General features: G+C 72.3%; 43 protein-coding genes (2 of these 43 running past the window's edge). 16 read left to right on the top strand and 27 right to left on the bottom strand.

From position 1 onward, the window contains the following. A protein-coding gene (gene mycP, locus IE269_RS27920; protein ID WP_189825925.1) for a type VII secretion-associated serine protease mycosin crosses the window boundary here: on the bottom strand, positions 1 to 1,076 show its 5' portion. Its footprint begins 175 nt before the window's first position; only the first 1,076 of its 1,251 coding nucleotides appear in the window; the start codon lies at positions 1,074 to 1,076; its stop codon lies beyond the left edge, outside the window. Then, positions 1,073 to 2,581 carry a type VII secretion protein EccB gene (eccB, locus tag IE269_RS27915; protein ID WP_189825924.1) on the bottom strand — a complete coding sequence of 503 codons (1,509 nt, stop codon included), beginning with the start codon at positions 2,579 to 2,581 and terminating at the stop codon, positions 1,073 to 1,075. The genes mycP and eccB overlap by 4 nt, the downstream gene beginning before the upstream one ends. A 171-nt stretch (positions 2,582 to 2,752) precedes the next feature. Between eccB and eccE the strand changes: the two genes are divergently transcribed. The 9 genes from eccE (at position 2,753) to IE269_RS27870 (ending at position 15,285) form a co-directional block, all read left to right on the top strand. Further along, entirely contained in the window at positions 2,753 to 3,841 is a 1,089-nt protein-coding gene (gene eccE / locus IE269_RS27910; RefSeq protein WP_189825923.1) for a type VII secretion protein EccE, read from the top strand. An 8-nt stretch (positions 3,842 to 3,849) separates the two neighbouring features. Then, the gene (locus IE269_RS27905; protein ID WP_229898258.1) at positions 3,850 to 4,488 is read left to right on the top strand and encodes a hypothetical protein; all 639 of its coding nucleotides are present in this window, start codon (positions 3,850 to 3,852) and stop codon (positions 4,486 to 4,488) included. A gap of 141 nt (positions 4,489 to 4,629) precedes the next feature. Beyond that, positions 4,630 to 4,863 carry a DUF397 domain-containing protein gene (locus tag IE269_RS27900; protein WP_189825921.1) on the top strand — a complete coding sequence of 78 codons (234 nt, stop codon included), beginning with the start codon at positions 4,630 to 4,632 and terminating at the stop codon, positions 4,861 to 4,863. Positions 4,864 to 5,379: 516 nt separating this feature from the next. After that, entirely contained in the window at positions 5,380 to 8,868 is a 3,489-nt protein-coding gene (locus IE269_RS27895) for an SCO5717 family growth-regulating ATPase (protein WP_229898259.1), read from the top strand. Positions 8,869 to 9,219: 351 nt separating this feature from the next. After that, on the top strand, positions 9,220 to 11,124 hold the full coding sequence (locus tag IE269_RS27890; RefSeq protein ID WP_189825920.1) for an ABC transporter substrate-binding protein: 1,905 nt from the start codon (positions 9,220 to 9,222) through the stop codon (positions 11,122 to 11,124). 111 nt (positions 11,125 to 11,235) lie between these two features. Further along, the gene (locus IE269_RS27885) at positions 11,236 to 12,315 is read left to right on the top strand and encodes an ABC transporter permease (protein ID WP_189825919.1); all 1,080 of its coding nucleotides are present in this window, start codon (positions 11,236 to 11,238) and stop codon (positions 12,313 to 12,315) included. Beyond that, complete coding sequence (locus tag IE269_RS27880) at positions 12,312 to 13,277, top strand: ABC transporter permease (protein ID WP_189825918.1); 966 nt, start codon at positions 12,312 to 12,314, stop codon at positions 13,275 to 13,277. Before IE269_RS27885 ends, IE269_RS27880 begins: the two co-directional genes overlap by 4 nt. Beyond that, positions 13,274 to 14,260: an ABC transporter ATP-binding protein gene (locus tag IE269_RS27875; RefSeq protein ID WP_438817631.1), complete on the top strand. Its 987-nt coding sequence runs from the start codon at positions 13,274 to 13,276 to the stop codon at positions 14,258 to 14,260. The genes IE269_RS27880 and IE269_RS27875 overlap by 4 nt, the downstream gene beginning before the upstream one ends. Continuing rightward, on the top strand, positions 14,257 to 15,285 hold the full coding sequence (locus IE269_RS27870) for an oligopeptide/dipeptide ABC transporter ATP-binding protein (RefSeq protein WP_189825916.1): 1,029 nt from the start codon (positions 14,257 to 14,259) through the stop codon (positions 15,283 to 15,285). Before IE269_RS27875 ends, IE269_RS27870 begins: the two co-directional genes overlap by 4 nt. A gap of 46 nt (positions 15,286 to 15,331) precedes the next feature. Here IE269_RS27870 and IE269_RS43330 read toward each other — a convergent pair whose 3' ends face one another. Continuing rightward, positions 15,332 to 15,538 carry a CsbD family protein gene (locus IE269_RS43330; RefSeq protein ID WP_229898260.1) on the bottom strand — a complete coding sequence of 69 codons (207 nt, stop codon included), beginning with the start codon at positions 15,536 to 15,538 and terminating at the stop codon, positions 15,332 to 15,334. Between the two features lie 172 nt (positions 15,539 to 15,710). On the opposite strand from IE269_RS43330, the gene IE269_RS27860 reads away from it, so the two are divergent. Then, the gene (locus tag IE269_RS27860; protein WP_189825914.1) at positions 15,711 to 17,621 is read left to right on the top strand and encodes a flavin monoamine oxidase family protein; all 1,911 of its coding nucleotides are present in this window, start codon (positions 15,711 to 15,713) and stop codon (positions 17,619 to 17,621) included. A 49-nt stretch (positions 17,622 to 17,670) separates the two neighbouring features. On the opposite strand, the gene IE269_RS27855 is transcribed toward IE269_RS27860, so the two are convergent. The 9 genes from IE269_RS27855 to rimP all read right to left on the bottom strand — a co-directional run bounded on the left by IE269_RS27855 (position 17,671) and on the right by rimP (position 29,578). Further along, positions 17,671 to 18,624, bottom strand: coding sequence for a bifunctional riboflavin kinase/FAD synthetase (locus IE269_RS27855; protein ID WP_189825913.1), 954 nt, complete (start codon positions 18,622 to 18,624; stop codon positions 17,671 to 17,673). Positions 18,625 to 18,768: 144 nt separating this feature from the next. Then, positions 18,769 to 22,263 carry a trypsin-like peptidase domain-containing protein gene (locus IE269_RS27850; RefSeq protein ID WP_229898261.1) on the bottom strand — a complete coding sequence of 1,165 codons (3,495 nt, stop codon included), beginning with the start codon at positions 22,261 to 22,263 and terminating at the stop codon, positions 18,769 to 18,771. Between the two features lie 229 nt (positions 22,264 to 22,492). Continuing rightward, positions 22,493 to 23,395, bottom strand: a complete 903-nt coding sequence (truB, locus tag IE269_RS27845; RefSeq protein WP_189825912.1) for a tRNA pseudouridine(55) synthase TruB — start codon at positions 23,393 to 23,395, stop codon at positions 22,493 to 22,495. Continuing rightward, positions 23,392 to 23,841: a 30S ribosome-binding factor RbfA gene (rbfA, locus tag IE269_RS27840; RefSeq protein ID WP_189825911.1), complete on the bottom strand. Its 450-nt coding sequence runs from the start codon at positions 23,839 to 23,841 to the stop codon at positions 23,392 to 23,394. Before rbfA ends, truB begins: the two co-directional genes overlap by 4 nt. 26 nt (positions 23,842 to 23,867) lie before the next feature. Beyond that, positions 23,868 to 24,161, bottom strand: a complete 294-nt coding sequence (locus IE269_RS27835) for a DUF503 domain-containing protein (protein WP_189825910.1) — start codon at positions 24,159 to 24,161, stop codon at positions 23,868 to 23,870. A gap of 155 nt (positions 24,162 to 24,316) precedes the next feature. Further along, positions 24,317 to 27,442, bottom strand: a complete 3,126-nt coding sequence (gene infB, locus IE269_RS27830) for a translation initiation factor IF-2 (RefSeq protein ID WP_189825909.1) — start codon at positions 27,440 to 27,442, stop codon at positions 24,317 to 24,319. 155 nt (positions 27,443 to 27,597) lie between these two features. Next, complete coding sequence (locus tag IE269_RS27825) at positions 27,598 to 27,888, bottom strand: YlxR family protein (RefSeq protein ID WP_189825908.1); 291 nt, start codon at positions 27,886 to 27,888, stop codon at positions 27,598 to 27,600. A 131-nt stretch (positions 27,889 to 28,019) separates the two neighbouring features. Beyond that, positions 28,020 to 29,072: a transcription termination factor NusA gene (gene nusA / locus IE269_RS27820; RefSeq protein WP_189825907.1), complete on the bottom strand. Its 1,053-nt coding sequence runs from the start codon at positions 29,070 to 29,072 to the stop codon at positions 28,020 to 28,022. 2 nt (positions 29,073 to 29,074) lie between these two features. Next, positions 29,075 to 29,578, bottom strand: coding sequence for a ribosome maturation factor RimP (gene rimP / locus IE269_RS27815; protein WP_189825906.1), 504 nt, complete (start codon positions 29,576 to 29,578; stop codon positions 29,075 to 29,077). A 154-nt stretch (positions 29,579 to 29,732) separates the two neighbouring features. Here rimP and IE269_RS27810 point away from each other — a divergent pair, with 154 nt between their 5' ends. From IE269_RS27810 to IE269_RS27800, 3 genes are read left to right on the top strand one after another with little or no spacing between them, the layout of a single operon-like run. Beyond that, positions 29,733 to 30,233, top strand: a complete 501-nt coding sequence (locus IE269_RS27810; RefSeq protein ID WP_189825905.1) for a hypothetical protein — start codon at positions 29,733 to 29,735, stop codon at positions 30,231 to 30,233. Beyond that, a complete protein-coding gene (locus IE269_RS27805; RefSeq protein WP_189825904.1) occupies positions 30,230 to 30,664 on the top strand; it encodes a ferritin-like domain-containing protein in 435 nt (144 codons plus the stop codon). The genes IE269_RS27810 and IE269_RS27805 overlap by 4 nt, the downstream gene beginning before the upstream one ends. 31 nt (positions 30,665 to 30,695) lie before the next feature. Next, positions 30,696 to 31,592 carry an aminoglycoside phosphotransferase family protein gene (locus IE269_RS27800; RefSeq protein WP_189825903.1) on the top strand — a complete coding sequence of 299 codons (897 nt, stop codon included), beginning with the start codon at positions 30,696 to 30,698 and terminating at the stop codon, positions 31,590 to 31,592. A gap of 77 nt (positions 31,593 to 31,669) precedes the next feature. Here IE269_RS27800 and IE269_RS27795 read toward each other — a convergent pair whose 3' ends face one another. Then, a complete protein-coding gene (locus IE269_RS27795) occupies positions 31,670 to 32,563 on the bottom strand; it encodes an NAD(P)-dependent oxidoreductase (protein WP_268253626.1) in 894 nt (297 codons plus the stop codon). Positions 32,564 to 32,845: 282 nt separating this feature from the next. On the opposite strand from IE269_RS27795, the gene IE269_RS27790 reads away from it, so the two are divergent. Next, entirely contained in the window at positions 32,846 to 33,445 is a 600-nt protein-coding gene (locus IE269_RS27790; RefSeq protein WP_268253627.1) for a TetR/AcrR family transcriptional regulator, read from the top strand. 78 nt (positions 33,446 to 33,523) lie between these two features. Here the strand turns inward: IE269_RS27790 and IE269_RS27785 are convergent, their stop codons facing one another. From IE269_RS27785 to xylB, 10 genes are all read right to left on the bottom strand, one after another. Then, the gene (locus IE269_RS27785; protein ID WP_189825902.1) at positions 33,524 to 35,218 is read right to left on the bottom strand and encodes a proline--tRNA ligase; all 1,695 of its coding nucleotides are present in this window, start codon (positions 35,216 to 35,218) and stop codon (positions 33,524 to 33,526) included. Positions 35,219 to 35,285: 67 nt separating this feature from the next. Then, positions 35,286 to 35,822 (bottom strand): GNAT family N-acetyltransferase, encoded by a 537-nt coding sequence (locus IE269_RS27780; RefSeq protein WP_189825901.1) that lies wholly within the window; start codon positions 35,820 to 35,822, stop codon positions 35,286 to 35,288. A 23-nt stretch (positions 35,823 to 35,845) separates the two neighbouring features. Next, on the bottom strand, positions 35,846 to 36,694 hold the full coding sequence (locus tag IE269_RS27775) for a GNAT family N-acetyltransferase (protein WP_189825900.1): 849 nt from the start codon (positions 36,692 to 36,694) through the stop codon (positions 35,846 to 35,848). A gap of 343 nt (positions 36,695 to 37,037) precedes the next feature. Next, a complete protein-coding gene (ispG, locus tag IE269_RS27770) occupies positions 37,038 to 38,195 on the bottom strand; it encodes a flavodoxin-dependent (E)-4-hydroxy-3-methylbut-2-enyl-diphosphate synthase (RefSeq protein WP_189825899.1) in 1,158 nt (385 codons plus the stop codon). Positions 38,196 to 38,366: 171 nt separating this feature from the next. Then, positions 38,367 to 39,668 (bottom strand): M50 family metallopeptidase, encoded by a 1,302-nt coding sequence (locus tag IE269_RS27765; protein WP_189825898.1) that lies wholly within the window; start codon positions 39,666 to 39,668, stop codon positions 38,367 to 38,369. Beyond that, complete coding sequence (dxr, locus tag IE269_RS27760) at positions 39,665 to 40,939, bottom strand: 1-deoxy-D-xylulose-5-phosphate reductoisomerase (RefSeq protein ID WP_189825897.1); 1,275 nt, start codon at positions 40,937 to 40,939, stop codon at positions 39,665 to 39,667. The genes IE269_RS27765 and dxr overlap by 4 nt, the downstream gene beginning before the upstream one ends. Positions 40,940 to 41,007: 68 nt before the next feature. Continuing rightward, the gene (gene secA / locus IE269_RS27755) at positions 41,008 to 43,653 is read right to left on the bottom strand and encodes a preprotein translocase subunit SecA (RefSeq protein WP_189825896.1); all 2,646 of its coding nucleotides are present in this window, start codon (positions 43,651 to 43,653) and stop codon (positions 41,008 to 41,010) included. Positions 43,654 to 43,774: 121 nt separating this feature from the next. Beyond that, complete coding sequence (locus IE269_RS27750) at positions 43,775 to 44,509, bottom strand: hypothetical protein (protein WP_189825895.1); 735 nt, start codon at positions 44,507 to 44,509, stop codon at positions 43,775 to 43,777. A gap of 45 nt (positions 44,510 to 44,554) precedes the next feature. Next, on the bottom strand, positions 44,555 to 46,513 hold the full coding sequence (locus tag IE269_RS27745) for an acyl-CoA dehydrogenase family protein (protein WP_189825894.1): 1,959 nt from the start codon (positions 46,511 to 46,513) through the stop codon (positions 44,555 to 44,557). Positions 46,514 to 46,861: 348 nt separating this feature from the next. Beyond that, complete coding sequence (xylB, locus tag IE269_RS27740) at positions 46,862 to 48,343, bottom strand: xylulokinase (protein ID WP_189825893.1); 1,482 nt, start codon at positions 48,341 to 48,343, stop codon at positions 46,862 to 46,864. A gap of 326 nt (positions 48,344 to 48,669) precedes the next feature. On the opposite strand from xylB, the gene xylA reads away from it, so the two are divergent. Next, complete coding sequence (xylA, locus tag IE269_RS27735) at positions 48,670 to 49,839, top strand: xylose isomerase (RefSeq protein WP_189825892.1); 1,170 nt, start codon at positions 48,670 to 48,672, stop codon at positions 49,837 to 49,839. A gap of 246 nt (positions 49,840 to 50,085) precedes the next feature. Here xylA and IE269_RS27730 read toward each other — a convergent pair whose 3' ends face one another. The 4 genes from IE269_RS27730 to IE269_RS27715 form a co-directional block, all read right to left on the bottom strand. Then, positions 50,086 to 51,360 (bottom strand): ROK family transcriptional regulator, encoded by a 1,275-nt coding sequence (locus IE269_RS27730; RefSeq protein ID WP_189825891.1) that lies wholly within the window; start codon positions 51,358 to 51,360, stop codon positions 50,086 to 50,088. Between the two features lie 61 nt (positions 51,361 to 51,421). Next, complete coding sequence (locus IE269_RS27725; RefSeq protein ID WP_189825890.1) at positions 51,422 to 52,867, bottom strand: aldehyde dehydrogenase family protein; 1,446 nt, start codon at positions 52,865 to 52,867, stop codon at positions 51,422 to 51,424. Between the two features lie 280 nt (positions 52,868 to 53,147). After that, positions 53,148 to 54,746, bottom strand: a complete 1,599-nt coding sequence (locus IE269_RS27720) for a PucR family transcriptional regulator (protein ID WP_189825889.1) — start codon at positions 54,744 to 54,746, stop codon at positions 53,148 to 53,150. Positions 54,747 to 54,877: 131 nt separating this feature from the next. Further along, the gene (locus IE269_RS27715; protein WP_229898262.1) at positions 54,878 to 57,247 is read right to left on the bottom strand and encodes an ATP/GTP-binding protein; all 2,370 of its coding nucleotides are present in this window, start codon (positions 57,245 to 57,247) and stop codon (positions 54,878 to 54,880) included. Positions 57,248 to 57,471: 224 nt separating this feature from the next. Here IE269_RS27715 and gabT point away from each other — a divergent pair, with 224 nt between their 5' ends. Beyond that, on the top strand, positions 57,472 to 57,671 hold the 5' end (the start) of the coding sequence (gabT, locus tag IE269_RS27710) for a 4-aminobutyrate--2-oxoglutarate transaminase (RefSeq protein WP_189825888.1). 1,144 nt of this gene lie beyond the right edge of the window; only the first 200 of its 1,344 coding nucleotides appear in the window; the start codon lies at positions 57,472 to 57,474; its stop codon lies beyond the right edge, outside the window.

Here is a 57,671-nt window from a genome sequence, read left to right as displayed (position 1 = left end):
GTCTGTGCGCGGGGCGGGCGTTCGGCGACGGGGTGGGAGCGGGGGTGCGCGTCGTCGGTGAGGGCGCGCAGGGGGTCGGCGACGCCCCAGCCGAGGAGGGGGTCGGGGCCCGGGGAGGAGCGTTCGGCGGTCTGCTGGATCTGGGTGACGATTTCGGCCCCGGTCCAGTCGTCGTGCTTGGACTTGATGAGGGCTGCCAGTCCGGCGACGTACGGGGCCGAGAAGCTCGTACCGCTGTCGGTGCAGTGGCCGCCGCGGGGGACGGTCGAGACGATGTCCGTGCCGGGGGCGGCGATGCCGACGAAGGTGCCGGTCTGGGAGAAGTAGGCGCGTTCGTTGTCGCGGTCGGAGGAGGCGACGGCGAGGACGCCCTGGTAGGAGGCGGGGTAGGTGGGTTTGGCCTTGCCGTCGGTGCCGTTGTTGCCGGCGGAGGCGATGATGACGATGTCCTTGTCGAGGGCGGCCTTCACCGCACGCTTCAGGTCGGGCTGGTCCGAGGTGTCGCTGGTGTCCTGGGAGATGTTGATGATCTGGGCACCGTGATCCCTGGCATGGTCGATGGCCTGCGCCAGGAGGCCCGGTGTACCTCTGCCCTCGGCGTCGTTCTGGTCGATCGGGATGATCGTGGCCTCCGGGGCCAGGCCGACGAAGCCCGTGTCCGGGTGCGGGCGGGCGGCGATGATTCCGGCGACTTTGGTGCCGTGGCCGACTTCGTCGGTGGTGCCTCGCGGATCGTCCTTCCCCGGGTGTTCGCCAGGCAGGAAGTTGCCGCCCGCGTTTCGGTCCACCGCTTGCTTGAGCTGCGGATTCTTCACGTCAACGCCGGAATCGATCACCGCGACCCGCACGCCCTTCCCCCGCCCCGGCGACTTCTCCCAGATCTCGTTCAGCTGAAGGCGTTGCAGCGGCCACGGACGGCCCCCGTACGGCTTCGCACCGAAGGTGCACGGTCCCGCGTCGCCCCAGGTCGCCTCCTGCCCCCGCGCCTGCGCCGACGGCAGCCAGAGCACCGCCAGCGCGAAGGTGGCCGCGCCACGGCGGACCGTACGGCGGTACGAGTTCGGGGTGCGCCTCATGAGCCCTGCACCTGTACCGCCGCGCCGGTCGACAGGCGGGGGCCGGTCGGCAGCAGCGAGGACCAGGCGGCCGGGATCGGGGTGCAGGCCGCGTCGGAGTAGCCGAGGAGGTCCATCGCGGTCTTCGGGGCCCGCATGTCCGCCGCCGGGTCGGGGCCGTCGCGGTAGCCCGAGTCGCCTGGTTCGGCGATGCCCTTGGTCTGGAGGGAGTGGCGGAAGCCCGCGTCCGTGGCGAGGAAGACCGGGCCGATGTCCGTCCGGGTGCCGGTGAACTGGCGGAAGAGCTGGCCGGAGCCGGGGGTGACGTAGGCAGGGGTGGTGGCGCCGGGGAGGGCGTGCGGGAAGTCGGGGCCGGACCAGATGCCGAGGGTGGTACGGCCGGTGGAGGGGTTGACGGAGTGGAGGACGGAGCAGGTGGTGGCCCCTGAAGAGGACCGCACCGCGGAATCCACGGTGGGCCACCGGTCGGATCCGGGAGGTGCGAAGTCGGCGCCCGGCATGAGGCCGTCCACCCGGTGGTAGTCACGACCGGGCGGGGGCGGCGGCAGTTTCCCGCTGCCGCGCAGCAGCTTGGCGACGAAGTCCGTGACCGGTGCGACGCGGTCGCGCAGGACGACGTAGCGTTGCACGCCGTCTCCTTCGCGCCCTTCCAGGAGGGTGCCCACCCGGTTGTACGGCGGGGACAGTCCCGGAGCCTTGGACACGCCGCTCGCTCCGGGCACCTCGGGCATGGAGAGGGGTGTCCCGTGGTGGAGCGTCCTGAGCCACTCCTCCGACACCGGGCGGGGGGCCTCGTCACCGGCGAGCAGCCTCACCAGCAGGTCGTCCTCGGGCCTGATCACGTACGAGGTCCCGGACGCGTCCACCAGGTGGTGCTTGCCGCCCTTCGCCGTGCTGCGGACGTACAACAACGCGTCGTTGCGCAGCAGTTGTCGCTTGCCGAAGTCCGCCTCGTCCTTCCCCGAGAGGACGAAGACCGCCGTCTGCACGTCCTTGCCCTGGTTCTGCGGGCGGTCGCAGACGATCCAGGGCTTGGCGGTGCCGGCTTCGCGCGGGGACGGCAGGCGGTCCGGTGCGTACGGGATGCCGACGGTCGGGCCGCGCAGGATCCGGGGATCGTCGATGATGGAATCGGCGACCCTGATGACGGATGTTTCGCCGTTGCGCCCCGGGTTCACCAGCAGGCGGGCGGAGGCCATGTTCAGGACGGGGTGGAGCTGCTCCTTCCCGTTCGTCCGGAGCACCACATAGCGGGTGGTGGACGGATTCGCGACGATGACGTTCGCGTACGCCTTGTTCCACTCGGGCGGCGCCGCCGGCCGCAGCAACCCCCACACCCCGAACCCCGCCAGCCCCACCACCCCCGCCAGCACCCCCGGCAGGACGGCCCGCAGAGGGCGGGGAGCGCCCTCCTCCGAGCCGGTCGACGTGGGGTGGAGGAACTGTGCGACCAGCCTCCGCTTCGCGAAGACGTATGCGTTGAGTTCGTCTCGTCGTGATGCCATCGGACCGCCGCCACTCTCCCCCGGTCGCCGCTTTCGGACCCCTCCCCCGTCGCCGCCGACCGTGAATTCGGTCACTCACAGCTCAGATAGGGTGAACGCTCCGTCAACTCCCGTACGGAAGCGGGGGTTACGGCCGCAGGATTCGGTACGGCGATGGGGACGAGAGTGCGCGTGCTCAACAGGTCTTTCGGATTACGGGAGTTGGCGCTCTGCGAATGCGCCCTCGCGGTGGCTGCGGCGAGCGTCGCGGGCGGCCAGGAGTGGGCCGTGCCGGGAATCGCCTTCGGGGCGGCGGGACTTGCGCTGGCCGCGCCGCTCCGGGGCGGCCGGAGTGCGTACGGGTGGCTCGCGGTGGCGGCGAAGTTCCGGGCCCGGCGGCGGCGCGGGGATTCCGCTTGTGGGTGGGCGGGGCTCGATTCGTACACGTACGAGAGACGGCGCGGGGCCGACGGGGCCCGTGGTGTCGGGATGGTCGGCGACGGGACGTTCCTGACGGCGGTCGTCCGGGTCGAGGCCTCCGGTACGGGGCTGCGCCCGGCGGGCTGCGGCGTGGAACTTCCGTGGGAGCTGCTCGGGGAAGCCTTGGAGGTGGACGACGTCGTGCTGGCGTCGGTGCAGGTGGTGCAGCAGGTGCGGGGGGCGTCCACAGCCGGGGGCGCACCCGGCGTGCGGTCGACGTGGGTGGCGTTGCGGCTGGAGCCGGAGCTGTGTCCGGAGGCGGTGGCCGCGCGTGGGGGCGGGTTCGGCGGGGCGCAGCGGTGTCTGGTGCGGGCCGCCGATCATGTGGCGAGCCGGTTGACGGGGGTGCGCGGGCTGCGGGCGACGGTCCTGGACCGGGAGGGGCTGGACGCGGCGCTTGAGGCGGCGGGGCTTCCCAGGGCGGGGGCGCAGCCTGCGGGGGCGGGGCCGGGGGGCGAGTCCGTGCGGGCGTGGCGTGCCGAGGGGCTGACGCATGTCGCGTACGAGGTCGGGGGCGGCCCGCGTGGCGCCGCCGCGCCGCCCCCGACCGATGCCGCCGCGCTCGCCGCCGCACTGCCCCCGGAGGCGGCGGCCACGCTGAGCCTGACGCTGCGGCACCCCGGGGCGGGCGGCGCGGCGGGTCCCGCAGCGCATGTGCGGGTCACCGGCGAGGGTGAACCGGGCTTCCTGGAGGCGGAGTTGGGGTGGGCGGCCCGGGCGGCGCGGCTGGATCTCGTACGGCTGGACCGGGAACAGCTTCCCGGGCTGCTGGCCACGCTGCCGCTCGGGGGTGCGCGATGAGGAGTCCGGTGCGTTTCCGTCTGCCGGTCGGCGACGACGGCGTGCCCGTCGGGGTGGACGGCGAGGGGCGGCTGCTGTTGCTCGGGGTGCATCGGCCCGTTCCGTACGACGTGGTGCTGATCGGCGGCGTGTGGACGGCGCAGGTGCTGGCGCTGCGGGCCGCGCGGGGCGGGGTGCGGGTCGTGGTCGAGACGGCGCGGGCCGGGCTGTGGGCGGGGGTTGCCGGGGCGGTCGGTGCGGAGGTGTACGGGGTGGGGCGGGTTCCGGTGCTGGGGGCGGGCGAGGGGCGTCCGGCCCTGGTCGTACGGGACTGTGGGATGCGGCCGCCCCGGGGGCGGGTGGTGCCCGCGCCCTGGCAGTCGGTGCTGACGCTGCTGCCGTATCTGAGTCCGGTGGCGCCCGGTCTCGTACGCGATGCGGCGCTGGTGGGTGTGCAGCGGGTGTCGCCGCAGGAGGCGGAGCGGCTCGGGCGCCTGCTCGCGCTCTCCCCCGCGGAACGCGAGGCCCTGCCGGGGCTGGCCGACGGGGTCACCCTGTGGTGCGCCGACGGGTCCGAGCACCAGTGGGTGACGACCGGCCCGGAACGCTCCGAGGCCGAACTGCTCGGTCCGCCCCGGCGCATGGACCCCGCGGGGCACGGGGGTTGAGACGTGCGGGCCGGCCCCCTCCCTTGCACGAACCGCCCATTGGCGCAATCCCCCTCCCCGCCATCGGGCACCATGGGCTTGGCAACGGCGTCCGGGAGGGCGACGGTTGAGTCGAGCGGAAGTGACGAAGGGGACACCGGAATGGGAACTCAGCAGGAGAAGGACGAGCTCTACGCCCTCGACATTTCGGATGTGGAGTGGCTCGGCGCGCCCGGTACCGAGGATGCCGAGGAGCGGGTGGAGATCGCGCACCTGCCCGGCGGCGCGGTCGCGATGCGTTCGTCCACGGACCCCGAGACGGTGCTCCGGTACACCGAGGCCGAGTGGACGGCCTTCGTCCTGGGCGCGCGGGACGGGGAGTTCGACCTGACGTAGCCGGTGGGTGCTGGTTGCGGGGTACGGGCGGGGCGGCGGCCGGAGGGATCCGGGGCCGCCCCGTCGTCGTGTGCGGAGGGGGCTGCGGGGTGCGGTCATGACGCATGCCACAGGGGTCGACACCCGATTGTTGGGAAGCGGGGACGGGGTGAGGGGTGCGGGTCACCTTCCGTAGGGAGATGTCGAGTTGTGACCGTTTTGGCGGTCACTTGGTGGTCACTTGACGGTCACACAGTGGCGTCACAGGGTCACTTGTGGGCGTCGCGTGGCGTCAGAGGTGCGGTTTGCCGGGTGAGCGGGCCTGCCGTACGGACAGGGGCGACGACTAGGCTGACGCACGGGCCCGGCAGGCGCTCCCGTTCCGCATGCGTTCCGTGTGCGCGGAGCGGGCCGCGGACAGGCCGTGCGCCCGTACGACGCAGGACACGGGGAAGCGCCGAGCGGATCGGACGACGGAAGCGGTCACCCCACCCACCACGCACGGCACCAGGGTGCTCGACCACAGCAGGAGGCAATGTGAACAGCGAGCGGGACGAGATCCGCGAGGGCTGGAACGTGCCCGTCAGCCCGCCCGTCGAGGAGTCGCCCGGCGCGGAGGCCGACCGGGCCGAACAGGTCGACCAGGTCGACCGGACGGGCGAGTTCACCATCGACTACACCCCGCCGGCCTGGTACACGCAGAACGCGGGGTCGTCGGATTCGGATTCGCATTCCGAGGCGGCGGGCACGGGCACAGGCGCGGCCGCCGAGGCCTTCGGGGGCGGGGATGTGGAGAGCGGTGCGACCATGCGCTTCTCCCCCGCCGCACTGAAGCGTGAACTCGCCGAGTTGGCGGCCTCGGAGGAGGCGGAGAAGGCTGCGGCCGACGCCTCCGAGGGCGATGACGTGTCGCGGGGTGGTGACGATGCGGTCGTCACGGCGGATACGGATGACGAGACCGCAGCCGGTGAAGCAACTTCCCTTGAGGGGAAGGGCGTTGAGGATGACGCCGTCGCCGATGACGACGAACCGCGTGACTCCGCGCCGGTCGGCTTCGATGCCGATGAGTACGACGACGCCCCGCGCGATTCCGTTCCGCACGGCTTCCTCTCCGACGACGCCGGTACGGACTCCGCCGGGCGCGACAAGGAGCACGAGGCCGAGGACGACGCACCGGAGGCCGTCGTGGCGGAGGCGGAGGAGCCCGGCGCTCCGGAGGACGGCATCACGGACGCCGTTCCTGCCGATGCCCCCGCCGCCGATGCCCCCGCCGCCGTGGACGAGCCGCAGGACACCCCGCCCTCCGGCAGTGCCGCCGTTCAGCCCTGGACCCCGCCCGCCCCCGCGCAGGGCAGCAGCCTGCCGCCGCTTCCGCCGGCCTTCCGGCCCGCGGCCCCCACCACCGCCCCGCAGTGGCCCGCGCCCGCTCCGCCGCCGTCGTCGTCCGCGTGGCCGACGCCCGCGCCGTCGAGCGAGACCTCGGGGCAGCGGGCCCAGGTGTCGTCCGGCTTCCCGGAGGACGCTGCCGTGCCGCAGCAGGGCGGGTACGGCTACCCGCAGCCCGAGGCCGCCGATGCGGGTGCGGCGCAGGGTGGTTTCCCGGCGCCGCAGCCGCCGGTGCTGGGTGCGCCCCAGCCGCCGGTACCCTCGGCTGCGCTGCCGCCGCAGAGCGGGGGCGCGGAGGCGCCGTTCGGTACGCAGCCGCCGCAGCCGGTGGTGGGTGAGGGGGCGACGCCGTTCCCGCAGGCACCGTCGGCGCCGGGTGTGCCGGTGAGTGGATACGGGTTCCCGCAGCCGGACGCACCGGCCGCGCCCGCTCCCGCTCCCGCTCCCGCTCCCGAGAGTGGTTACGGACTCCCGCAGCCCGGTGCCACCCCGGCCCCGGCTCCCGCCCCCGGAAGTGGCTACGGATTCCCTCAGCCCGGAACCGCCCTGGCCGTGCCCGGCGCACCGGACGCTCCCGGCGCCCCCGCCGTCGTACCGCCGCCTGCGCAGCCCGGTGCCCCCGAGGCCCCGCAGCCGCCCGCCCCCAGCGCGCCCCAGCCGCCGTTCGCCGCGCAGCCGGCCCCCGCGCCCGGCACTCCCGACGCACCCGGTGGCTACGGCTTCCCGCAGCCCACCGCACCCAACTCCCCGACCCCGCCTGCCGGTTCGGCCGTACCGCAGCCGGAGCCCGCAGCCCCCGCCGAGGGCGGCTACGGCTTCCCGCACCCCGGCGCCCAAGCCCCGGCGCAGGGCGGCTACGGCTTCCCCCAGCCCGAGGCAGCCCAGGCCCAGGCACAAGCCCCGCAGGCCCCGGCCCCGGCGGCACCTCAGCCCCAAGCCCCCGTCGACCCCCGCACCGGTGCCGCCTGGCCCGTCGCGCCCGACCCCCGGCAGGCCGCGCACCCCGGTGCGCCCCTCGGGTACACCGCCGCCGTCGAGCTGTCCTCCGAGCGTCTCCTGCGCAACAACAAGCAGAAGCCCAAGAGCAGCCGCAACCCCTCCGCCGGTTCCCGCTTCAAGTTCGGCGGCAAGAAGGAGGAGGCCGAGCGGCTGCGCAAGCTGGAGCTGATCCGCACCCCGGTGCTCTCCTGCTACCGCATCGCGGTGATCTCCCTCAAGGGCGGCGTCGGCAAGACCACGACGACGACCGCCCTCGGCGCGACCCTCGCCACCGAGCGCCAGGACAAGATCCTCGCCATCGACGCCAACCCGGACGCCGGCACGCTCGGCCGCCGCGTGCGCCGCGAGACCGGCGCGACCATCCGCGACCTGGTCCAGGCGATCCCGTACCTCAACAGCTACATGGACATCCGGCGGTTCACCTCGCAGGCCCCCTCCGGCCTGGAGATCATCGCCAACGACGTCGACCCGGCCGTCTCCACCGCCTTCAACGACGAGGACTACCGGCGCGCGATCGACGTGCTGGGCAAGCAGTACCCGATCATCCTCACCGACTCCGGCACCGGTCTCCTCTACAGCGCGATGCGCGGAGTCCTCGACCTGGCCGACCAGTTGATCATCATCTCGACGCCGTCCGTGGACGGTGCGAGCAGTGCGTCGACGACGCTGGACTGGCTGTCGGCGCACGGGTACGCGGAGCTGGTGCAGCGTTCGCTGACCGTCATCTCCGGGGTGCGCGAGACCGGCAAGATGGTCAAGGTCGACGACATCGTGCAGCACTTCGAGCAGCGCTGCCGGGGTGTGGTCGTGGTGCCGTTCGACGAGCACCTCGCGGCGGGCGCGGAGGTCGACCTCGACATGATGCGGCCGAAGACGCGGGACGCGTACTTCCACCTGTCGTCGCTGGTGGCCGAGGACTTCGTACGGGCACAGCAGGCGCAGGGCCTGTGGACGGCGGACGGCAACCCGCCGCCGCACCTCGCCCCGCCGATGCCGGGCCAGCAGCACCCGGGCCAGGTCCCCGGCCCCGTACCGGGCCAGTACCAGCAGCCGTACGCCGCCCAGCCGCAGCCGGGACAGCCGGTCCAGCCCGGACAGCCGCAGCCGGGGCAGCACTGGCAGCAGCCCCAGCCGCAGCCCGCCCCCGGCGAGCAGCCCGGCCAACAGGCCCCGCAGTACGGCCAGTTCACCCCGGACCAGCAGGCCCCGCAGAACCCGCAGGCCCCGCAGCCCCAGCCCCTCCCCGGCCAGCAGCCCCCGCCCGCACAGCCCTGGCAGCAGCAGCCCCAGTCCCCCGGCGGCTGGCAGCAGCCCCCGGCGCCGGGTGCGCAGGCACCCGTACCGCAGGGCCAATTCCCGCAGCCGCAGCAGCAGTTCCCGGCCCCCGGCCAGCCCGGCGCACAGCCTCTGCCCGGTCAGCCCGGCGCACAACCTCTGCCCGGCCAGCCCGCCGCCCAGCCCCTCCCCGGCCAGGCTCCGGGTCCGTATCCCGGACAGGGCCAGTTCCCGGCACCGGGCCAGCCGGCCGCTCAGCAGCCGCTCCCCGGGCAGGCGCCCGCCCCCGGTGAGCAGCCGCACCCCGACCCTCAGGAGAGCACCCCCGGCTGGCCCCAGCAGCCGCCTTCGGCCCCTCAGCAGTAGGGCGTCAAGGGTATAGACCAATGAGGGCCCGCAGTACGGTCGCACGACGGCCGCGCTGCGGGCCCTCCGCTTTCCCGCGACAGCCGTCCAGGTGCCCCGAATTGCCTATTCCCGCAGCCCACACGGCAGTTGACACGCCGTAGACATGCCGTTGACACGTCCTGAACGCCGCTGGTAGACCTTCGCCACACCACTCCGCCGATCCAAGATCCACCGCCACCCGGGGCGCGTACGAGCAGACGCACCGGCCGACGCACACGCACACGTACCAGCAGACGTACACGCACACGCAGACGTACACGCACACGTACCAGCAAGTGACGCGCAAGTGACGACGCGAGGGCTCCCTCCATGGACACTCAGGGCACCACGACCGGCACCACCCCCCACTCCCCGCCACCGCACCCCGCCCGCCCCCGGGCCGCCCGCCGCCTCCTGGCGACCGGAGCCGCCGTCTTCGCCCTGCTGGCCACGGCCGCGACCCCACTGAGCCCGGCAGCGGCAGCCGCACCACAACAGCCCGCGGTCCAGGCGAAGGCCAAGGCGGCCCCCCGGACCCTCACCATCGCCGTCGCGCAGAGCGTGGACTCGCTCAGCCCGTTCCTGGCGACCAAGCTCGTCAGTACGAGCATTCACCGGCTCGTGTACGAGTACCTGACGAACTACGACGTCAAGGACGCGCATACGATCCCGGCGCTGGCCACCGAGTGGAAGTCCTCGCCGGACAAGCTGACGTGGACGTACAAGATCCGCGACAACTCGAAGTGGTCGGACGGGAAGCAGGCGACCGCCGAGGACGCCGCCTGGACCTTCAACAAGATGATGACGGACGAGGGCGCCGCCAGCGCGAACGGCAGCTTCACCGCCAACTTCAAGAAGGTCACCGCCCCCGACCCGACGACCCTGGTCGTCGAGCTGAAGAAGCCGCAGGCCACGATGACGGCGCTGGACGTGCCGATCGTGCCCAAGCACGTGTGGGAGAAGGTCGGCGACTTCTCGAAGTTCAACAACGACAAGGACTTCCCGATCGTCGGGAACGGTCCGTACGTCATCACGGACTACAAGCCCGACCAGTACGTGAAGCTGAAGGCCAACAAGAACTTCTGGCGGGGCGCGCCGAAGTTCGACGAGCTGACGATGAAGTACTACAAGGACGGTGACGCGGCCGTCGCCGCGCTGCGCCGGGGCGAGGTCGGCTTTGTGCAGGGCCTGACCCCCGCGCAGGCCGCGTCCCTGAAGTCCGAGAAGAACATCAAGGTCAACGACGCGCCCGGCCGCCGCTTCTTCGCGCTGGCCACCAACCCGGGCGCGAAGGACAAGACCGGCAAGAAGTTCGGCGACGGCAACCCGGCGCTGCTCGACCCGGCCGTGCGCAAGGCCCTGTTCCAGTCCGTCGACCGCAAGGCGATTGTCGACAAGGTCTTCCAGGGACACGCGGTCGAGGGCCAGGGCTACATCCCGCCGCGCTTCGCCGAGTACCACTGGAAACCGTCCGCGCAGCAGCAGATCGCCTACGACCCGGCCGCCGCCGCCAAGACCCTCGACGACGCCGGGTACAAGAAGAACGCGGACGGCAAGCGCCTCGGCAAGGACGGCAAGCCGCTCGACTTCCGCATCCTGTGCCACGCCACCGACCCCAACGACAAGGCGGTCGGCAAGTACCTCACGGAGTGGTGGGGCGAGCTGGGCATCGGGCTGAAGGTCGAGTGCCTGGACAGCGTCTCGGACCGCTGGCTGGCGGGCGAGTACGACCTCGCCTTCGACGGCTACTCGGTCAACCCCGACCCCGACTACGTCCTGTCCATCCACACCTGCGCGGCGCTGCCCGCCACCCCCGACGCGTCCGGCCAGACCGACAACTTCATCTGCGACAAGCAGTTCGACGGCCTCTACGACCGGCAGATCGTCGAGTACGACAAGGCCAGGCGCACGGATCTCGTCAAGCAGATGCAGTCGCGGCTGTACGACACCGGGTACATGAACGTGATGGTGTACCCGAACGCCCTGGAGGCGTACCGCACCGACCAGATCAAGTCGATCAAGACGATGCCGGAGGCCGGCGGCAACATCTGGGGCCAGGACGGCTACTGGAGCTGGTGGTCGGCGGAGCCGGCGGCGTCCGGTGACACGCCGGACCAGGACTCCGGGACCTCGCCCGCCGTGTGGATCATCATCGGAATCGCGGTGCTGATGATCCTCGTGATCGCCTTCGTCGTCACCCGGCGCCGGAGCAGCACGGCGGAGGACCGCGAGTAGGGCTCGTACCGGGTCCGTCCGCGTCCGGGCGGGCAGGACTCCCACCGGACACCCCTCCCCCACAGAACCGAGAGCGACCATGAAGACGAACACCCCCGCGAGCCGCACCGCATGACCGCGGCGAGCACCCCCGCCGTGGTGCGGGAGCCCGACGGCGGCCCGGTGAAGTCCGGGCCGTCGCGGGGCGTCCTGGCGCGCGCCGCCGCCGGGCCGAAGACCGCGTATCTGCTGTACGTCGCGGGGAAGTTGGGCGGCGCCGCCGTCTCGCTCCTCGCCGTGCTCGTCACCAGCTTCTTCCTGTTCCGGATCATCCCGGGCGACCCGGTGAAGGCGATGACGCGCCACCGCCCGGTGTCGCCGGAGCAAATGGCCGCGCTGCGGCGGCAGTTCGGTCTTGACTCGCCGCTGTGGCAGCAGTTCACCGACTACTGCGGCAAGGCACTCACCGGCGACCTAGGCGTCTCGTACCAATTCCACGCGCCCGTGAGCCAGTTGATCGCGGAGAGGTTCCCGGCGACGCTGCTGCTGACGGGGGTCGCCGTGGTGATCTACTCGGCGCTCGGGCTGTGGCTGGGCACCCGGTCGGCATGGCGGCACGGGCAGCTCGGCGACAAGCTGAACACGGGCGTGGCGCTGACGCTGTGGTCGGTGCCGTCGTTCTGGCTCGGGCTGCTGCTGATCATCGTGTTCTCGGTGGGGATGGGGCCGATTCCGGGCCTGTTCCCGACCGGTGGCATGGAGTCGGGGTCCGAGACGGGCTTCGCGCATGTGCTGGACGTGGCGCACCACATGGTGCTGCCGGTGCTGACCCTCGTCGCGGTCGGGTACGCGCAGACGCTGCTGGTCATGCGGTCCTCGCTGCTGGACGAGATGGGCAGCGACTACCTGACGACGGCGCGGGCGAAGGGGCTGCGGGACGCGCTCGTACGGCGCAAGCACGCCGTGCCCAACGCCCTGCTGCCGACCGTCACCATGGTGTTCATCAACCTCGGCCACGTGGCGGCGGGCTCCATCCTGGTGGAGTCGGTGTTCTCCTGGCCGGGCCTCGGCGGGCTCTTCTACCAGGCGATCCCCGTCCCCGATCTGCCGCTGATCCAGGGGCTGTTCGTGGTGTTCGCGGGGGCGATGATCCTGATGAACCTCCTCGCCGACCTCCTCTATCCGCTGCTCGATCCCCGGGTGGGCCGATGACGACGTCCGAATCCACGCCGCCGCCCGAGACCGGATCCACGCCGCCGCCTGCGACCGGGGCCGCTCCGCAGGGCAAGGCCCGCTCCCTCACCTGGGAGCGGCGCCGCACGTCCGTCGCCCGCTTCTGGCGGCAGTACCGCTCGCACCGGGCGGGCCTGTACGGGCTGGGGGCGCTCCTGCTGATCGCCGCCATAGCGCTGGCCGCGCCGCTGCTGGTGGGCAGTGACGTGCAGAACGTCACCGGGGCGCCCGGCAAGGCCCTGGAGTCCCCCAGCTCCCGCTTCCCGCTCGGCACCGACCAGTACGGGCGGTCACTGTTCGGGCTGCTCCTGTACGGGGCGCGGATCTCCCTCTCCGTGGGCCTGATGGCGGCAGCGCTCTCGGTCGCCATCGGCACGCTCATCGGCATCCTCGCCGGGCACTTCGGCGGCTGGTTCGCGACCGTCGTCATGCGGATCACGGACTGGTTCCTGGTGATGCCCGCCCTGGTCCTGGCGATCGTGCTGGCGACGGTGCTCTCGCAGAGCGTGTGGACGGTGGTGCTGGCGATCGGGGTGACGTCCTGGCCGACCACCGCCCGTCTCGTACGGGCCCAGACGCTCGCCGTGGAGTCGCGCCCGTACATCGAACGTGCCCAGGCGCTGGGCGGCGGCCACGGTCACATCATGGCCCGGCACGTGCTGCCCAACGTCATGCCGCTGGTCCTCGCCCAGACCACCCTCCTCATCTCCTCGGCGATCCTCACCGAGGCCACCCTCGCCTTCCTGGGCCTGGGCGACCCGAACGTCGTCTCGTGGGGCGGCATGCTCCAGGAGGCGCGGGAGACGGGGGCGGTGTCGTCCGGCCACTGGTGGTACCTGGCGCCGCCCGGCCTGGCCATCGCGGTGGTCGCGCTCGCCTTCACCCTGTGCGGGCGCGCGGTGGAATCCGTACTCAACCCGAAGCTGGGGACGAGCCGTTGAGCACAGCACCTGTCCTGGAACTCCGGGACCTCCATGTCCGGTACGGGAAGGACGTGCACGCCGTACGGGGCGTCGACCTCACCCTCGCCGCCGGCCAGAAACTCGGCGTCGCGGGCGAGTCCGGCTGCGGCAAGTCCACCCTCGCGCTGGCCCTCCTGCGCCTCCTGCCCGCCTCCGCGCACCTCTCCGGCGAGATCCTCCTCGACGGCGAGGACGTCCTCACCATGAAGTGGGGTCGCCTGCGTGCCGTCCGCTGGGCCGGGGCGTCGATCGTCTTCCAGGGCGCGATGCACTCCCTGAACGCCGTGCACCGCATCGGCGACCAGATCGCCGAACCCCTCCTCATCCACGGCCGGGCCACCCCCGCCGCCGCCCGCAAACGCACGGCGGCCCTCCTGGAGCAGGTGGGCCTCCCGGCCGCCCGCGCCGACGCCTACCCCCACGAACTCTCCGGCGGCCAGCGCCAGCGCGTGATGATCGCGATGTCCCTGGCCTGCGACCCGCACCTGATCGTCGCCGACGAGCCGACCACCGCGCTCGACGTGATGATCCAGGCCCAGATCCTGCGCCTGATCGAGCAGTTGGTGGCGGACCAGAACATCTCCCTCCTCATGATCAGCCACGACCTCGCGGTCCTCGCCGACACCTGCGACCGCCTCGCCGTGATGTACGCGGGCCGCGTCGTCGAGGAGGGCCCGGCCGCGGCCGTCCACACCGCCGCCCACCACCCCTACGCCCAGGCCCTCTCCGCCGCCTTCCCCCGCATCGGCGACCCGGCCTCCCGCCGCGCCCCCCGCGGTCTCCCGGGCGACCCCCCGGACCCCGCCCGCCTCCCCACGGGCTGCACCTTCCACCCCCGCTGCCCGGTCGCCCTCGCCTCCTGCACGCAGGACGACCAGCCCCTGCGGGAGGCCGCCCCGCACCACCACGCGGCGTGCGTCCACGTGTCGCCCGCGATCCCCCAGGGAGTTTCCGCCCCATGACCACCGCCGAAGCCCCCGCTACCTCCCCCCTCCTCGCCTCCCGCGCCCTGCACGTCACCTTCCCCGGGCGGCGGGGCGCGCCCCCCGCGCAGGCCGTCGACGGGGTCGATCTGGAGCTGGCCCCCGGCGAGATCGTCGCCCTCGTCGGGGAGTCCGGCTGCGGCAAGACCACCCTCGCCCGGACCCTGCTCGGGCTGGTGCGGCCCACCTCCGGCGAGGTCAGCTTCGGCGGGGAGACGCTGGACTACCGGGCGCGCGCCCTGAAGGCGTACCGCAAGCGGGTGCAGCTCGTCCTCCAGGACCCGAGCGGCTCCCTCAACCCCCGCCACACCGTGTACGACGCGGTCGCCGAGGGCCTGCGCATCCACGGCCACCCGGGCGACGAGCGCGCGGCCGTCGCCGAGGCCCTCTCGCGGGCCGGCCTGCGCCCGCCCGAGCGCTTCTTCCTGCGCTACCCGCACGAGCTCTCCGGCGGCCAGCGCCAGCGCGTCGTCATCGCGGGCGCCCTGGTCCTGGGCCCCGAACTCATCGTCGCCGACGAGCCGGTGGCGTCCCTGGACGCCTCCGTACGGGGCGAGATCCTGGCCCTCCTCCTGAAACTCCGCGACGAACTGGGCCTGTCCGCCCTGGTGGTGACCCACGACCTCGGCCTCGCCTGGAACATCGCCGACCGGGTGGCGGTCATGTACCTGGGCCGGATCGTCGAGTCGGGCCCGGTGGAGGACGTACTGACGCACCCTCAGCACCCGTACACCCAGGCCCTGTTGTCCGTCCTCCCCGAGGCGGACGGGGAGCCCGTCGTACTGAGCGGTGAGCCCCCGGACCCCTCCCGCATCCCCTCCGGCTGCCGCTTCCACGCCCGCTGCCAGGTCCTTGCCTCGGGCCGGGCGGAGGAGGCGGGCGTCGCGGACAAGTGCCGTACGGAGCCGCTGCCGGTCCTGCCCGCCCACGCGGACGGCCCCCAGGTGGCCTGCCACTGGGCGGCGGCCCGCCGGGTGCCGAGGCCCGGGGGGCCGCAGGAGTAGGGCCCCGGCGTGCACACCGGGGCCCTCTCACGCGCGCGCCGGAACGTCAGGCGTCGTCGTCCTTCTTGTTGCCGGTGAGGGAGTCCTTGATCCCCTCGACCTTGTCCTTGACCTTGTTCCCCAGCTCTTCGGCCTTCGCCTTGAGCTGGTCGGTCTGGCCCTCGGACTCCAGCCGGTCGTTGCCGGTGGCCTTGCCGCCCAGTTCCTTGGCCTTGCCCTTGAGCTTGTCGAAAGTGCTTTCGGCGTCGGTCACGGTCTCGCCTTTCCCAGGGGTACGGGGATACGGATCCCCCACCACGTTGCCGCAGGTCACCCGGGGCCGCACCCGGAACCGGACGTGCGCCGTTGGGCGGTACGGGTGAATGGGCGCACCCGTCCGAGTGTGCGCCGCCGTCCACCGGCCCCGGTCCCCGAACGTATGAATCATGAACACACCACCTTCTCGGCGTACGGTCATGGCCGCCACCGGCACCGCCGCCCTCGCCGCGAGCCTCGCCCTGCCCTCCCCCGCCGGAACCATCCCGACCGCCGTCGCCGCGGGCCCGGCACCGGCCGCGGCCCCCGCCGCCCGGGACGTCTGCCGGGCCGTGGCCCGTGCCGTACTCGTCCTGGACCGGGACAACCGGCCGCTGGTTCCGCGCTACACGCGCATCCTGCTGGGCGACGGACTGCCGCGCAGCCGCCGTGCCCCCAAGAAGGTGCTGGTCGTCGGCGCGGGCCCGGCCGGGATGGCCGCCGCACACCTGCTGAAGCAGGCGGGGCACAAGGTGACGGTGATCGAGGCCAACGGCAACCGGGTCGGCGGCCGGATCAAGACCTTCCGGACCGGCGGCCACGAGCGGGCCGAACAGCCCTTCGCCGACCCGAAGCAGTACGCCGAGGCGGGCGCCATGCGCATCCCCGCCAGCCATCCGCTGGCCACCGGTCTGATGGACGCCCTCGGCCTGAAGCGCCGGCGCTTCCACCTCACCGATGTGGACGCCGCCGGCGAACCGGCCCGGCACACCTGGATCTGCGCCAACGGCGTCCGGGTGCGCCGCGCCGACTACCGGCGCGACCCGCGTCCGCTCAACCGCTCCTTCGGCGTCCCCGCCGCGTTCGAGGACAAGACCTCCACGGACATCCTGCGCGCCGCGCTCGCACCCGTACGCGCGCTGATCGACGGGAAGAGCGGCGACGAGCTGGTGGAGGGCTGGGCGACGGTCCTTCAGACGTACGGCAACCACTCCATGAACCGCTACCTGACGGAGCGGGCGAACCTGGACGAGGCCACGATCGACCTGATCGGCACCGTCGAGAACCTCACCTCCCGGCTCAACCTCGGCTTCGTGCACAGCTTCCTGTCCGCGGCCCTCATCAGCCCGGACACCGCCTTCTACGAACTCCCGGGCGGCACCGCGACCTTCGCCGACGCGCTCTACGAGAGGGTGGAGGACGTGGTGCGGCTCGACCGGCGGGCGGTGCGCGTCGAGCACGGGCCGCGCGGGGTGAGCGTGCACACCGTCTCCGAGGGGCGCGGCGGCGCGGACGTCGAGCAGGAGACCTTCCACGGCGACGAGGTGATCCTCACCGTCCCCTTCAGCGGCCTGCGGCACGTGACCTTCACCCCGCCCCTCTCCTACGGCAAGCGGCGCGCGGTCACCGAGGTGCACTACGACTCGGCGACCAAGGTGCTGCTCGAATTCTCGCGCCGCTGGTGGGAGTTCGAGGAGAAGGACTGGAAGCGGGAGCTGGAGGCGATGCGCCCGGGCCTGTACGAGGAGTACCGGCGGGGCAGGGCCCCCGCGGACGGGTCGCTCCTGGGCGCCCACCCCTCCGTACCCAAGGGGCACGTCTCCCCGGGGCAGCGGGCGCACTACGCGGCGCACCGGGCCGCCCAGCACGAACAGCCGCAGGCGGTGCACCTGCGCGGCGGCGGGTCGGTGACCGACAACGCCAACCGGTTCATGTTCCAGCCCTCCCACCCGGTCCCCGGCAGCGACGGCGGCGTCCTGCTCGCCTCGTACAGCTGGTCCGACGACGCGCTGAAGTGGGACTGCTTCGACGACGAGGAGCGCTACCCGCGCGCACTGGGCGGGGTGCAGGACGTGTACGGGCAGCGGATCGAGGTGTTCTACACGGGCGTCGGCAAGACCCAGTCCTGGATGCGCGACCCGTACGCGTACGGGGAGGCGTCCGTGCTCCTGCCCGGCCAGCACACCGAGCTCTTCCCCGACATTCCGGCCGCCGAGGGCCGTCTGCACTTCGCGGGCTGCCACACGTCCATCAAGCCCGCGTGGATCGAGGGGGCGCTGGAGTCGGCGGTGCGGGTGGCGCTGGAGGTGCACACGGGGTGAGCGCATGCGAAAGGGCCCTCCCGGTTCCCGGGAGGGCCCTTCGTCGTGCCTACTTCGCGTCCGCGTCCGCCGTCAGGGACCGCGCCTGCTTCACGTCGTCCGCGATGGCCTCCAGCAGGCCCTCCAGCGACTCGAACTTCGCCATGCCGCGCACGTACGCGAGGAACTCCACGGCCACGTGCATCCCGTACAGGTCCAGGCCGACCCGGTCGATGGCGTACGCCTCCACCGTCCGCTTCTTGCCCTCGAACTGCGGGTTGGTGCCGACCGAGATCGCGGCGGGCATCCGCTCGCCGTCGGCGGTCAGCCAGCCCGCGTACACGCCGTCGGCGGGAATCGCGGTGTGCGGCAGCGTCTCGACGTTCGCCGTCGGGTAGCCCAGCTCGCGGCCGCGCTGCTCACCTCGTACGACGACGCCTTCGACGGCGTGCGGGCGGCCCAGGATCTCGGCGGCCCCGGCCACGTCGCCCTCGGCGACCAGGCGGCGGGTCAGGGTGGAGGAGAACGGCTCGCCGCCGCCCGCATCCCCGCTCACGAACAGGTCGATGACCTCGACGCCGTAGTCGTACGTCGGCCCCAGCTCGGCCAGGAACTCCACGTTCCCGGCGGCCTTGTGCCCGAACCGGAAGTTCGGCCCCTCCACGACGAGCTGCGCGTGCAGCTTGTCGACCAGCACCTTCACCACGAAGTCGGCGGGGCTGAGCTTCGAGAACTCGGCCGTGAAGGGCAGGATCAGCAGCGCGTCGACGCCCAGCTCCGCCATCAGCTCCGCACGCCGGTGGTGCGGGGCCAGCAGCGGCGGGTGGCTGCCCGGCCGCACGACCTCGCTCGGGTGCGGGTCGAACGTCACGACGACCGACTGCACACCCAGCTCACGGGCGCGCTCGACGGTCCGCCCGATGATCAGCTGGTGCCCTCGGTGCACGCCGTCGTAGGAGCCGATGGTGACGACGCTGCGTCCCCAGTCCTGGGGAATGTCCTCCAAGCCGCGCCAGCGCTGCACTGTGACCGCTCCTTGTGTACGTCTCTGGTACGTGATGGTGGGCTGCCCGGGGATCCGGCGGACCTCCTGGACATGCTCTTACGCAGGTCTAAGACTGCCATGCCCGGGCGCGGCCCCCCGCATCGGTGTCCTTCGACCCGGGTCTCAGACTCCGGACAGGCTCGATTCCGCCAGGACCCCCAGCATCCGGCGCGAGCTGGGTCCCACCATCGCCGCCCACTCCCCCGGCGCCCCCTCCAGCCACCCCGCCACCAGCCGCGCGAACCCCGGCACCTCCCGGGCCAGCGCCACCAGCCGCCGGTCGAAGCAGGACGCCCCCTCGGGGGTGCGCACCAACAGCGCGCCCGTGCGCCGCACCAGCTCCCGGGTCCGCTCCTCCGCCCGGCCGCCCGCCCCGAGCGCGGCGGCCCGCAGCACGGCGTCGGGCACGGCGAAGTCCCGGCCGTGCGCCGGATCGTCGCGCAGGTACTCCTCGTACTCCAGGAGTACGTCGAGGAGCTCGGCCCTGAGCGGCCCCGACACCGGCGTCCCGGGCGCGGCGAGCACCGGGGCCAGCGCGCTCCGCACCTCACAGGGACTCCCCCGGAGCATCCCGCTGACCAGCGGAAACAGCACGGCCCGCGCACCCGGCCCGCACTCCAGGCGCTCCTCCACGAACGCGGCGGCATGCACCGCCCCCTCCGGCCTGCGCGCCACGTACTCCGCGACCAGGGCGGCGGCGCGGCGGGCCAGCGCGGGCGTCTGCACCCCGGACAGGGCCCGCAGCACCTCGCCCGCCCGGGGGCCCGCCGAGTGCAGCGCGGTCTGGAGCGCGGCGAGCACCGGCTCGGGGTGCGTCCCGAGCGCGCTGACCAGGGCCTGGGCGGGGACCCTCGGCTCGCCGACCACGAACGCGGCCACCGCGCGCGGCAGGAACCGCGACCGCGACGCCGGATCCCGTACGAGGAGCGCGAGCGCGGCCCCGTGCAGGGCGAGGTCGCTGCCCCGGGCGAGCAGGGCGAGGGCGGCGAACCGCAGCAGCTCCCGGTCGGCGCTGCTCGTGGCGTACGGGGCGACCACCCCGGCGTACGAGGCCGCGGCCACCCGGCGCTCGGCCCGCTCGTCGTGCGCCCACCGGTCGACGGCCCGGCACAGGGCGGAGGGCTCGTCGGCGGCCAGGACGCGCAGGAGTTCGTCGGCACGGGGGTGACCGGCCTGCACGAGGGTCTCCACGAGGTCGTCCAGGGCCAGCCTGCGGTGGGTGTGCAGGAGGGCCTGGGCGACCTCGGCGACGGTGAGGCGGGCGCCGCCGGGCAGGGGGCGGGTGTCGTCGAACCAGGAGCAGAGGAGGACCTGTACGCGGCGGACGTCGGCGACCAGGATGCGGGCGACGGAGTCGAGATGGCGGGGGCCGGTCGGGGACTCGGGAGGGCCGTCGGCGGGGACGAGGATGCGCAGGAGGTCGATGCGTTCGGCCTGGTCGAGGGCGAGGCGTTCCCAGAACCAGGGGGCGAAGTGGGCGAAGCCGGGGTGGGTGTGCGGGCCGCCTGCTTGGAGGGAGTGGGTGGTGAGGGTCTCGGCGAGCTCCTTGAGCACGGGGCGGTAGGGGGCGAGGTCGGGGACGCGGAGGAGGGTCTCGGCGAGGAGGCGGGAGGCCCACCAGTGGGGGTCGTCGCCGTCGAGGGTGGCGAGGGCTTGGATCAACTCGCGGAGTTGGGTGGTCAGTTGGTCGGGGCCTAGGTGGCGTTCCAGCAGGAGCAGGGCTTCGACGACGGGGCCGATGCGGTGCCGGGGCACCGGGAGGACCCGGGGGGCCTCCGGAGCCGGTTCACCGGTGGGGACGTCGTGGGCCGAGTGCCACACCAGCCCCTCCACCGCCTCCCCCAGATCCAGGTGCGCCCCCTGCACCCAGTCCGCCACCTCCTCGTGCGCGAAGCGGTAGCCCGCGCCCGCCGGGACCAGGACGCCCTCCGTCAGGACGGCGGAGGCCCAGCCCGTGCGCCACGGGAAGATCTCCTCGAAGGAGGCGCGGTCCAACTCGCCCTGGCCCGGGCCCAGGCAGCGACGGGCCGCCTCGTGGACGCGGCCCGACACCTCCGCCGCCAGGCGGCGCACCGCGCTCCCCCGCACGGCCGGGCGCCGGGCGGCCGCCACCCGTACCGCCACCCGCAGGCACATCAGCGCCAGGTGCGCCTCGAAGACCTCCTCCCGGGTCGGGCAGCCGGGCACCCCGTCCGCGCCCTCCGGGACCGCCGCCCGCACCTCCGCCAGCAGGCGCAGCGTGAGCGGGTGGCGGGCGTCGGCCTCGTGCAGGGCCCCGGCCTCGAGGCCGTAGCGCTCGCGGGCGTGCACCGACTCCTCGTCGGAGAGGTCGCCGAGGGGGACGGTGAGCGCTCCCGGGTACAGGTCCCCCGCCTGCTCCCAGTGTTCCGGGCGGCAGCCCACCACCAGCCGCGCCCCGTACTCGTACAGCCACCGCCCCGTGCCGGAGGTCCACTCGGGGAGGCGGTGGGCGAGGACGGGCGGCATCTCCTCCGGTCCGTCGAGGAGTACGAGCAGGGGGCGGCCCGCGTGCGCCGCCAGCCGGGCCACGCGCTCGGGCGTGGCGACGGACATGTCCCCCGGTGTCCCGGAGGCGGCGACGATCCGGCCCGCCTGCGCGAGCACCCGGCCGACCGCGTCCGCCACCGAGTCGTCGGTGCTGCGCAGGTCGGCCCCGCGCAGCCAGATGGTCGGGGCGGGTTCGGGGCCGCAGGCGCGGCGGGCGGCCAGCGCGCGGAGTTCGGTGGTGCGGCCGGTACCGGGTGTGCCGACCAGTCCGAGGACGTACGCCTCGCCCGTCGTGAAGTCCTCGAACTCCCGGCGCAGGCAGGCCCGTTCCACCGGGTCGCGCCAGATGCTCGGCCCGCCGGCCGGGCCGACGGAGGTGCCGGTGAGCTGGAGGGCGCCCGCCAGGTTGAGGTCCTCGCCGTACGCGGGGACGGTCGCGGCGTTCCGTCGCAGCAGCTCGCCGAGGGGGCCGCCGTCCGAACCCCCGAGCGGCACCGCGAACCCGGCCGCCCGATGGGCGTGTGGGGCATCCCCTGCTCGAACGAAGTTGAGAGCTTGGGGAAGCAGCGACGTACCGAGGACTGCGAGGACCGCCCCCGTCGAGGCGTCGAGGACCGGTCCGCCGGCCGCCGCCCCGCCCAGGCGCAGCGCGTCGCTGCCCGCCGTGCCCATGGCCAGTTCCATCGCGGAGTCCAGCAGGTGGAAGCGGTCGGTCGCGGTGTACGTCACGGGGGCGGCGCCCAGGACCCGCGCCTCCCGCCAGCCACCGGCCGCCAGCCGTACGTACGTCCCGACCGCGACCTTGCGCCGCCCGGTCACCGGCAGCGGGCGCACGTCGAGCCCCGAGGTGCGTACGAGGGCGAGACCGGACTCGGGGAGCGGGGTGATGGCGTCGTGCTCGGCGAGGCAGGTGCGGTCGCCGGGGGCGTGCAGGACCAGGCGGGTGAGGCCGTCGACGGCCTCGTGGCTGGTGACGACGGTGCCGAGGTCGTCGGCGACGAAACCGGTGCCGCGCGGCCGCCCGGCCAGGTCGCAGATCCGCACCAGCGCCACCGGCGGGACCCGGTCCGGCCCCGGCCCCTCGTCCGGCCGAGTCCCGTCCGCCGCCATAAAGGAACACCCCCTGCCCATGACCGTAGGCAGAGGATGATCAGCGGCAGAAGCACGCCTGCCGAAAGCGCCCCCCGTCACTCCCCGCATTCACTCCGAGCGCCCGCTCGTAGGGGTGAATCGGCCGCGTGAAACGGACAGACCCCAAGGCAGGGGGGAAGCGGGAGGGGACCGTGGAGCGGACGGCGCGTCGTCCGCCCGCTCCACGGTGTCGCAGCCAGGACCGGTGCTAGCCGAAGACGGCCAGGCTCTTGGCCTTGCCCTTCTGGTCCTCGACCAGGGCGAGGAAACGCCCGTCGGGGCCGTAGACGGCCACCGGGTTGCGCTCGTGCGCGGGCATGTCGATCCGTACGCCGTTCATGATCAGGCCGGCGCGCTTCTCGTCCACGTCCCAGCGCGGGAACGCCTTCGCCGCCGCGTCCGCGATCGGCATGACGGTCAGCGACTCCTGGTGCTGGTCCAGGGTGCGGGCCGCGTCCAGACCGTACGGACCCACCCGCGTGCGCCGCAGCGCCGTGAGGTGTCCGCCGACGCCGAGCCCGGCGCCGAGGTCGCGGGCCAGGGCGCGGATGTAGGTGCCCGAGGAGCAGACGACGGAGACGACCAGGTCGACGACCGGGGTGCCGTCCTCCGCGACCGCCGGGCGCACGTCGTACACCTGGAAGGAGGAGACGGTCACCGGGCGGGCCGGGATCTCGAAGTCCTCGCCCTCGCGGGCCCGCTTGTACGAGCGCTTGCCGTCGATCTTGATGGCGCTGACCTTGGACGGCACCTGCATAATGTCGCCGGACAGCTTGGCGACGCCCGCGTCGATGCCCTCGCGGGTCACCCCGGAGGCGTCGGTCGACGTGATGATGTCGCCCTCGGCGTCGTCGGTCAGGGTGTCCTGGCCGAGCCGGATGGTGCCCAGGTACTCCTTCTCGGTCAGCGCGAGGTGACCGAGCAGCTTGGTGGCCTTCTCGACGCCCAGGACGAGGACGCCGGTGGCCATCGGGTCGAGCGTTCCGGCGTGGCCGACGCGGCGGGTCTTGGCGATCCCGCGCATCTTGGCGACGACGTCGTGCGAAGTGAAGCCGGACGGCTTGTCGACAATGACAAGGCCGTCCGGCGTCTTCGTTACTGCTGTGCTCATACGGCGGCGTCGTCCTCGTCGTCGTCACCGGGCTTCTTGTACGGGTCGGCCTCGCCGGCGTACTTCGCGCCGGAGGAGGTCTCGCGCACCTTGGCGTCGGTGGCCCGCGCCTTGTCGAGGAGGTCCTCGATCGTCTTGGCGTTCTCCGGGAGGGCGTCCGCCACGAAGGTGAGGGTCGGCGTGAACTTGGTGCCCGCCGCCTGCCCGACCGCGGAGCGCAGGACGCCCTTGGCGCTCTGGAGGCCCGCCGCCGCGCTGGCCCGGTCCTCCTCGTCGCCGTACACCGTGTAGAAGACCGTGGCCTCCCGCAGGTCACCGGTGACGCGGGTGTCCGTGATCGTCACGTGCGTCCCCAGACGCGGGTCCTTGACCCCGCGCAGGAGCTTCTCGGCGACGACCTGCTGAATGAGGTCCGCCAGCTTCTTCGCCCGAGCGTTGTCGGCCACTGGTCCTTCTCCTTGTGTGTTCTTGCTCAGTCTTCGTCACTGTGCAGCCGCCGCCGTACCGACAGCAACTCCACCTCGGGCCGGGCGGCGACCATCCGCTCGCACCGGTCCAGTACGTCTGTGAGGTGCCCCGTGTCGCCGGCCACCACCGCAACCCCGATCTCGGCCCTGCGATGGAGGTCCTGGTCGCCCACCTCCGCCACGCTGACCGCGAACTTGCGGTGCAGCTCGGCGACGATCGGCCGGACGACGGAGCGTTTCTCCTTCAGCGACCGGACGTCGCCGAGCAGGAGGTCGAAGGACAGAGTCCCCACATACATGTGTGTCCGGATGTCCCGCCGGTTCGGGTTCATGTGCCGCTGCCACTGCTTGGCAGGGACACAAGAACCGTACACGCAACGGCCGGGGCCGCTCGACGGAAATAATCTCCGCCGAGCGGCCCCGACCGATGCTTACGGTTCCTGCTACGCAGCGATTAGCCGCGCGGCTTCTCCCGCATCTCGTACGTCGCGATGACGTCGTCGATCTTGATGTCGTTGAAGTTGCCGAGGTTGATACCGCCCTCGAAGCCTTCGCGGATCTCGGTGACGTCGTCCTTGAAGCGGCGCAGACCCTGGATGTTGAGGTCCTCCGCGATGACCTTGCCGTCGCGGATGAGGCGCGCCTTGGTGTTGCGCTTGACCTCGCCGGAGCGGATGAGAACACCCGCGATGTTGCCGAGCTTGGACGAGCGGAAGATCTCGCGGATCTCCGCGGTACCGAGCTCGACCTCCTCGTACTCCGGCTTGAGCATGCCCTTGAGCGCTGCTTCGATCTCCTCGATGGCCTGGTAGATCACCGAGTAGTAGCGGACGTCGACGCCCTCGCGCTCCGCCATCTGCGCGGCACGGCCGGCCGCACGGACGTTGAAGCCGATGACGATGGCGTCGGAGCCCATCGCCAGGTCGATGTCGGACTCGGTGACCGCACCCACACCGCGGTGCAGGACGCGGATCTCGACCTCTTCGCCGACGTCGAGCTGGAGCAGCGAGCTCTCCAGGGCCTCGACGGAACCGGACGCATCACCCTTGATGATGATGTTGAGGTCCTGGACCAGACCGGCCTTGAGCACCTTGTCGAGGTCTTCGAGCGAGACACGACGGGTGCGCTTGGCGAAGGCCGCGTTGCGCTCACGAGCAGCGCGCTTCTCGGCGATCTGGCGGGCCGTACGGTCCTCGTCGACGACCAGGAAGTTGTCGCCGGCGCCGGGGACGTTGGTGAGACCCAGGACCAGGACGGGGGTCGACGGACCCGCTTCCTCGACGTTGTTGCCGTTGTCGTCGAGCATGGCGCGCACGCGGCCGTAGGCGTCGCCCGCGACCATCGTGTCGCCGACGCGGAGGGTACCGCGCTGGACGAGGACGGTGGCGACAGCACCACGGCCCTTGTCGAGGTGGGCCTCGATCGCGATGCCCTGTGCGTCCATCTCGGCGTTCGCCCGGAGGTCGAGCGAGGCGTCCGCGGTGAGGACCACTGCTTCGAGGAGTTCCTCGATGTGCAGGCCCTGGCGCGCGGAGATGTCGACGAACATCGTGTCGCCGCCGTACTCCTCGGCCACCAGACCGAACTCGGTGAGCTGACCGCGCACCTTGGTCGGGTCGGCACCCTCGACGTCGATCTTGTTGACCGCGACGACGATCGGGACACCGGCGGCCTTGGCGTGGTTGAGCGCCTCGATCGTCTGCGGCATCACACCGTCGTTGGCCGCGACCACGAGGATCGCGATGTCGGTGGACTTCGCACCACGGGCACGCATGGCGGTGAACGCCTCGTGACCGGGGGTGTCGATGAAGGTGATGGCGCGCTCTTCACCGTTGACCTCGGTGGCGACCTGGTACGCACCGATGTGCTGCGTAATACCGCCGGCCTCGCCCGCAACGACGTTCGTCTTGCGGATCGCGTCCAGCAGTCGGGTCTTACCGTGGTCGACGTGACCCATGACGGTCACGACCGGCGGACGGGAGACGAGCATCTCCTCGCCGCCCTCGTCCTCGCCGAACTCGATGGAGAAGGACTCCAGCAGCTCGCGGTCCTCCTCCTCCGGGCTGACGATCTCCAGCACGAAGTTCATCTCTTCGGCGAGGAGCTTCAGCGTCTCGTCGGAGACGGACTGCGTGGCCGTCACCATCTCGCCGAGGTTCATCATGACGCCGACCAGCGAAGCCGGGTTGGCGTTGATCTTCTCGGCGAAGTCGGTGAGGGAGGCACCGCGCGACAGGCGGACGGTCTGTCCGTTGCCGCGAGGCAGCATCACGCCGCCCACGGACGGGGCCTGCATGGCCTCGTACTCCTGGCGCCTCTGACGCTTCGACTTGCGGCCGCGACGGGCGGGACCGCCCGGACGACCGAACGCACCCTGCGTGCCACCACGGGCACCCGGGCCACCGGGACGACCGCCGAAGCCGGGACGACCGCCGAAGCCGCCGCCACCACCGGGACGACCGGCACCGCCGCCGCCACCGGGACCGGCCGGACGGCCGGCGAAGCCGCCACCGCCGCCGCCACCGGGACGACCCGCGAAGCCGCCGCCACCGGGACGACCGCCGCCGCCACCCGGACGACCTGCGCCGCCACCGGGACCACGGCCACCGCCGGGGCCACCACCGGGACGAGGACCGGCAGCGGGACGCTGCGGCATCATGCCCGGGTTCGGACGGTTACCGCCCGGGGCGCCGCCCGGACGGGGAGCGCCACCCTGCGGGCGGGGCATGCCACCGGGGGTCGGACGGCCTGCGCCGCCCTGGCCCTGACCCTGCGGACGCGGAGCGCCGCCGGGACCGCCCTGCGGACGCGGGGCGCCACCGGGCGCACCGGCACCGCCGGGACGGGGGGCGTTGCCGCCGGGACGGGGCGCCTGGGGGCGCGCCATGCCGGTGGAACCACCCGAGGTGAAGGGGTTGTTGCCGGGGCGGGGACCCGAGGGACGGGCACCGCCGGGACGCGGGGCGCCCTGGCCGGCGGGACGCGCGGGGCGGTCGCCGCCGCGCTCGCCGCCACGGCCCTGACCGCCGTCGCGCTGACCGGCCGCGGGGGCCGGACGTGCGGGGGCGGGACGGGGACCGGGGGTGGCACCCGCGGGACGCGGGGCCTGCTGCTGCGGGGCCTGCTGCGGCTGCGCGGGGGCAGGCGCGGAGAACTCGGCCTGCGGCACCGGGGTGACCGGGGCCGGCTTGGCCGGTGCGGGCTTGGGACCCGGACGCGGGCCGGCGGCAGCCGGGCTCGCGGAGGTCGCAGGCTTGGGGGCCTCGGCGGCGGCCGGCTTGGGGGCCGGTGCACCGGGCTTGGGGGCGCCGGGGCGGGGAGCCGCCGGAGCCGGGGTCGCCGCGGACGGGGCCGCGGGCTTGGCAGGCGTCGCCTTGCGGGGCGCGCCGGGCTTCGCTGCGGACTTGCCGGCGTTGCCGCCGGGGCCCTGCAGTGCGTCAGTCAACTTGCGTACAACCGGCGCCTCGATCGTCGAGGACGCCGAACGGACGAATTCACCAAGTTCTTGGAGCTTGGCCATGACGACCTTGCTCTCAACACCGAACTCCTTGGCGAGTTCGTATACCCGGACCTTAGCCACTTCGCTCCTTTTAGGTCCGGGTTGAACGCCGGACCGTCGCTACTTCATGGGCGTACTCATCGCGTACTCATCGAGTGCTCATCGCAATCTCGACCTACTTCCAACTCGCGAGGTACCTGACCGCACGGGGACCCGTGCCGTTCGTTTGTTGCGTCTTACGGTGTCGCCTGCTCGACGCACTGCGCCACGTATTTCTCCAGTGACGCGGTATCGAGCGGACCCTGGCCCCGAAAGGCCCGGGGAAACGCCCGGCGGCGGACCGCCAGGTCGTAACAGGCAGAGGCGGGGTGTACGTAAGCACCCCGGCCGGGCAGCGTACCGCGAGGATCGGGGACACACTCACCCTCGATCATCACGATGCGCAGCAGATCGCTCTTGGCCGCTCGCTCCCGGCAACCCACACAGGTTCGCTCAGGGCATGCGCCGGTATGCGTTTGGCCAGACACGACTAAGTCTACCTCCCCGCACCGACCTCACCCCTTTGGGGCAAGAATCGAAAGCATGCTCGCTCAAGATCGGTCCTAAAACCGATGTGGCCCGGGTCTCACCCGGGCTCACACCGTCACCTGCGGCTCACTCAGCCGCGGTCGTCCCGCCGGTCACGGCCGTCACCGCTGTCACGCCGGTACTCGCCCGGCTCCTCGCCCTCACCGAGCTCCTCGGTGTCGGGGCGGATGTCGATGCGCCAGCCGGTGAGGCGGGCGGCGAGGCGGGCGTTCTGGCCCTCCTTGCCGATGGCGAGCGACAGCTGGTAGTCCGGCACGGTCACCCGGGCGGAGCGCGTCGACATGTCGACGACCTCGACCTTGGAGACGCGGGCCGGGGACAGGGCGTTGGCGACCATCTCGGCCGGATCGTCGGACCAGTCGACGATGTCGATCTTCTCGCCGTGCAGCTCCGCCATGACATTGCGCACACGGCTGCCCATCGGGCCGATGCAGGCGCCCTTGGGGTTGATGCCGGAGCGCGTCGAGCGGACCGCGATCTTGGTGCGGTGGCCGGCCTCGCGGGCGATGGCCTCGATGACCACGGAGCCGTCGGAGATCTCGGGGACCTCCAGCGCGAAGAGCTTCTTCACCAGGTTGGGGTGGGTGCGCGAGAGGGTCACGGAGGGACCGCGGACGCCCTTGGCCACCCGTACGACGAACGTGCGAAGGCGCAGACCGTGCGTGTACTCCTCGCCCGGGACCTGCTCCTGGACGGGAAGGATGGCCTCCAGCTTGCCGATGTCCACCAGCACGTTCTTGGCGTCCATGCCCTGCTGGACGACACCGGCGATGACCTCGCCCTCCAGACCCGCGAACTCGCCGAAGGTCTGGTCGTCCTCGGCGTCGCGCAGACGCTGGAGGATGACCTGCTTGGCGGTGGAGGCGGCGATCCGGCCGAAGTCGTCAGGAGTGTCGTCGAACTCCTTGGGCTCCTGACCCTCCTCCAGGTCCGCCGGGTCCTCCTTCGCCCACACCGTCACGTGGCCGCTCTCGCGGTCCAGCTTGACGCGGGCGCGGCGGAAACTGCCGTCGGTGCGGTGGTAGGCGATGAGGAGGGCCTGCTCGATCGCCTCCGCCAGCTGGTCGAAGGAGATCTCCTTCTCCTTCGCCAGGCCCTTCAGAAGCCTCACATCGATGTCCACGGCTACGCCTCCTCTTCCTTCTCGTTCTGGTCCTTGCGGTTGAACTCGACCTCGACGCGGGCCTTCGCGATGTCGGCGAATTCCACGCGGCGGGCGGTGGGCTTGCGCCCCTTCACGCCCGGCACTTCCAGGTCGAGTCCGGTCTCGTCGACGACGAGGATGCGGGCGATCAGCTCGGCGCCGTCGTTCAGCTGCAGCTTGGCGAGGCGGCCGGTGGCCCGTACGTAGTGACGGTGCTCGGTGAGCGGGCGGTCCGCGCCCGGGGAGCTGACCTCCAGGACGTACTCGTCGTCGCCCATCGCGTCGCTCTCGTCGAGCTTGTCGGAGATCGCGCGGCTGACCTCGGCGCACGCGTCGAGCTCGACGCCCTCCTCCGAGTCCACGACGATCCGCAGCATGCGGCGCCTGCCCGCCTTGGACACCTCGATCTCCTCGAGGTCCAGGCCCTGGGCGGCGACCAGCGGTTCCAGCAGTTCGCGCAGCCTGTCGCTCTGGGTGGTGCTCATCCGGGTGACTCCTCGGCCGCGTGTGCTGTTGTCTGTTTCGTCGTGTGTCAGGTCAAAGGGTATCCGGTCCGGAGGGGTGTTGCCGTCCGTCCCCGGCATCGCGCGGGTACGCTCGCCTGCGGTGATCACCCGGGGACCGAGGGAGACGGAAGACGTGCGCACGACCACCACTCGCAGACGTGCGCTGGCCCTGAGCGGGGCCGCCGCCGCGGGCCTGCTGGCCGGCTGCTCGAACGACAACGCCCCGTCCGGTGCTTCCGGTACGGAGACCTCCCCGTCGGCGCGGAAGGCGGCGCTCCGCGTCCGGGAGGCGGCGACCCGCACCAGCGCGGACCTGCTGGCCCACTACGACGCCCTGCTGAAGAAGCACCCCGGCCAGGCCGAGCGGCTGAAGCCGCTGCGCGAGGAAGTCGCCCGGCAGGCGAAGGTCCTGCGCGGCACCACCGTGCGCGCGGCTGCCGGGAGCGCTCCCGTGACCGTGGCCGCCGAACCGAAGGCCGCGGTGAAGGAGCTGGCGGCCGCCGAGCAGCGGGCCTCCGACGCCCATCTGGCCGCCGTGGTGCAGGCCACCCCGGAGCTGGCCCGGCTGCTGGCCTCGGTGGCGGCGGCCGGTGCCGTACACGTGTTCCTGCTGACCGAGGGGGCCTCGAAGTGACACTGGACGCACTGCAGGCGGCACTGGCCGCCGAGCACGCCGCTGTGTACGGGTACGGGGTCGTCGGCGGCCGGATCGGCTCCGGGCGCCGCACCGAGGCGCGGGAGGCCCACGACGCCCACCGCTCGCGGCGTGACGCGCTCGCCCGGACCGTGCGCGACCTGGGCGGGAAGCCCGTCGTCGCGGAGGCCGCGTACGCACTCCCCTTCCCGGTGCCGGACGCCGCGACGGCGGTGAAACTGGCCGCCGTGCTGGAGGACCGGGTGGCCGGGGTGTACTCGGACCTGGTGCGCGCCGCCGCGGGCCCGCTGCGCCGCGAGGCCGCGGGCGCGCTGCGCGAGGCGGCGGTGCGGGCCGTCCGCTGGCGGGGCAGCAGCGTAGCCTTTCCAGGGCTCGCCGAACTGACCACTTCGGCACGCGAAGGCGTGTGAGCCCTGGGAATCGAAGGAGAACACCCCACCTATGGCTTTCGAACCGCCACAGCGCCTGGTGAAGGCGCTGGGCGAGGCGTACGGGGAAACGGTGGCCGCCGACTGGCTCGGAGGGCTTCCGTCGCAGGCTCAGGAAGCCCTGGAACGGCGGGAGTTGACCTGTGAGCGGGTCATGGCTCCGGGCGGCCGGAGCAGCGTGGTGGTGCTGGTGCGCCGCGCCGACGGCTCGCAGGCCGCGCTGAAGCTCGTACCGGAAGCGGCGCACCCGCACCGCGAGCGGGCGGCGCTCGCGCACTGGAACGGCTGGGGTTCCGTGCGGCTCGCGGACGATCTGGCCGAGCCGGGGGCGCTCCTGCTGGAGCGCCTGCACTGCGAGGTGTCGCTGCGGTCGCTGCCGGAGGCGAAGGCGCTGCTGGAGGCCGCGGGGACGGTACGGAAGCTGTGGGTCGAGCCCGCCGAGGGGCACCCCTTCGAGTCGGTCGAGGAGCGCACCGCGCGCCAGGCCGTCCCGATGCGCGAGGCCCCGGACGAGGTGGCCCCGCTGGTGGAGGCGGCCCTCGCCGCGCGCGCCGAGCTGATCGCCTCCTCCCCCGAACTCCTGTTGCTGCACGGCAACTTCCGGCAGGGCAAGGTGCTGGGCGGCGACCGCACGCCGTGGCTGGCGGTCGGCCCCGATCCGCTGGTGGGCGAGCGTGCGTACGACCTCGCGCGTCTCGTACGGGACCGGATCGACGACCAGATCGCGACGGCGGCCGGCGCCCCGGCGACCCGTCGCCGCATCAACCGGCTCGCCGACTCCCTCGACGTGGACCGGGAGCGGCTGCACGGCTGGACGCTGTTCCGGGCGGTGGAGTCGGGGACGCGGGCGATGGCGGCGGGGCGGCGGCAGGACGGCGAGATGCTGCTGGAGTTCGCGAGCTGGCTGTAGGCGCCCGAGTCTTCGGGTGACACGTGAGGGCGGCCGGGGTGTGCGCACACCCCGGCCGCCCTCACGCGTACCTGCGGTCAGGAGCCGCTCTTCGCGAATCCGTTCTTTGCAAAGACATCGACGAGGCTGGTGAGGCTGTCGTCGGCATGACCGGCGTCCGCGCCGCGCCGGAAGGCATCCAGCACGGCGGCGGGCAGGGCCGGGTCGACGCCCGCGGCCTTGGTCGTGTGCACGACGTGGTCGATGCTGGCGACGGCCATGGACAGCCGCTCGACGTCGCCGACGATCTCGCCCGCGTCGATGCGGGGCGTGTAGAAGGCGAAGAAGTTCGGCATGGTGCCCAGGACGTCGGTGGCGTACGGCAGCAGTTCCTCGGCGGTGATGCCGTTGGCGCGGGCGACGGCGAGGGCGTGCAGCCAGCTGGTCAGGCCGGTCCAGAACATGTCCATCTGGAGCTGGTAGTAGAGCGCGCCCAGGCCCGGGTCCTCACCCTTGTAGTCGGCGCGGGTGAGGACTTCGAGGGTGGCCTCGTGCTGGGCGAAGGCGTCCTTCGGGCCGCTGTAGTAGGTGTACGCGTCGGGGTTGCCGATGCCCGAGGGCGGGACGCTGACGCCGCCGGTGAGGTGCTGGGCGCCGTGCGCGGCGGCCCACTCGGCGGCTTCGCGGGCGCGGTCGGGGGTGTCGGAGCTGAGGTTGACCAGGACGCGGCCGGCGAGGGCGGCGGTGGCGGGCTCCAGCAGGGCGTACATGGCGTCGTAGTCGGTGAGGCTCAGGACGGTCAACTCATTGGCTCTGATGGCCTGTTCGGCACTCTCGGCGCGGGTGGCGCCGCGGGCGACGAGTTCGTCGGCGCGGCTGGCGGTGCGGTTGAAGACGGTGACGTCGTAACCGGCGTCGAGGTAGGCGGAGACCATGGCGCGGCCCATCGGGCCGAGGCCGATGACGGTGACGGACTTCTGGGTGGTGGTCACAGGGGTGCCCTTCGGTAGTGGTCGCACTCGCTAGAACGAACGCTCTATCTGGTGGGTGAGGAGAACGTAGCACGCTCTAGAACGAACGCTCTACCCAGTTGGGCGGCGGGTTTGAAACGAACGCTCTACTCGGCCGGAGGCGGCGTTGCAGACGCGGTGGAACGAACGCCCTACTCGGCCGGAGGCGGGAACCGGAGAGACACTGGAGCGAACGCTCTACTCGGCCGGAAGCGAGAGCCGAAGGGGTTCTGAAAAGAACGCTCTACTCGGTACGATCGACGCGTGAAGAAGCGCCCAGAACCCCAGCACTCCGACGCCCTCGGCACCCGGGAGCGCATCGTCCGCACCACGTCGCGGCTGATGCAGCGCCAGGGCTACCAGGGCACCGGCATCAAGCAGATCGCCCGCGAGGCGCAGGCCACGCTCGGGTCCGTGTACCACTTCTTCCCGGGCGGGAAGCAGGAGCTGGGCACGGCCGCCGTGCGCCAGGGGGACGCGGAGTTCGCGGACATACTGGAGAAGATGCTGGCCGCCGAGGACGATCCGGCGACGGCCGTCCTCGTCCTGACGAAGGTGCTCGGCGAGGGCCTGGAGGAGTCGGACTGGCTGGACGGGTGTCCGGTGACGTCGACGGTCGTCGGCACGGCGGTGGACTCCCCCGGCATCCAGGAGGCGGCGGCGGAGGCGTTCGCGCACTGGCGGGCCCTGGTGGCCGAGGCACTGCTGCGGGCGGGCTTCGCCGAGAAGGACGCGAAGGAGCTGGCGTACACCGTCGTGAGCGCGCTGGAGGGCGCGGAGATGGCCGCGCAGGTCGCCCGGAGCACGCAGCCGCTGGACGCGGTGGGGCAGCATCTGGCGCGGCTGATCAGGTCGTACCGCTGACGCACGAAGCGGACACGCGGAAGGGCCCGCACCTGGTTCAGGTGCGGGCCCTCACGGCGTACGGACGGAACGTACGGACTACTTGGCTGTCAGGCGGGCGATGGCCTCGTCGACCGTCAGTTCCTCGCGCTCGCCCGTGCGGCGGTCCTTCAGCTCCAGGACGCCGTCCCCGGCGCGGCGGCCCGCGACCAGGATCTTCGGGCAGCCGATCAGCTCGGAGTCGGTGAACTTCACGCCGGGCGAGACGCCCGGACGCTCGTCGACCAGGACGCGCAGCCCGGCCGCGCCCAGCTTCTCGGCGACGTCGACGGCCAGCTCGGTCTGGAGGGCCTTGCCGGCCGCGACGACGTGCACGTCGGCCGGGGCGATCTCGGGCGTCCAGCACAGGCCCTTGTCGTCGGCGGACTGCTCGGCGAGGGCGGCCACGGCACGCGAGACGCCGATGCCGTACGAGCCCATGGTGACGCGGACGGGCTTGCCCTGCTGGCCCAGGACGTCCAGGCCGAAGGTGTCGGCGTACTTGCGGCCGAGCTGGAAGATGTGGCCGATCTCGATGGCGCGGTCCAGCTTGAGGCCGGTGCCGCACTTGGGGCACGGGTCGCCCTCTTCGACGACGACCACGTCGAGGTAGTCGTCGACCTCGAAGTCGCGGCCGGCGACGACGTTCTTGGCGTGGGTGTCGACCTTGTTGGCGCCGGTGATCCAGGCGGTGCCGGGGGCGACGCGGGGGTCGGCGATGTAGCGGACCTTGGCGAGGCCCTGCGGGCCGACGTAGCCCCGTACGAGGTCGTCGCGGCCCTCGAAGTCCTCGGCGGTGACCAGCTCGACGACGGCCGGGGCGAGGTGCTCGCCCAGCTTGCCGAGGTCGACCTCGCGGTCTCCGGGGACGCCCACGGCGACGATCTCGCTGTCGACCTTGACCAGGAGGTTCTTCAGGGTCGCGGAGGCCGGGACGCCGAGCTGGGCGGCCAGGGTCTCGATGGTGGGGGTGTCGGGGGTGGCGATGTCCTCGGCGGCCGGGTGGGTCTCTTCCACCGCCTTCAGCTCGAAGGTGACGGCCTCGGTGTTCGCGGCGTAGTCGCAGTTCGGGCAGTCGGCGAAGGTGTCCTCGCCGGCGGCGGCCGGGGCGAGGAACTCCTCGGATGCGGAGCCGCCCATGGCGCCGGAGACGGCGGACACGATGCGGTGGTCCAGGCCCAGACGGTTGAAGATCTTGATGTACGCCTCGCGGTGCAGGCGGTACGACTCGGCGAGGCCCTCGTCGGTGGTGTCGAAGGAGTACGAGTCCTTCATCTGGAACTCGCGGCCGCGCAGCACGCCGGAGCGGGGGCGGGCCTCGTCGCGGTACTTCGTCTGGATCTGGTAGAGCATCACCGGCAGGTCCTTGTAGGACGTGCACTGGTCCTTGACCGTCTGGGTGAAGACCTCTTCGTGGGTGGGGCCGAGGAGGTAGTCGCCGCCCTTGCGGTCCTTCAGGCGGAACAGGAGGTCGCCGTACTCCTCCCAGCGGCCGGACGCCTCGTAGGGCTCCTTGGGCAGCAGGGCCGGGAGGAGGACCTCCTGGGCGCCGATGGCGTCCATCTCCTCGCGCACGACGCGCGAGATGTTGTCGAGGACCTTCTTGCCGAGCGGCAGCCAGGTCCAGATGCCCGCGGCGTTGCGACGTACGTAACCGGCGCGGACCAGCAGCTTGTGGCTGAGGGTCTCGGCGTCCGCCGGGTCGTCGCGCAATGTCTTGACCATCAAACGGGACATGCGCTGGACCTGGGCCATGGTGAACTCCTGCTCGGAAGGGTGATGTCAGGAGGTTAGCCGGGGGGTGGGGGCGGGCGGAAATCGGTTACCGCCGCAGTGGCAGCGGCGCCCCCATCACCGCGTACGCGCGCGGGGCGCTCGGGAAGAGGACCTGCTCGGCCAGGTCCGCGTACCCCAGGGAGCGGTACAGCGCCCGGGCCGGGCTCTCGATGTCGATCGCCGACAGGATCGACCGGGGTTCGGCGGCCCCGTCGGTGATGGTCGTGATCAGGGTGCGGCCGATGCCCCGGGCCTGGTAGTCGGGGTGGACGTGGAGTTCGGTGATGACGAAGGAGTCGTCGAGCCAGCCGTCGCGTCCGTAGCGGCGCAGGTAGGGCTCGACGATGGTGGACCACCAGTGCGTACGGTCGTTGGGCATCCCGTACACGAAGCCGACGAGGCGGCCGTCCGGTGTGGTGGCGCCCAGGGCGCGCGCGCCGGGGCTGGTCATGTGCCGGAGCACGATGTGACGTCGTACGCCGACCTCGTCCGCACTGAGGCCGAAGGCGAGCGCCTGCACGGCGAGCGCCTCGTCGACGTGCTCCGCGAGGTCGAGGGGGCCGATGGCTGCTTCGTCCGTCATGCGCGAACACTAGCCGCCAGGGGTCAGAAGAGAACGCTTGTAAAAGCGCCGACCTCACGGAAGCCGACACGGCGGTACGAGGCGCGGGCGGGGGTGTTGAAGTCGTTGACGTAGAGCGAGACGACCGGGGCCACGTCCGCGAGGGCGTAGCGCAGGACGGCGGTCATGCCGGTGACGGAGAGGCCCTTGCCACGGTGTTCGGGGGCGACCCAGACGCCCTGGATCTGGCAGGCGGTGGGGGTGGCGGCGCCGATCTCGGCCTTGAAGACGACCCTGCCGTCCTCGTCCAGGCGGGCGAAGGAGCGGCCCGCGCCGACCAGTTCGGCGACCCTGGCCTGGTAGAGGAGGCCGCCGTCGCCCGCCATCGGGGAGACACCGACCTCTTCGGTGAACATGGCCACGCAGGCGGGCATGATCGTTTCCATCTCGTCCTTGCGGATGCGGCGGACGAGGGGGTCGGGCTCGATGTCGGGCGGGAGCTGCTCGGTGACCATCAGGGGCTGGTGGGCGCGGACCTCGCGGGCGGGGCCCCAGCTGGGTTCCAGGAGCCGCCACAGGAGGCCCGTGGACTCGGCGGGGCCGACGATGGAGGAGCAGCGGCGGCCGGTGCGGCGGGCGCGCTCGGCGAAGGCGCGGACGGCTTCGGGGGTGGCGCAGATGGGGACGAGGTTGGCGCCGGAGTAGCAGAGGCTGCGGAGGTGTCCGCCCTCGTAGTAGCCCCACATCTCGCCGCCGAGGCGCCAGGGGTCGAGGCCGGCGACCTGGACGCGGGAGGTCACGAAGGCGTTGTTGACGGGCTCGCTCTCCAGGAGGGCGAGTGCCTCGGCCAGGTCGCCGGGGGCGAGGACGCGGCAGGTGGTCGTCGTCAACACGTGGGGGCCTCACGGTGCGGATTGCTGATCTCCGCACTGTACCGTTCCTCGGTTGATCTGCCAGGGTCGGCTGGATCCGGGGGGGCGGGGGCGGGTGGGGCTGGCCGGTGTCGGGGGTGCGGGCAGGGGCGGAACCGGGGTGGGCCCGGATCGGGTGGGCCGCCCCCTTGCCCGCCCGTTCCGCCCCCGGGGGGCGGCCCCGCCGCCCAAGGGGGCGAGGGGAGCAGGGGCGCAGCCCAAGGGGGGCGAGGGGAGCAGGGGCGCAGCCCAAGGGGGGCGGGCGGAACGGGGAAGCCCCGCTCTCCCGAGGGTGGGAGGGCGGGGCTTCGTGATGCCGGGGGTTTTACTTGCCGATGGCGACCGTCGGTTCGCCGGAGGGGACGCCGTCCTTCTCCATCTGTTCGGCGATCTTCATGGCTTCCTCGATGAGGGTCTCCACGATCTTCGACTCCGGGACGGTCTTGATGACCTCGCCCTTCACGAAGATCTGGCCCTTGCCGTTGCCGGAGGCGACGCCGAGGTCGGCCTCGCGGGCCTCGCCGGGGCCGTTGACGACACAGCCCATGACGGCGACGCGCAGCGGGACCTCCATGCCTTCGAGGCCGGCGGTGACCTCCTCGGCGAGCTTGTACACGTCGACCTGGGCGCGGCCGCAGGACGGGCAGGAGACGATCTCCAGGCGGCGCTGGCGGAGGTTGAGGGACTCCAGGATCTGGATGCCGACCTTGATCTCCTCGACCGGCGGGGCGGAGAGCGAGACCCGGATGGTGTCGCCGATGCCCTCGGAGAGCAGCGCGCCGAAGGCGACGGCGGACTTGATGGTGCCCTGGAAGGCGGGACCGGCCTCGGTGACGCCGAGGTGCAGCGGGTAGTCGCACTGGGCGGCGAGCTGGCGGTAGGCGTTGACCATGACGACCGGGTCGTTGTGCTTGACCGAGATCTTGATGTCGCCGAAGCCGTGCTCCTCGAAGAGGGAGGCTTCCCAGAGGGCGGACTCGACGAGCGCCTCCGGGGTGGCCTTGCCGTACTTCTTCAGCAGGCGGGCGTCGAGGGAGCCGGCGTTGACGCCGATGCGGATGGGGGTGCCGGTGTCGCGCGCGGCGTGCGCGATCTCCTTGACCTTGTCGTCGAACTGCTTGATGTTGCCCGGGTTGACGCGGACGGCGGCGCAGCCCGCGTCGATCGCGGCGAAGACGTACTTCGGCTGGAAGTGGATGTCGGCGATCACGGGGATCTGCGACTTCTTCGCGATCGTGGCGAGAGCGTCGGCGTCGTCCTGGGTCGGGCAGGCGACGCGGACGATCTGGCAGCCCGATGCGGTGAGTTCGGCGATCTGCTGGAGCGTCGCGCCGATGTCGGACGTACGCGTGGTGGTCATCGACTGCACCGACACGGGTGCGTCTCCGCCGACCGCCACGGTGCCGACCTGGATCTTCCGGCTGATCCTCCGGTCGGCGAGCTTCGTCGGAACGGCGGGCATTCCGAGAGAAATTGCAGTCATCTGCTGTGCAACCCCAAGTGTGGATCTAGGTCCCGGGCAATCGGCGGGCTCCGGCCTTCGAGCGTACGTCACCTGGGAAGACCGGAGTACACCACGTCGACAAATCCACTCAATGGAGACCAGAAACCGGCACCCCCGAAGGGATGCCGGTGACCGGTGGTGTGCGTAGTGCTAGGAGATGCGGACGGGGTTGACCACGTCGGCGATCAGGACCAGCACGGTGAAGCAGATGAAGATGCCCGCGACGACGTAGGCGACCGGCATCAGCCGGGCCACGTCGAAGGGGCCGGGGTCGGGCCGCTTGAAGACCTTGGCCAGGTTGCGGCGCAGGGACTCCCAGAGGGCGCCGATCATGTGGCCGCCGTCGAGCGGGAGCAGCGGGAGCATGTTGAAGAGGAAGAGGGACAGGTTGAAGCCCGCGACCAGGAACACCATCATCGCGACGGTGTTCTCCATCGGCAGGCCCATGCCGAGGATCTCGCCGCCGACCCGGGCGGCGCCGACCACGCCCATGGGCGAGTCCGCCTTGCGCTCCTCGCCGTTGAACGCCGCGTTCCACAGGTCGGGGACCTTGGAGGGCAGCGCGATCAGGGAGTCCACGCCGGACTGGAACATGGTGCCCATCTGGTCGACGGACTCGCCGAGGGTGAGCGGGGTGACGGCGACGCCGGGGCCGAAGCCCAGGTAGCCGGCGTCGACGTACTCGCCCTTGACGGGGTTGCCGTCGGCGTCCTTCTTGAGGACCTTGTTGGTGCCGACCGTGGTGGTGAGGACCTTCTGCTGTCCGGCGCGCTCGACGGTGATGCTGACCTTGCCGCGGGAGGCGCGGATGCGGTCGGAGAGCGTGGCCCAGTCGCTGATCGGCTGCCCCTGGTAGGCGACGATCTTGTCGCCCTTCTGGAGTCCGGCCGCCTTGGCGGGCGACGGCTGGTCGCTCGCCCGGCAGTCACGGTTCTCGCTCTGCGAGACGACGCAGGGGACGACGTTGTCGACAGTGGTGGTCTGCTTGTTCAGCCCGATCGTCATGAACACGCCGAGGAAGAGCACGAAGGCGATGACCAGGTTCATGAAGGGACCGGCGAACATCACCACGAAGCGCTTCCACGGCTTGCGCGTGTAGAAGAGCCGCTCCTCGTCGCCGGGCTTCAGTTCCTCGTACGCCGCCGAACGGGCGTCCTCGATCATGCCGCGCCACGGCGAGGTGGAGCGGGCCTCGATCCGGCCGTCGGCGCCGGGCGGGAACATGCCGATCATGCGGATGTAGCCGCCGAGCGGGATGGCCTTGATGCCGTACTCGGTCTCGCCCTTGTGCCGCGACCAGATGGTGGGGCCGAAGCCGACCATGTACTGGGGGACGCGGATGCGGAAGAGCTTGGCGAAGGAGAGGTGGCCGAGCTCGTGCAGGGCGATCGAGACGAGCAGCCCGACGAAGAAGATGACTATCCCGAGGACCGTCAACAGGATTTGCGTCATGCGCGAGCCTCCGCCGTTGCCTTCTTCTGTGCCCGTACGTGGGCGTCTGCCAGTTCACGGGCGCGGGCCCGTGCCCAGGACTCTGCTTCCAGGACGTCCGCGACGGTCAGGGAAGTTCCCGATGCCGGGGTGCCGTGTTCCGCGACCACTTCCGCGACCGTATCCACGATTCCTGTGAAGGGCAGCCGTCCCGCGAGGAACGCGTCGACGCATTCCTCGTTCGCGGCATTGAACACCGCCGGGGCCGTGCCCGCGAGCGTTCCGACGTGACGGGCGAGTCCCACCGAGGGGAAGGCCTCGGTGTCCAGGGGGAAGAACTCCCAGGTGGAGGCCTTGGACCAGTCGAAGGCGGGGGCGGCGTCCGGCACCCGTTCGGGCCAGCCGATGCCGATCGCGATGGGGCCGCGCATGTCGGGCGGGGTGGCCTGGGCGAGCGTGGAGCCGTCGGTGAACTCGACCATGGAGTGCACGTACGACTGGGGGTGGACGACGACCTCGATGCGGTCGAAGGGGATGTCGTAGAGGAGGTGCGCCTCGATGACTTCCAGGCCCTTGTTGACGAGGGTCGCGGAGTTGACGGTGATGACCGGGCCCATCGCCCAGGTGGGGTGGGCGAGTGCGTCCTCGCGGGTGACGTGCGCCAGTTCCGCCTTGGTACGTCCTCGGAAGGGGCCGCCGGAGGCGGTGACGACGAGCTTGCGGACGTCGGCGCGGGTGCCGCCGGCGAGCGCCTGGAAGAGCGCGGCGTGCTCGGAGTCGACCGGGATGATCTGGCCGGGCTTCGCGAGCTCCTTGACCAGGGGGCCGCCGACGATGAGGGATTCCTTGTTGGCGAGGGCCAGGGTGCGGCCCGCCTTCAGGGCGGCGAGGGTGGGCGCGAGACCGATGGAGCCCGTGATGCCGTTGAGGACGGTGTGGCAGCCGGAGGCCGCGAGCTCGGTGGCGGCGTCGGGTCCGGCGAGGATCTCGGGCAGCGGGTCCGTCCCGTACCGGGCGGACAGCGCCTCGCGCAGCGCGGGGACGGCCTCCTCGCGGGCGACCGCGACCGTACGCACCTGCAGCTGGCGCGCCTGGTCGGCGAGCAGGTCGACCTGCGATCCGGCCGCGGAGAGCGCGGTGATCCGGAAGCGGTCGGGGTTGCGCAGCACGAGGTCGATGGCCTGCGTGCCGATCGACCCGGTGGAACCGAGGACGACGACGTCGCGCGGCCCTTCGGTCACGGCTCCGTAGCGGAGGTGCGGGTCGGCGAGGGGGGCTGGACTGTCGGTCATCCCCCCATTGTGGCCCGCGCGCGGTCGGCGGTGGACAGCGCGCCCCTCATCGGCCCGTGCGGCGGCGGTTATCGGTCACGGCGGTCCTCGCGCCGGCGCTCCTCGTCGCGGGTGACGACGCCGTCCTCGGTGTCCATGGTGGGGGCGCTGAAGCGCAGTCCCCCGTCGGGCGGCGGGGCGAGGTCGGCGGGCGCCTCGGTGACGTCGACCTTGAGGTGGAAGAGGAAGCCGACGGTCTCCTCCTTGATGGCCTCCATCATGGCGGTGAACATGTCGAAACCGTCGCGCTGGTACTCGAAGACGGGTTCGCGGCCGAGCATGCTGCGCAGCCCGATGCCTTCGCGCAGGTAGTCCATCTCGTAGAGGTGCTCGCGCCATTTGCGGTCGAGTACGGAGAGCAGCACCCGGCGTTCGAGCTCGCGCAGGGCGTCGGGGCCGAGCTCCGTCTCGCGGGCGGCGTACCGGTCGTGGATGTCGGCGCGGACCAGGTCGGCGAGGGTCTCGGGGGTGAGGTCGTGGTCGGCGCGGACCTTGTCGAGGTCGAGGGTGACGGGGTACAGCTCGCGCAGGGCCCGCCACAGGCGGTCGAGGTCCCAGTCCTCGGGGTAGCCCTCGGCGGTCTCGGCGGCGACGTACGCGTCGGTGGTGTCGTCCATGAAGTGGCCGATCTGGCTCTGGAGGTCCTCGCCCTCCAGGACCCGGCGGCGCTCGGCGTAGACGAGCTTGCGCTGGCGGTCCATGACCTCGTCGTACTTCAGGAGGTCCTTGCGCGCCTCGAAGTTCTGCCGCTCCAGTTGCGACTGGGCGGACGCGACGGCCCGGGTGACCAGCTTGTTCTCGATGGGTACGGCGTCGGGGAGGTTGGCCATGGTCATGACGCGGTCGACGGCCTGGGCGCGGAAGAGCAGCATCAGGCTGTCTTCGAGGGAGAGGTAGAAGCGGGAGGCGCCGGGGTCGCCCTGGCGGCCGGCCCGGCCGCGGAGCTGGTTGTCGATGCGGCGGGACTCGTGGCGTTCGGTGCCCAGCACGTAGAGGCCGCCGAGTTCCTTGACCTCTTCGGCCTCGGCCTCGCGGTCGTACGGGACCGGATCGGCCGGTGGCTCTTCGGCCTCGGTGTCCGCCTCGGGGAGTTCGCCGCCGCCCAGCATGATGTCGGTGCCGCGGCCGGCCATGTTGGTGGCGACGGTGACCGCGCCCCGGCGGCCCGCACGGGCGACGATCTCGGCCTCGCGGCGGTGGTTGCGGGCGTTGAGGACCTCGTGCGGGATGCCCCGGCGGCGCAGCAGGCGGGAGAGGTGCTCGGACTTCTCCACGGAGACGGTGCCGACGAGGACGGGCTGCCCGGCCGCGTACCGCTCGGCGATGTCGGTGACGACGGCCTCGAACTTGGCGTCCTCGGTGCGGTACACGAGGTCGGGTTCGTCGCGGCGGACCATGGGCCGGTTGGTGGGGACGGGGACGACCTGGAGCGAGTAGATCTGGTGGAACTCGGCGGCTTCCGTCATGGCGGTGCCGGTCATCCCGGAGAGCCCTTTTCCGTACAGGCGGAAGAAGTTCTGGAGGGTGACGGTGGCGAGGGTCTGGTTCTCGTTCTTGATCTCGACGTTCTCCTTGGCCTCGATGGCCTGGTGCAGGCCGTCGTTGTAACGCCTCCCGGAAAGCAGCCGCCCGGTGTGCTCGTCGACGATCAGCACCTCGCCGTCCATGACGACGTAGTCCTTGTCCTTCTTGAAGAGTTCCTTCGCCTTGAGGGCGTTGTTGAGGTGACCGATGAGGGGGGTGTGCACGGAGTCGTAGAAGTTGTCGATGCCGAGCTGGTCCTCCAGGTATTCGACGCCGGATTCGAGAATGGCGACGGTGCGTTTCTTGGGGTCGTACTCGTAGTGGTGGCGGGCGCGGATCTCGGCGAGTTCGTCCTTCTGGAGCGGGGAGGTGAACCGCTCCTCCTGGATGAGCACGCCGTTCATCGCGGCGGCGAACCTCACGAAGGCGCCGTACCACTGGGTGGGCTGGTCGGCGGGTCCGGAGATGATCAGCGGGGTGCGGGCCTCGTCGACCAGGATCGAGTCGGCCTCGTCGACGACGGCGAAGTGGTGCCCGCGCTGGACGAGTTCCTCCAGGCTCCAGGCCATGTTGTCGCGCAGGTAGTCGAAGCCGAACTCGGTGTTGGTGCCGTAGGTGATGTCGCAGGCGTACGCGGCGCGGCGGTCGGCGGGGGTCATGTCGGCCTTGATGACGCCGACGGTGAGCCCCATGAAGCGGTACGCGGCGCCCATCCAGGTGGCGTCGCGCTCGGCGAGGTAGTCGTTGACGGTGACCAGGTGGGCGCCCTTGCCGGTGAGGCCGTTGAGGTAGAGCGGGAGGGTGGCGACGAGGGTCTTGCCCTCGCCGGTGCGCATTTCGGCGACGCACTGGAGATGGAGGGCGGCGCCGCCCATGATCTGTACGTCGAAGTGGCGCATGCCGAGGGTGCGGGCGGCGGCTTCGCGCATGGCGGCGAAGGCTTCCGGGAGGAGGTCGTCCAGAGTTTCCCCCTCGGCGTGCCGTCGGCGGAATTCCCCGGTGAGGGCCTGGAGTTCCGGGTCGGTGAGTTCCCGGAACTCCGCGTCGAAGAGATTGACCTGTGCGACGATCTTTTCGAGCCTGCGCAGCATGCGGCCCTCTCCGGCGCGCATGATGCGGTGGGTGAGCTGTCCCAGACCGAATTTCGGCATCGGAAATCCCCCTGTCCCCGACGGCCCAGTTTCAGCGGAGAGTGCGTTTGCCGCAAGGAGAGTTCTGACGGGTGGGACTCGATGAATTCCGTGGGACCTGATTCATCGATCGGTGCGGAATTCACTTCCCGGGACTGCTGAATTTCTCCGTCTGCGCGTCCACGATCTCCTTCGGTACGCCGCCGAGGTCCTTGCCGTCGAGGTTCTCGGCCCGGAAGGAGACCAGGGTCGCCCCGTACCGCACCACGGTCAGGTACTCGTACGAGGCGCTCCGGCCGGGCCCGTCCTTCAGGCCGAGCCGGTACGCCACGGCCTCGTCGCCGGCCCCGGCCGGGGCGACGGCCTTCGCGACGGAGGTGTACGTCCCCGTACCGCTCCCCCGCACCTCGGTGAACCCACCGGCGCACGCCTTCCCGGCGGTGCGCAGCTCGCCCATCACCGCCGCCGCACGTCCCTTGCCGTACGAACGCAACTGCACGGCGACGTCGGCTCCCTGAAGGTGCTTCGGGTCGGTGAGCCTGCGGTGCACCTGGGCGACGGGCCCGCCGCGGGCGCTCCGGAGCGAGACGAGGGACTGGCAGGCGGGCGGCTTCGCGGTGTAGGCGTCGCTCAACGGGCCGCCGGAGACGGTGTATTCGCCCGTACGGTACGGTCCGGCCTCCGCGCCGGGGGCGAGCGAGCGAGCGGCGAGCGCGGGCTGGGCCAGGGGCTTCGGCGCGGCGGAGGGCTTGGCGTCGGTGCGGGCGGCGGGGTCGGCGGGGCCCCCGCAGGCCGCGAGTGCGGCGGTGCAGGTGAGCACCGCCAGGATCGCGCGTATCGGTGCGTGCGTGCCGTACTTCCCGTACCCCTGGTTCATAGGGACATCGTGGGGCACGGGAAGCGGCGGTGTCATCCGTTCCGGTCAGCGGATGGGGCGGTGGACGTTGTCCTCCTTGGCGGGGCCGGGGGTGGCGTCGGCGATCCAGGGGCCGTCGCCGCTGGGGTCGACGATGCCCTGTTCCAGCCAGGTGTAGGTGCCGGAGAGGACGCCTTGGACGACCTTGCGGTCGAGGTCGTCGGTGTTGGTCCAGAGGCGGTCGAGGAGTTCTTCGGTCCGGATGCGGGACTGGCGGCAGAAGATGTCGGCGAGTTGGTAGGCCTCGCGGCCGTAGTCCTCGGTGGTGCGCAGGAGTTCGGCGCGTACGCAGGCGGCGCTCATCGCGAACAGCTCGGCCCCGATGTCGACGATCCGTCCGAGGAAGCCCTGCTTGGTCTCCATGCGGCCCTGCCAGCGGGACATGGCGTAGAAGGTGGAGCGGGCGAGCTTGCGGGCGGTGCGCTCGACGTAGCGGAGGTGGCCGGAGAGGTCGGGGTGGCCGTCCGGGTGGAACTCGCTGAAGCTGCGCGGGAGTTGACCGGGTCCGGCGACGAGCTTGGGCAGCCAGCGGGCGTAGAAGCCGGTCGCCTGCGCGCCCGCCCGCGCCTTGTCGGAGAGGGTCTTGTCGGGGTCGATGAGATCCCCCGCGACCTTGAGGTGGGCGTCGACGGCCTCGCGGGCGATCAGCAGATGCATGATCTCCGTCGACCCCTCGAAGATGCGGTTGATCCGCAGGTCCCGCAGGACCTGTTCGGCGGGGACGGCCCGCTCGCCGCGCGCGGCGAGCGAATCGGCGGTCTCGAAGCCGCGTCCGCCCCGGATCTGGACCAGCTCGTCGGCCATGAGCCAGGCCATCTCCGACCCGTACAGCTTCGCGAGCGCGGCCTCGATCCGGATGTCGTTGCGGTCCTCGTCCGCCATCTGCGAGGACAGGTCGAGTACGGCTTCGAGGGCGAAGGTGGTGGCGGCGATGAAGGAGATCTTGCCGCCGACGGCCTCGTGGTGGGCGACGGGCTTGCCCCACTGCTCACGCACCGCGGACCACTCGCGGGCGATCTTCAGGCACCATTTGCCGGCGCCGACGCACATGGCGGGCAGGGAGAGCCGTCCGGTGTTGAGGGTGGTGAGGGCGATCTTCAGCCCGGCCCCCTCCGGCCCGATCCGGTTGGCGGCCGGGACGCGGACCTGGTGGAAGCGGGTGACGCCGTTCTCCAGGCCGCGCAGGCCCATGAAGGCGTTGCGGTGCTCGACGGTGACGCCGGGTGAGTCGGCCTCGACGACGAAGGCGGTGATGCCGCCCTTGGTGGTCTCCGTCTTCGGCACGCGGGCCATGACGACGAGGAGGTCGGCGACAACGCCGTTGGTGGTCCAGAGCTTCACGCCGTCGAGGACGTAGGAGTCCCCTTCCGGCACGGCGGTGGTGGCGAGGCGGGCGGGGTCGGAGCCGACGTCGGGCTCGGTGAGCAGGAAGGCGGAGATGTCGGTACGGGCCAGGCGCGGCAGGAAGGCGTCCTTCTGCTCCTGGGTGCCGAACAGCTTCAGCGGCTGCGGTACGCCGATGGACTGGTGCGCGGAGAGGAGGGCGCCGAGGGCGGGGTTGGCCGAACCGACCAGCGCGAGCGCCTTGTTGTAGTAGACCTGGGTCAGCCCCAGGCCCCCGTACTTCCGGTCGATCTTCATGCCGAGCGCGCCGAGCTCCTTCAGCCCGTTGATCGTCTCGTCGGGGATGCGGGCCTCGCGCTCGATGCGGGCGCTGTCGATCCCGGTCTCGCAGAAGACCTTCAGCTTGGCGAGGAACTCCTCGCCGCGGGCGGCATCCTCGGGCGGGGGCATGGGGTGCGGGTGGATGAGGTCCAGGCGGAAGCGGCCGAGGAAGAGCTCCTTGGCGAAGCTGGGTTTGCGCCAGTCCTGCTCGCGGGCGGCCTCGGCGACCTGCCGGGCCTCGCGTTCTGAAACTTTGGGGCCGGTGACTTTGGGGGGCCGGTTTGCGTGTGGTGCGGACATGAGGCTCACCTCGCCGCGCGTCGGGATCAAGGACCCGGCGGGTGCCGTATCGCCGCGAGCTGCCGCGTACGGCTACCGACCGGTTCTACCCACTCGTATCTACCTCATTGCGCCCATTGCCACCAGGGCTCGGGCGGGGGCGGGGGCGGAACGTGCCGGTGCCGGGCGGCTCGGTCGCGCCCCATCAGGGGCGCGGGGAACTGCGCGAGCAACCACGACGCACCTGCACGGAGCCGTGCAATTGCCCCGCGGGTCTAGGTGAAGGGGCGGGGCTGGGGACCCTTTGGCCCGGCGGGCCGACGCTTCCCGTGCCCGCCCCCGGGGGGGCCACCGCCCAAGGGGGCTGGGTCAGGCGAGCCAGTTCGAGGAGGCCTGCTGGAGGACGTCCTCGATGCGGGCCCAGGCCTCCAGGTCGCGCTCCGCGGGAGGGAGTTCCCGTACCGCGCCCGCGTTCCAGGAGGCGGCTGCCGCGACCGGGTCCGTGTCCGTCGCCGCGCCGTGGGCGAGCGCCGCCGCGCCGAGGGCGACCAACTCCGTTGCGGCGGGAAGGAGTACGGGACGCCCGGACAGGCGGCGGACCGTGTCGACCCAGGTGCGGCCCTTCGCCCCGCCGCCGATCAGGCGCAGGGGACGGTCCGCGACGCCCGGGGCGTACGGGTCGGCGCCGCACGCGGCGAGGAGTTCGTCGAGGGCGCGCAGCACCGTGAAGGCGGCGCCCTCGTACGCCGCACCGAGGATCTGCTGCGGAGTCGTCGCGTGCCGCAGGCCCGCGAGGAGGCCGGAGGCGGTCGGCAGGTCCGGGGTGCGTTCGCCGTCGAGGTACGGGAGGAGGACGGCGCGGCCGCCGGGGGCGGCGTCCTCGCGGTCCAGGCGCAGGAGTTCGGCGATCTTGTCCACGGCGAGGGTGCAGTTGAGGGTGCAGCCGAGGGGGAGGTAGGTGCCGTCGGTCGCGGCGAAGCCGTTGATGCCGGGGCTGGTGGGGCGGGCCCGGGTGGCGGCGAAGACCGTGCCGGAGGTGCCGAGGGAGACGACCGGGTGGTCGAGCAGGCCCGCGCCGCCGAGCCCGAGGCCGACGGCCGCCGCCATGTTGTCGCCGGTTCCGGCGGCCACCGGGATTCCGGCGGGCAGGTCCAGATGGGCGGCTGCGGCGGCGGTGAGGCCGCCGATGCGGGTGCCGCCGGTGGGGGCGACCGCGGGGAGCAACTCCGGCCGGATGCCGAGGAGTTCGAGGATCTCCGGGTCGTACCCACCGGTGGCCGTGGAGTACCAGCCGGTGCCCGACGCGTCGCCGGGGTCCGTGGCGGCCACGCCCGCGAGGCGCTCGGTGAGGCAGTCGTGCGGGAGGCGCAGGGCGGCGGCCGCGTCGGCGGTGCGCGGGTCGGTCTCGCGCAGCCACTGCCAGGTGGTGGCGGTGATCGAGGCGACCGGGAGTGATCCGGTGCGCTCCAGCCACCAGCCGCCGCCCTGCTTCGCGGCGAGGGCGGCGGCCTGCGGAGCGGAGCGGGTGTCGTTCCACAGGGCGGCGGGGCGCAGCGGGCGGCCGGCCGCGTCGAGGGCGACGAGGCCGTGCTGCTGGCCCGCGACGGCGATGCCGGTGACGTCGTCCGCCCGCACCCCTGCCGCCGCGAGCCCCTCCCCCACCGCGTCGGCGAGGGCCTGCCACCACTGCTCGGGGTCGCTCTCGCGGGCGCCGTCCGTGCCGGTGACGGTGTGCGGGGCGCGGCCGAGGCCGAGGATGCGGCCGGTGGCGGGGTCGACGACGGCGGCCTTGGTGGACTGGGTGGAGCTGTCCACGCCGATGACGACGGGGGTACGGGGGCTGGGGGTCATCGGACGGTTCGCTCTCTTCGGGGTTCGGCGGGGGCGGAGGGGTCGACGCGGGTGCAGGGGTCGACGCGGGTGGAGGGTCGACGCGGGTGGAGGGTTAGACGGGTGGAGGGTTTTGATCGTACACAGAACAAATGCGCGTGTGGAGCATTCCGTAGCTCCCGACACAGCAGCCGCCACCCGCCCCGCCCGGGACCTAAGCCCTCAGATTCAAGGGAGTTCATCCGGGGTCTAGTCAGCCCGGAGCGTCTCGTGCAGTATTTGCCATGTCGGCAAACAAATACCGCTGACACGCAATGCGAGTACCCGCGAGGACAAAGGTGCCGACCATGACGGATCGCTACTCCCCCACCCCCGAGGACAAGTTCACCTTCGGTCTGTGGACCGTCGGCTGGCAGGGCCGCGACCCGTTCGGGGACGCCACCCGCCCGGCCCTCGACCCGGTGGAGTCAGTGCGCCGGCTCGCCGATCTCGGGGCGTACGGCGTGACCTTCCACGACGACGACCTGATCCCCTTCGGCTCGGCCGACGCCGAGCGCGACGCGATCGTCAAGCGCTTCCGTGCCGCGCTGGACGAGACCGGCATGAAGGTGCCGATGGCGACGACGAACCTGTTCACGCATCCGGTGTTCAAGGACGGCGGGTTCACGGCCAACGACCGCGACGTACGGCGGTACGCGCTGCGCAAGACGATCCGCAACATCGATCTGGCGGTGGAGCTGGGCGCGACCACGTATGTGGCGTGGGGCGGCCGGGAGGGCGCGGAGTCCGGTGCCGCGAAGGACGTACGGGTTGCGCTGGACCGGATGAAGGAGGCCTTCGACCTGCTCGGCGAGTACGTGGTCGAGAAGGGTTACGACCTGCGCTTCGCCATCGAGCCCAAGCCGAACGAGCCGCGCGGCGACATCCTGCTGCCGACGATCGGGCACGCGCTGGCGTTCATCGAGCGGCTGGAGCGGCCGGAGCTGGTCGGGGTGAACCCCGAGACCGGCCACGAGCAGATGGCCGGACTCAACTTCCCGCACGGTATCGCGCAGGCGCTGTGGGCGGGGAAGCTCTTCCACATTGATCTGAACGGTCAGACGGGAATCAAGTACGACCAGGACTTCCGCTTCGGGGCCGGTGATCTGCGGCAGGCGTTCTGGCTGGTGGACCTGCTGGAGACGGCCGGGTACGAGGGGCCGAGGCACTTCGACTTCAAGCCGGTGCGGACGGACGGGTTCGACGGGGTGTGGGAGTCGGCGGCGGGCTGCATGCGGAACTACCTGATCCTCAAGGAGAGGGCGGCGGCGTTCCGGGCGGATCCGGCGGTGGTGCAGGCGTTGCGGGACTCGCGGCTGGATGAGCTGGCGCGGGCGACGGCGGAGGATGGGCTGGCCGGTCTGCTGGCCGACCGGAGTGCGTTCGAGGACTTTGACGTGACGGCTGCGGCGGAGAGGTCGATGGCGTTCGAGCGGTTGGATCAGTTGGCGATGGAGCACTTGCTCGCGGTGCGGTGAAGTTTCGTACTCGGCTTTGGATGAACTTCCGCCGGCGCGAGGGCCCGTCTCCCTCCGCGTCGGCGGTGAACCCTTCCGGGGGCGGGTGAGGGTTCTCGCCCGTGGGGCCCGGTGGGTGGGTGCGGATGCTCGCGGAGTACGAGTCCGCCGAGCCGGTCTCCACGGAGAAGCTGCTGGTCAAGGCCTGAGAGTTACGTTTGCGGGCGGGCCCCGGGCGCAGGTGCGCCCCGGGCCCGCTTCCGGCGTCTACCTGGCTTCCGCGTACGCCACGGGATCGGCCAGCACTTCCCGTACGACCAGGGAGGCGGCCCCCCGCGCGGCGTCGCCCGCGAGGGAGGAGGCCCGCAGCCGGCCGGAGCCGACCGCCCACAGGTCGGAGACGACCCGGGCCGCGAGCTCGTCCTCGACGACGGGGGCGAGCCAGGGCGCGAGCCCCCGGTAGATGCCGCCCAGGACGACGGCCTCGGGGTCGAGCATGTTGACCACGCCGGACAGAACGATGCCCAGGTGCTCGCCCGCCGTGTGCAGGGCGGCGAGGGCGTCCGGGGCACCGGCGGCGGCCCGGCGCTCCAGCAGGGCGACGCCGGACACTCCGGCGTTCTCGTCGATCCCGGCGTTGCGGAGGAGGGCGAGCTGGCCCGCGTACTGCTCCAGGCAGCCGTGCGCCCCGCACCGGCAGGGCGGACCGTCGGCGCGGGCCACGACGTGCCCGATCTCCCCCGCGAACCCGTGCGCACCGCGCAGGAGTTGGCCCTCCACGACGAGCGCACCACCCACCCCGACCTCGCCGCTGAGGTAGAGGAAGGAGCGGGGGGCACCGGGGCCGCCGCACCAGAGTTCGGCGAGGGCGGCGAGGTTGGCCTCGTTGTCGGCGCCGACGGGCAGGGCGCGGCGGCCGGGCAGGAGGGCGGCGAGGGCCTGGGCGAGGAGCCCTTCGACGGCGACACGGTTCCAGCCGAGGTTGGGGGCCTGCCGGACGGTGCCGCCGGAGACGAGCCCGGGGAGCGCCAACTGCACGCCGACAAGGCGGAGTTGCTGCTCGGCGGCGGACTCCGTGGCGCGTACGGCGATGCGGGCGGCGCGGTGCAGGACGTCGGCGGGCGGGACGTCTCGGTTGTCGAGATGCTCGGTGAGCCGGACCCGGTCGGTCCCCCCGAGATCGACGACGCACACGGTGACGTAATCGATGTTGATCTCGATGCCGAGCCCGGCGACACCGGTGCGGGCGACCTTCAGTACGGTGCCGGGCCGCCCGGCCTGCCCGCTGAAGGTCTTTCCCGACTCGGCCAGGAACCCGCCCTCCAGCAACTGCTCCACCAGCGAGGACACCGCCGCCCGGGTGAGGCCGACGCGGGCGGCGACCTGGGCCCGGGTGATCTCGCCCTCGTCGTGCACGGCACGCAGCACGAGGCTGAGGTTGTGCCGCCGGACGGTGTCCTTGTCGGCCTTGGGGCCGAGGGGGCGGGGCGGCGCGGAGGGCTCCGGGAATGCCGGAGGGGAGGCCGGTGAGCTGCTCGTCATGGTGCTGACGAGCCTACTGGCCTCCCCTCGGGGTGCTGCTTTACAGGTCGATGCCCGCTCTTTACAGGTCGATGCCCGTCAGGACCATGACGCGCTCGTACGTGTAGTCGTCCATGGCGTAGCGGACGCCCTCACGGCCGATGCCGGACTGCTTGACGCCGCCGTACGGCATCTGGTCGGCGCGGTAGGAAGGGACGTCGCCGACGATCACGCCACCGACCTCCAGGGCGCGGTGGCCCCGGAAGGCGGCCTGGATGTCGTGCGTGAACAGGCCCGCCTGGAGGCCGTACTTGGAGGAGTTGACGGCCTCGAACGCCTCCGCCTCGCCGTTGACCTTCTGCACGGAGAGGACCGGTCCGAAGACCTCCTCGCAGGAGAGGGTGGTGTCGGCGGGGAGGGCGGCGAGGACGGTCGGCGCGTAGCTCGCACCGTCGCGCTTGCCGCCGGTCAGCAGCTCGGCGCCGGCCTTGACGGCCTCGTCGACCCAGGACTCGACGCGCTTGGCGGCGTCCTCGCTGACCAGCGGGCCGACGTCGGTGGCGGCGTCGGACGGGTCACCGGTGACCTGCGCCTCGACGGCGGCGACGATCTTCGGCACGAGCCGGTCGTACACCGACGCATCCGCGATGACCCGCTGCACGGAGATGCAGGACTGGCCGCCCTGGTAGTTCGAGAAGGTCGCGATGCGGGTCGCGGCCCAGTCCAGGTCCTTCTCGTCGGAGAAGTCGCCGAGGACGACGGCCGCGCCGTTGCCGCCCAGCTCCAGGGTGCAGTGCTTGCGCGGGACGGAGTCGAGGATCGCGTAACCGACGGTCTCGGAGCCCGTGAAGGACACGACGGGCAGCCGCTCGTCCTGGACCAGGGCGGGCATCTTGTCGTTCGCGACCGGCAGTACCGACCAGGAGCCCTCGGGCAGGTCGGTCTCGGCGAGCAGCTCGCCCAGGATCAGACCCGACAGCGGGGTCGCCGGGGCGGGCTTGAGGATGATCGGCGCGCCGACGGCGATGGCCGGGGCGACCTTGTGTGCGCACAGGTTCAGCGGGAAGTTGAACGGGGCGATGCCGAGGACGACACCCCGGTTGAAGCGGCGGGTCAGCGCGAGGCGGCCGACACCACCGGCGTCGGTGTCGAGGCGCTGGGCCTCGCCGCCGTTGAAGCGCCGGGCCTCCTCGGCGGCGAACCGGAACACGGACACCGCGCGGCCGACCTCGCCGCGGGCCCACTTGATGGGCTTGCCGTTCTCGCCGGAGATCAGCTGGGCGATCTCCTCGGTGCGCTCGACGAGACGGTCGGCGACGTGCACGAGGGCGGCGGCGCGGACGTGGGCCGGGGTGGCGGAGAAGGACTCGCGCACGGCGTACGCGGCGGCGACGGCCTCCTCGACCTGGGCGTCGGTCGGAATGCTCACGGTGCCGACGGTGCGGCCGTCCCAGGGGGAGGTGACGTCGAAGGTGTCGTCACCGGTGGCCTGGCGGCCGGCGAGCCAGAAGGCGTGGGTGGAAGTCATGTCGGGGTCCGGCCCTTCCGAGGTGGAGGTGGGGTGGGATTACGGGTCCACGGTAGGGGCGGAAACGGACGGCGTCGTTTGTCCGGGGTGGAGTGTTGGGGGTGGGCCGGGTGCCGGAATGGTGCGGGGTGGCGGTCCGCGCCCCGTCAGGGGCGCGGGGAACTGCGCGAGCAACCAGAGAACAAGCCGCGCGGCAAGCGCTTTAGGGAAAGGGGCGGGTCTGGGGCGAAAACACCCCGGTACCGGGTCACGGTAGACCCGCCCCCGGCGAACCCCCGACCTACGACGTCGACGTCGCCTTCAGGGCAAGCCACAGCTCCATCCGGACATCCGGATCGTCCAGCGAGCGGCCCAGGATCTCCTCCACCCTCCGCATCCGGTACCGCAACGTGTGCCGGTGCACCCCCAGCTGCGCCGCCGCCGCATCCCACTGCCCGTGCCGCGACAGCCACGCCCGCAGCGAGGCGACCAAGTCCCCCCGCCCCGTCGCATCGTGCTCGCGCAGCGCCCGCAGCATCCCGTCCGCGAACGCCCGCACCGCATCGTCCGCGAGAAGCGGAAGCACCGACCCCGTCGCCAGCTCCTCGTGCTCGACGAGCGCCCGCCCCCGCCGCCGCGCCACCGACAGCGCCTGCTCGGCCTGCTTGAAGGCGGTGGCCGCCGCGATCGGCCCCGCCGGGGCGGAGAGGCCGACGACCACGTCCCCCTCCTCCGCCGGTTCCAGCGGCCGCGCCGCCTCCCCCCGCCGCACCGCCATGTGCGCCGCGCACGCCGCCACCGATTCGCCGCCGTCGGCCGCGAGGATGACCACCCGGCCCCCGTCGGGCACGACGAGGATGACCTCGCCCGCCCGCGCGGCCGCCGATTCCAGCGCGTCCACCAGCACCTGGAGCGCCTCCCCCGCATCCCCGCCCTCCGCCGCCGCCTCCGCGATCAGCAGCCGGAACGGGGCGTCGAGCAGCCCCCCGTACAGATCCCCGGCGACCGCCCGCGCATGGTCGGGCTCGCCCGCGAGCAGCATCCGCAGCACCGCCGCCCCCAGCCGTGTCTCGGCGGCCTGGAGCGCCCGGGTGCGCTCGGAGGTGAGGGTGAGCAGCGCGACGGCCGAGTGCACGGCGTAGCGTTCCGCCGTCCCGAGCGGTGCCGCCGTGCCGACGGCGAGCGTCCCCCGGGCCCGCCGTCCGGCGCCCAGCGACTGGAGTTCGACGCGGTCCTCGCTCGGCCCGCCGTCGCCCGCTCCCGCCACACCCGCCACGACCGCGCTGGCCGGTGCGGGCCGGTCCCGCAGGCGTTCGACGTCCGGCACCAGCCGGGCGGCCCGCTTGCTCGCCCACTCCGGGGCGGCGGCCACCAGGGCCCCCGACGCGTCGTACACGGCGGCCCACCCGGAGACGTGCGCGGCGAGCCGCGCCACCAGTTCGCCGGGCCCGGTCAGGGCGGCCCTGGTGAGCTCCCGCTGGGCCTCGAAGCCCGCCGTGACCGCCCGGTACTGGTCGGCGGCGATGGCCGCCGAGACCGCCTTGGAAATGGCGAGGAAAGGGGTGCGCCGCGGCACTTCCAGGAGCGGAAGCCCCTCCTCCTTGGCCGCGACGAGGAGGGCCTGCGGAATGTCGTCGTACGAGACCCCGACGGCGAAGCCGATCCCGACGACCCCCGCGCCGACGAGCCTGCGCACGTACCGCCGCATGGCCTCGGGGTCCTCGGCGTCGAGCTTCATGGCGGTGATCAGCAGCAGTTCCCCGCCCTCCATGTAGGGGACGGGATCGGCGAGTTCACTGACGTGCGCCCAGCGCACCGGGGTCTCCAGCCGGTCCTCCCCGGCGCGCACGACGAGTTTGAGCGCGGAGTGGTGGACGAGGGAGGCGAGGGTGGGCGGCATCGGAGGGCGGAACCTTCTCGGGGGAATGTGCCGTCCCGTATGAACGGCACTGCCAATTCTGCCAGGGCGTACGTAAGGCGCGCGTCGCCCCGGAAGCGGGCCCAGGAAGCAGCCCCCCGAAGACCGGCGGATCAGTCCCGCAGGTCCACCAGCAGCGGCGGGGCATGCTCCCCGCGCACCGTCGTGAGCGACAGCACCGCGTGCCCTGCGGGTACCCCGCGCGCCAGCTCCGATGCGGACCAGCGCTCGCGCTCCACCTTCTTCACGGTGACCGCCTTGGTGACCACGGCCTTCCCGGTGACCAGCTTGCGCAGCGCGTGCACGGCCCGGGTGAAGGGCTGGTTGGCGAAGACGGTGTGCTGTGCGACCTCGGTGGTCTCCACCCACTCCGTCCCCCAGGCCTCGGTGAACCGCCGCCCGTCCCAGGTGGTGACCCCGGAGAACGCCATGTGGCAGCCGACCGCCCCGAGCAGCGGGATGTGCAGGCCCTCGGGTACGTCGTCGACGGTACGGAGATTGAGCACGACCCCCGCGTTCGCCGACCGCAGCCGCCCGATCCCGCGCACAGTGTCGGGGGTGAGGGTGGCCGTCGCGTCGTCCAGCACCAGGCAGGCGAAGAGCGAGCGGTCGGTGCGTGCGGTGACCGCCGTCAGGAACTGCGCCAGGATCAGCCGCGCCAGCAGCCGCGAGGCCTCCGCGTACCCCTGCTCCGGCAACTCCACCCGCACCCGCATCGGGTGGTGCTGGAGCGCCCGCAGCGAAAAGGGCCGGGCGGCGGGATCGGTGGCGAAGAAGTCGGAGAACGCGGGCCGGTCCAGCAGCGCCAGCCGGTCGGCGAGCGCCGGGCACGGGTCGGCTGCGGTGCCCATCTGCCGCACCCGCGAGGAGAGGTCGCGCAGCATCGCGCTCTCACCGGCCCCGTCGAGGTCGGACGCGAGCCGCTGGAGCGCGGCGGGCTCGGCCCGCAGCAGCTCGTACAGCTCGGGCACGGCGGGGAAACGGCCGTGCACCGCGTGGTACGGCCCGATGAGCTGGGCCAGCGCGGTCGCCGCCCGCCCGGTGTCGACGGCGTCGAGGTCCCCGACCAGGGCCTCGGCGAGGACGGCGGAGGCGGATTCGGCGTCGGTCGTGCCGCCGTACAGGTCGAGGTCGTGGACGGAGGAACGGTCGCCGATGCGGACCACGACGTCGTACGCCTCGTCCTCGGCGAGCGGCGTCCCGGCGGCGCACACGGCCAGCACGGCGCACTTCCCGGCGAGCGCCTGGAGGGCGAGGGACTCGACGACGGGCACGGTGAGCCTGCGGGTCTTGCCCGCGCCGGGCGGCCCGACGGCCAGCAGCGAGGTGCCCAGCACGGCGGGCTCCAGGGCGACGCCGACACCCCGGCTGCGGTACGGGTTGGGCTCGCCGTCGACGTACCGGCCGATCCGCACCTGCCCGGCGAGCAGGTCGTGGCGTGCGCTGCGGTGCGGGAGGTCGCGGTCGCCGGAGGGGTGGGTGAAGGCGGCGGCGCCGTCGCGCAGGACCGTCTCCGCGAAGGCGGCCCGCAGCTCGGGGGCGCCGTCGGTGGCGGTCCACGCGGTGCGCACCCGTACGACGTCGAGGTCGCTCATCCGCCCCTGCCGCACCTCCGCGGTGAGCCGGTCGGCGGCCTCGCCGAGCCCGGCGGCCCGCAGCTCGGGCCAGCGGGCGGGGGTGGCGGCGGGGTGGGCGGGCTGCGCCGGGGCGGGGGTCTTCGTACGGCGCAGGAGGTCGGGCCAGCCGCCCATGCGGGCGAAGGGCCAGAGGAGGGCGAGGGTGATCACCGCGTAGAGGACGTACGAGACGGTCATGGCCCGTGCGACGGAGCCCGACGCGTCCGGCTGGAACCACGCGTCGGGCAGCAGCAGGAAGACGGGGTCGACGACGAGCAGGGTCCGCGACCAGGTGAGCACCTGCACGATCGCGGCGAGCCCGAGGGCGGTGAGGGCCCGGCCGGGCTGCGGGCGGCTGCTGACGAAGCGGCGGAAGACCTCCGGCCAGTTGCCGAGCCTGCCGAACCAGTACACGATCGCGGCGCAGACCAGCCCGTTGTAGACGACCACCGCCTCGGCGGCCTCGGCGGTCCTCGCTCCGCCGAACATCCCGAAGTTCCACCACTCCTCGGGGGTGAACAGCTTCAGGGGCACCAGCTGGTACGGGATGTAGGCGTTGCGCCACAGCGACCACAGCAGCAGCCCCGAGAGCAGCGAGATCAGCGCGCCGACCAGCAGCGCCCGGTCGCCGACCGCCTCCTCTTCCGGCCGGTCGGGCCGGGGCACGTGCCCGTACCGCCAGATCCCGGGCTCGGCCTTCGGGCGCGGTGCGCCCAGCCAGTCCTCGGTGCGCGACAGCGGCGGGGCGGCGGGCGGCACGGGCGGCAGGTCCGGGGGCGGCGGCCCGGCGGGGCGGGGCACCGACGCACCCGCACGGCCCGCACGGGTGGCGGCGCGTGTCTCGTCGTGCCTGTCACCGGTGTTCATGTGCTGCCCCTCGTCCCCACGAACCAGCTCCTGCCGCGTCACAATCTAGTGGCCCGGTCCCCCGCTTCCGGGCCGTCGAACCCCCGAGCCCGCTATGTCCGTACCGGACAACACGCCCCCCGTACTTCTCCGGGACGGAACATGCCCACCGAAGGCGCCCGCCCCTAGCCTGCGAAGTACTGATCCGCCCGTTTCACCCCACCCCCCTTCCCGAGGAGCCCCTCATGAGCGCAGTTCCGCAGGAGCGCCGCATCGTCACCGCCATCCCCGGCCCGAAGTCGCAGGAGCTTCAGGCCCGCCGCAGCGCCACGGTCGCCGGTGGGGTGGGTTCCGTGCTTCCCGTGTTCACGACGCGCGCCGGTGGCGGCATCGTCGAGGACGTCGACGGCAACCGTCTGATCGACTTCGGCTCCGGCATCGCCGT

The organism is Streptomyces spiroverticillatus, from assembly GCA_014650415.1.
In the GTDB taxonomy this organism is placed as follows: domain Bacteria; phylum Actinomycetota; class Actinomycetes; order Streptomycetales; family Streptomycetaceae; genus Streptomyces; species Streptomyces spiroverticillatus.
The sequence above is the reverse complement of the archived record's forward strand: the minus strand, read 5'-3'. Positions and strand labels throughout refer to the sequence as shown.

What these genes read in the sequence shown, in the direction of transcription:
- ispG (WP_189825899.1), bottom strand. Translation starts at nt 38,195, where the DNA reads ATGACTGCAATTTCTCTCGGAATGCCCGCCGTTCCGACGAAGCTCGCC.
- xylA (WP_189825892.1), top strand. Translation starts at nt 48,670, where the DNA reads ATGACGGATCGCTACTCCCCCACCCCCGAGGACAAGTTCACCTTCGGT.
- IE269_RS27750 (WP_189825895.1), bottom strand. Translation starts at nt 44,509, where the DNA reads ATGAACCAGGGGTACGGGAAGTACGGCACGCACGCACCGATACGCGCG.
- IE269_RS27720 (WP_189825889.1), bottom strand. Translation starts at nt 54,746, where the DNA reads ATGCCGCCCACCCTCGCCTCCCTCGTCCACCACTCCGCGCTCAAACTC.
- secA (WP_189825896.1), bottom strand. Translation starts at nt 43,653, where the DNA reads ATGCCGAAATTCGGTCTGGGACAGCTCACCCACCGCATCATGCGCGCC.
- IE269_RS27835 (WP_189825910.1), bottom strand. Translation starts at nt 24,161, where the DNA reads ATGTATGTGGGGACTCTGTCCTTCGACCTCCTGCTCGGCGACGTCCGG.
- eccB (WP_189825924.1), bottom strand. Translation starts at nt 2,581, where the DNA reads ATGGCATCACGACGAGACGAACTCAACGCATACGTCTTCGCGAAGCGG.
- dxr (WP_189825897.1), bottom strand. Translation starts at nt 40,939, where the DNA reads ATGACCGACAGTCCAGCCCCCCTCGCCGACCCGCACCTCCGCTACGGA.
- IE269_RS27725 (WP_189825890.1), bottom strand. Translation starts at nt 52,867, where the DNA reads ATGACTTCCACCCACGCCTTCTGGCTCGCCGGCCGCCAGGCCACCGGT.
- IE269_RS27715 (WP_229898262.1), bottom strand. Translation starts at nt 57,247, where the DNA reads ATGAACACCGGTGACAGGCACGACGAGACACGCGCCGCCACCCGTGCG.
- IE269_RS27785 (WP_189825902.1), bottom strand. Translation starts at nt 35,218, where the DNA reads ATGGCCCAGGTCCAGCGCATGTCCCGTTTGATGGTCAAGACATTGCGC.
- rimP (WP_189825906.1), bottom strand. Translation starts at nt 29,578, where the DNA reads ATGAGCACCACCCAGAGCGACAGGCTGCGCGAACTGCTGGAACCGCTG.
- xylB (WP_189825893.1), bottom strand. Translation starts at nt 48,343, where the DNA reads ATGACCCCCAGCCCCCGTACCCCCGTCGTCATCGGCGTGGACAGCTCC.
- IE269_RS27780 (WP_189825901.1), bottom strand. Translation starts at nt 35,822, where the DNA reads ATGACGGACGAAGCAGCCATCGGCCCCCTCGACCTCGCGGAGCACGTC.
- IE269_RS27850 (WP_229898261.1), bottom strand. Translation starts at nt 22,263, where the DNA reads ATGGCGGCGGACGGGACTCGGCCGGACGAGGGGCCGGGGCCGGACCGG.
- IE269_RS27900 (WP_189825921.1), top strand. Translation starts at nt 4,630, where the DNA reads ATGGGAACTCAGCAGGAGAAGGACGAGCTCTACGCCCTCGACATTTCG.
- IE269_RS27800 (WP_189825903.1), top strand. Translation starts at nt 30,696, where the DNA reads ATGGCTTTCGAACCGCCACAGCGCCTGGTGAAGGCGCTGGGCGAGGCG.
- IE269_RS27880 (WP_189825918.1), top strand. Translation starts at nt 12,312, where the DNA reads ATGACGACGTCCGAATCCACGCCGCCGCCCGAGACCGGATCCACGCCG.
- IE269_RS27890 (WP_189825920.1), top strand. Translation starts at nt 9,220, where the DNA reads ATGGACACTCAGGGCACCACGACCGGCACCACCCCCCACTCCCCGCCA.
- IE269_RS27765 (WP_189825898.1), bottom strand. Translation starts at nt 39,668, where the DNA reads ATGACGCAAATCCTGTTGACGGTCCTCGGGATAGTCATCTTCTTCGTC.
- IE269_RS27730 (WP_189825891.1), bottom strand. Translation starts at nt 51,360, where the DNA reads ATGACGAGCAGCTCACCGGCCTCCCCTCCGGCATTCCCGGAGCCCTCC.
- IE269_RS27870 (WP_189825916.1), top strand. Translation starts at nt 14,257, where the DNA reads ATGACCACCGCCGAAGCCCCCGCTACCTCCCCCCTCCTCGCCTCCCGC.
- truB (WP_189825912.1), bottom strand. Translation starts at nt 23,395, where the DNA reads ATGAGCACAGCAGTAACGAAGACGCCGGACGGCCTTGTCATTGTCGAC.
- IE269_RS27885 (WP_189825919.1), top strand. Translation starts at nt 11,236, where the DNA reads ATGACCGCGGCGAGCACCCCCGCCGTGGTGCGGGAGCCCGACGGCGGC.
- IE269_RS27745 (WP_189825894.1), bottom strand. Translation starts at nt 46,513, where the DNA reads ATGTCCGCACCACACGCAAACCGGCCCCCCAAAGTCACCGGCCCCAAA.
- IE269_RS27860 (WP_189825914.1), top strand. Translation starts at nt 15,711, where the DNA reads ATGAACACACCACCTTCTCGGCGTACGGTCATGGCCGCCACCGGCACC.